General features: G+C 68.5%; 47 protein-coding genes and 1 tRNA gene. 27 read left to right on the plus strand and 21 right to left on the minus strand.

Annotated elements, in window-relative coordinates:
* The first annotated feature begins 161 nt into the window (after nucleotides 1-161).
* From H9658_RS07305 to H9658_RS07325, 5 genes are all read left to right on the plus strand, one after another.
* Nucleotides 162-686 carry an RNA polymerase sigma factor gene (locus H9658_RS07305; RefSeq protein ID WP_179570823.1) on the plus strand — a complete coding sequence of 175 codons (525 nt, stop codon included), beginning with the start codon at nucleotides 162-164 and terminating at the stop codon, nucleotides 684-686.
* Between the two features lie 65 nt (nucleotides 687-751).
* Entirely contained in the window at nucleotides 752-1,762 is a 1,011-nt protein-coding gene (locus H9658_RS07310) for a FecR family protein (protein ID WP_191825079.1), read from the plus strand.
* 341 nt (nucleotides 1,763-2,103) lie between these two features.
* A complete protein-coding gene (locus tag H9658_RS07315; protein ID WP_191824899.1) occupies nucleotides 2,104-4,998 on the plus strand; it encodes a TonB-dependent receptor in 2,895 nt (964 codons plus the stop codon).
* A gap of 151 nt (nucleotides 4,999-5,149) precedes the next feature.
* The gene (locus H9658_RS07320; RefSeq protein WP_191824900.1) at nucleotides 5,150-6,454 is read left to right on the plus strand and encodes a histidine-type phosphatase; all 1,305 of its coding nucleotides are present in this window, start codon (nucleotides 5,150-5,152) and stop codon (nucleotides 6,452-6,454) included.
* A 112-nt stretch (nucleotides 6,455-6,566) separates the two neighbouring features.
* Nucleotides 6,567-7,871 (plus strand): jacalin-like lectin, encoded by a 1,305-nt coding sequence (locus H9658_RS07325; RefSeq protein ID WP_191824901.1) that lies wholly within the window; start codon nucleotides 6,567-6,569, stop codon nucleotides 7,869-7,871.
* 283 nt (nucleotides 7,872-8,154) lie between these two features.
* Here the strand turns inward: H9658_RS07325 and H9658_RS07330 are convergent, their stop codons facing one another.
* The 5 genes from H9658_RS07330 to H9658_RS07350 all read right to left on the minus strand — a co-directional run bounded on the left by H9658_RS07330 (nucleotide 8,155) and on the right by H9658_RS07350 (nucleotide 13,614).
* Nucleotides 8,155-8,541 carry a DUF805 domain-containing protein gene (locus tag H9658_RS07330; RefSeq protein ID WP_191824902.1) on the minus strand — a complete coding sequence of 129 codons (387 nt, stop codon included), beginning with the start codon at nucleotides 8,539-8,541 and terminating at the stop codon, nucleotides 8,155-8,157.
* An 84-nt stretch (nucleotides 8,542-8,625) separates the two neighbouring features.
* On the minus strand, nucleotides 8,626-10,011 hold the full coding sequence (gene radA / locus H9658_RS07335) for a DNA repair protein RadA (protein WP_191824903.1): 1,386 nt from the start codon (nucleotides 10,009-10,011) through the stop codon (nucleotides 8,626-8,628).
* A gap of 87 nt (nucleotides 10,012-10,098) precedes the next feature.
* Complete coding sequence (locus tag H9658_RS07340) at nucleotides 10,099-10,770, minus strand: hypothetical protein (RefSeq protein ID WP_191824904.1); 672 nt, start codon at nucleotides 10,768-10,770, stop codon at nucleotides 10,099-10,101.
* Between the two features lie 218 nt (nucleotides 10,771-10,988).
* On the minus strand, nucleotides 10,989-12,878 hold the full coding sequence (locus H9658_RS07345; protein ID WP_191824905.1) for a M61 family metallopeptidase: 1,890 nt from the start codon (nucleotides 12,876-12,878) through the stop codon (nucleotides 10,989-10,991).
* A gap of 301 nt (nucleotides 12,879-13,179) precedes the next feature.
* Nucleotides 13,180-13,614: a MarR family winged helix-turn-helix transcriptional regulator gene (locus H9658_RS07350; protein ID WP_191824906.1), complete on the minus strand. Its 435-nt coding sequence runs from the start codon at nucleotides 13,612-13,614 to the stop codon at nucleotides 13,180-13,182.
* Nucleotides 13,615-13,703: 89 nt separating this feature from the next.
* Here H9658_RS07350 and H9658_RS07355 point away from each other — a divergent pair, with 89 nt between their 5' ends.
* Nucleotides 13,704-14,588 (plus strand): SDR family NAD(P)-dependent oxidoreductase, encoded by an 885-nt coding sequence (locus H9658_RS07355; RefSeq protein WP_191824907.1) that lies wholly within the window; start codon nucleotides 13,704-13,706, stop codon nucleotides 14,586-14,588.
* A 120-nt stretch (nucleotides 14,589-14,708) separates the two neighbouring features.
* Here H9658_RS07355 and cyoD read toward each other — a convergent pair whose 3' ends face one another.
* The 5 genes from cyoD to H9658_RS07380 form a co-directional block, all read right to left on the minus strand.
* Entirely contained in the window at nucleotides 14,709-15,047 is a 339-nt protein-coding gene (gene cyoD / locus H9658_RS07360; RefSeq protein ID WP_179570815.1) for a cytochrome o ubiquinol oxidase subunit IV, read from the minus strand.
* Nucleotides 15,047-15,670: a cytochrome o ubiquinol oxidase subunit III gene (gene cyoC / locus H9658_RS07365; protein ID WP_179570814.1), complete on the minus strand. Its 624-nt coding sequence runs from the start codon at nucleotides 15,668-15,670 to the stop codon at nucleotides 15,047-15,049. Before cyoC ends, cyoD begins: the two co-directional genes overlap by 1 nt.
* Nucleotides 15,671-15,673: 3 nt before the next feature.
* Nucleotides 15,674-17,674 carry a cytochrome o ubiquinol oxidase subunit I gene (gene cyoB / locus H9658_RS07370; RefSeq protein WP_179570813.1) on the minus strand — a complete coding sequence of 667 codons (2,001 nt, stop codon included), beginning with the start codon at nucleotides 17,672-17,674 and terminating at the stop codon, nucleotides 15,674-15,676.
* On the minus strand, nucleotides 17,674-18,615 hold the full coding sequence (cyoA, locus tag H9658_RS07375; RefSeq protein WP_179570812.1) for a ubiquinol oxidase subunit II: 942 nt from the start codon (nucleotides 18,613-18,615) through the stop codon (nucleotides 17,674-17,676). Before cyoA ends, cyoB begins: the two co-directional genes overlap by 1 nt.
* Nucleotides 18,616-19,011: 396 nt before the next feature.
* On the minus strand, nucleotides 19,012-19,815 hold the full coding sequence (locus tag H9658_RS07380) for a helix-turn-helix transcriptional regulator (protein WP_179570811.1): 804 nt from the start codon (nucleotides 19,813-19,815) through the stop codon (nucleotides 19,012-19,014).
* A gap of 280 nt (nucleotides 19,816-20,095) precedes the next feature.
* On the opposite strand from H9658_RS07380, the gene H9658_RS07385 reads away from it, so the two are divergent.
* The 14 genes from H9658_RS07385 to H9658_RS07450 all read left to right on the plus strand — a co-directional run bounded on the left by H9658_RS07385 (nucleotide 20,096) and on the right by H9658_RS07450 (nucleotide 38,721).
* Nucleotides 20,096-21,685, plus strand: coding sequence for a S10 family serine carboxypeptidase-like protein (locus tag H9658_RS07385; protein ID WP_191824908.1), 1,590 nt, complete (start codon nucleotides 20,096-20,098; stop codon nucleotides 21,683-21,685).
* A gap of 51 nt (nucleotides 21,686-21,736) precedes the next feature.
* Nucleotides 21,737-23,203 carry a S10 family peptidase gene (locus H9658_RS07390; RefSeq protein WP_318241206.1) on the plus strand — a complete coding sequence of 489 codons (1,467 nt, stop codon included), beginning with the start codon at nucleotides 21,737-21,739 and terminating at the stop codon, nucleotides 23,201-23,203.
* An 81-nt stretch (nucleotides 23,204-23,284) separates the two neighbouring features.
* Nucleotides 23,285-25,531, plus strand: a complete 2,247-nt coding sequence (locus H9658_RS07395; protein ID WP_191824909.1) for a TonB-dependent receptor — start codon at nucleotides 23,285-23,287, stop codon at nucleotides 25,529-25,531.
* Between the two features lie 58 nt (nucleotides 25,532-25,589).
* Nucleotides 25,590-27,074 carry a S10 family serine carboxypeptidase-like protein gene (locus H9658_RS07400; RefSeq protein ID WP_191824910.1) on the plus strand — a complete coding sequence of 495 codons (1,485 nt, stop codon included), beginning with the start codon at nucleotides 25,590-25,592 and terminating at the stop codon, nucleotides 27,072-27,074.
* Nucleotides 27,071-29,104 carry an amidohydrolase family protein gene (locus H9658_RS07405; protein WP_191824911.1) on the plus strand — a complete coding sequence of 678 codons (2,034 nt, stop codon included), beginning with the start codon at nucleotides 27,071-27,073 and terminating at the stop codon, nucleotides 29,102-29,104. Before H9658_RS07400 ends, H9658_RS07405 begins: the two co-directional genes overlap by 4 nt.
* Nucleotides 29,101-29,628 carry a RidA family protein gene (locus H9658_RS07410; RefSeq protein WP_206229884.1) on the plus strand — a complete coding sequence of 176 codons (528 nt, stop codon included), beginning with the start codon at nucleotides 29,101-29,103 and terminating at the stop codon, nucleotides 29,626-29,628. Before H9658_RS07405 ends, H9658_RS07410 begins: the two co-directional genes overlap by 4 nt.
* A 28-nt stretch (nucleotides 29,629-29,656) precedes the next feature.
* Nucleotides 29,657-30,937, plus strand: a complete 1,281-nt coding sequence (locus H9658_RS07415) for an aminotransferase class V-fold PLP-dependent enzyme (RefSeq protein ID WP_191824912.1) — start codon at nucleotides 29,657-29,659, stop codon at nucleotides 30,935-30,937.
* Nucleotides 30,934-31,377 (plus strand): RidA family protein, encoded by a 444-nt coding sequence (locus tag H9658_RS07420; RefSeq protein ID WP_179570805.1) that lies wholly within the window; start codon nucleotides 30,934-30,936, stop codon nucleotides 31,375-31,377. Before H9658_RS07415 ends, H9658_RS07420 begins: the two co-directional genes overlap by 4 nt.
* Nucleotides 31,374-33,077, plus strand: coding sequence for a M61 family metallopeptidase (locus tag H9658_RS07425; RefSeq protein ID WP_191824913.1), 1,704 nt, complete (start codon nucleotides 31,374-31,376; stop codon nucleotides 33,075-33,077). The genes H9658_RS07420 and H9658_RS07425 overlap by 4 nt, the downstream gene beginning before the upstream one ends.
* Before the next feature lie 25 nt (nucleotides 33,078-33,102).
* Nucleotides 33,103-34,842 carry a M61 family metallopeptidase gene (locus H9658_RS07430; RefSeq protein ID WP_191824914.1) on the plus strand — a complete coding sequence of 580 codons (1,740 nt, stop codon included), beginning with the start codon at nucleotides 33,103-33,105 and terminating at the stop codon, nucleotides 34,840-34,842.
* A gap of 186 nt (nucleotides 34,843-35,028) precedes the next feature.
* Nucleotides 35,029-35,754 (plus strand): hypothetical protein, encoded by a 726-nt coding sequence (locus H9658_RS07435; RefSeq protein ID WP_191824915.1) that lies wholly within the window; start codon nucleotides 35,029-35,031, stop codon nucleotides 35,752-35,754.
* A 50-nt stretch (nucleotides 35,755-35,804) separates the two neighbouring features.
* Nucleotides 35,805-35,993 (plus strand): hypothetical protein, encoded by a 189-nt coding sequence (locus H9658_RS07440; RefSeq protein ID WP_191824916.1) that lies wholly within the window; start codon nucleotides 35,805-35,807, stop codon nucleotides 35,991-35,993.
* Nucleotides 35,994-36,201: 208 nt separating this feature from the next.
* Complete coding sequence (locus tag H9658_RS07445; protein WP_191824917.1) at nucleotides 36,202-36,705, plus strand: hypothetical protein; 504 nt, start codon at nucleotides 36,202-36,204, stop codon at nucleotides 36,703-36,705.
* Between the two features lie 33 nt (nucleotides 36,706-36,738).
* Complete coding sequence (locus tag H9658_RS07450) at nucleotides 36,739-38,721, plus strand: XVIPCD domain-containing protein (RefSeq protein ID WP_191824918.1); 1,983 nt, start codon at nucleotides 36,739-36,741, stop codon at nucleotides 38,719-38,721.
* A gap of 137 nt (nucleotides 38,722-38,858) precedes the next feature.
* Here the strand turns inward: H9658_RS07450 and H9658_RS07455 are convergent.
* The 6 genes from H9658_RS07455 to murJ form a co-directional block, all read right to left on the minus strand.
* Nucleotides 38,859-38,934, minus strand: a tRNA-Thr gene (locus H9658_RS07455).
* A gap of 35 nt (nucleotides 38,935-38,969) precedes the next feature.
* Nucleotides 38,970-39,920 carry a 4-hydroxy-3-methylbut-2-enyl diphosphate reductase gene (gene ispH / locus H9658_RS07460; RefSeq protein ID WP_191824919.1) on the minus strand — a complete coding sequence of 317 codons (951 nt, stop codon included), beginning with the start codon at nucleotides 39,918-39,920 and terminating at the stop codon, nucleotides 38,970-38,972.
* Nucleotides 39,921-39,927: 7 nt separating this feature from the next.
* Nucleotides 39,928-40,431, minus strand: coding sequence for a signal peptidase II (gene lspA, locus H9658_RS07465; protein ID WP_179570798.1), 504 nt, complete (start codon nucleotides 40,429-40,431; stop codon nucleotides 39,928-39,930).
* A 109-nt stretch (nucleotides 40,432-40,540) separates the two neighbouring features.
* Entirely contained in the window at nucleotides 40,541-43,372 is a 2,832-nt protein-coding gene (gene ileS / locus H9658_RS07470) for an isoleucine--tRNA ligase (protein ID WP_191824920.1), read from the minus strand.
* Nucleotides 43,373-43,378: 6 nt separating this feature from the next.
* Nucleotides 43,379-44,377 (minus strand): bifunctional riboflavin kinase/FAD synthetase, encoded by a 999-nt coding sequence (locus H9658_RS07475; RefSeq protein ID WP_191824921.1) that lies wholly within the window; start codon nucleotides 44,375-44,377, stop codon nucleotides 43,379-43,381.
* A gap of 269 nt (nucleotides 44,378-44,646) precedes the next feature.
* Nucleotides 44,647-46,239 carry a murein biosynthesis integral membrane protein MurJ gene (murJ, locus tag H9658_RS07480; RefSeq protein ID WP_191825081.1) on the minus strand — a complete coding sequence of 531 codons (1,593 nt, stop codon included), beginning with the start codon at nucleotides 46,237-46,239 and terminating at the stop codon, nucleotides 44,647-44,649.
* 116 nt (nucleotides 46,240-46,355) lie between these two features.
* Between murJ and rpsT the strand changes: the two genes are divergently transcribed.
* Nucleotides 46,356-46,628 carry a 30S ribosomal protein S20 gene (gene rpsT / locus H9658_RS07485; protein ID WP_003469619.1) on the plus strand — a complete coding sequence of 91 codons (273 nt, stop codon included), beginning with the start codon at nucleotides 46,356-46,358 and terminating at the stop codon, nucleotides 46,626-46,628.
* 124 nt (nucleotides 46,629-46,752) lie between these two features.
* Here the strand turns inward: rpsT and cgtA are convergent, their stop codons facing one another.
* The 3 genes from cgtA to rplU form a co-directional block, all read right to left on the minus strand.
* Nucleotides 46,753-47,823, minus strand: coding sequence for an Obg family GTPase CgtA (gene cgtA, locus H9658_RS07490; RefSeq protein WP_191824922.1), 1,071 nt, complete (start codon nucleotides 47,821-47,823; stop codon nucleotides 46,753-46,755).
* A gap of 261 nt (nucleotides 47,824-48,084) precedes the next feature.
* The gene (gene rpmA / locus H9658_RS07495) at nucleotides 48,085-48,360 is read right to left on the minus strand and encodes a 50S ribosomal protein L27 (protein WP_179570794.1); all 276 of its coding nucleotides are present in this window, start codon (nucleotides 48,358-48,360) and stop codon (nucleotides 48,085-48,087) included.
* 12 nt (nucleotides 48,361-48,372) lie between these two features.
* Nucleotides 48,373-48,693, minus strand: coding sequence for a 50S ribosomal protein L21 (gene rplU, locus H9658_RS07500; protein WP_039005690.1), 321 nt, complete (start codon nucleotides 48,691-48,693; stop codon nucleotides 48,373-48,375).
* A gap of 294 nt (nucleotides 48,694-48,987) precedes the next feature.
* On the opposite strand from rplU, the gene uvrA reads away from it, so the two are divergent.
* Both uvrA and H9658_RS07510 read left to right on the plus strand, forming a co-directional pair.
* Nucleotides 48,988-51,954: an excinuclease ABC subunit UvrA gene (uvrA, locus tag H9658_RS07505; protein ID WP_191824923.1), complete on the plus strand. Its 2,967-nt coding sequence runs from the start codon at nucleotides 48,988-48,990 to the stop codon at nucleotides 51,952-51,954.
* Complete coding sequence (locus H9658_RS07510; RefSeq protein ID WP_191824924.1) at nucleotides 51,951-52,379, plus strand: acyl-CoA thioesterase; 429 nt, start codon at nucleotides 51,951-51,953, stop codon at nucleotides 52,377-52,379. Before uvrA ends, H9658_RS07510 begins: the two co-directional genes overlap by 4 nt.
* Before the next feature lie 338 nt (nucleotides 52,380-52,717).
* Here H9658_RS07510 and H9658_RS07515 read toward each other — a convergent pair whose 3' ends face one another.
* A complete protein-coding gene (locus H9658_RS07515) occupies nucleotides 52,718-53,203 on the minus strand; it encodes a copper chaperone PCu(A)C (RefSeq protein ID WP_191824925.1) in 486 nt (161 codons plus the stop codon).
* A gap of 48 nt (nucleotides 53,204-53,251) precedes the next feature.
* Between H9658_RS07515 and H9658_RS07520 the strand changes: the two genes are divergently transcribed.
* From H9658_RS07520 to H9658_RS07530, 3 genes are all read left to right on the plus strand, one after another.
* Nucleotides 53,252-54,031 carry an enoyl-CoA hydratase/isomerase family protein gene (locus H9658_RS07520; protein WP_191824926.1) on the plus strand — a complete coding sequence of 260 codons (780 nt, stop codon included), beginning with the start codon at nucleotides 53,252-53,254 and terminating at the stop codon, nucleotides 54,029-54,031.
* A 72-nt stretch (nucleotides 54,032-54,103) separates the two neighbouring features.
* The gene (gene tesB / locus H9658_RS07525; protein ID WP_179570790.1) at nucleotides 54,104-55,015 is read left to right on the plus strand and encodes an acyl-CoA thioesterase II; all 912 of its coding nucleotides are present in this window, start codon (nucleotides 54,104-54,106) and stop codon (nucleotides 55,013-55,015) included.
* Between the two features lie 10 nt (nucleotides 55,016-55,025).
* Nucleotides 55,026-55,538 (plus strand): putative signal transducing protein, encoded by a 513-nt coding sequence (locus tag H9658_RS07530; RefSeq protein ID WP_191824927.1) that lies wholly within the window; start codon nucleotides 55,026-55,028, stop codon nucleotides 55,536-55,538.
* Nucleotides 55,539-55,878: 340 nt separating this feature from the next.
* Here the strand turns inward: H9658_RS07530 and H9658_RS07535 are convergent, their stop codons facing one another.
* Nucleotides 55,879-56,484 carry an EF-hand domain-containing protein gene (locus H9658_RS07535; protein WP_179570788.1) on the minus strand — a complete coding sequence of 202 codons (606 nt, stop codon included), beginning with the start codon at nucleotides 56,482-56,484 and terminating at the stop codon, nucleotides 55,879-55,881.
* A gap of 214 nt (nucleotides 56,485-56,698) precedes the next feature.
* Here H9658_RS07535 and H9658_RS07540 point away from each other — a divergent pair, with 214 nt between their 5' ends.
* Nucleotides 56,699-57,460: an arginyltransferase gene (locus H9658_RS07540; protein WP_191824928.1), complete on the plus strand. Its 762-nt coding sequence runs from the start codon at nucleotides 56,699-56,701 to the stop codon at nucleotides 57,458-57,460.
* The last annotated feature ends 211 nt before the right edge of the window (nucleotides 57,461-57,671 follow it).

A 57,671-nucleotide genomic window follows, 5' to 3' on the forward strand; every position in this document is an offset into this window, starting at 1 on the left:
CCCCCCCCGCTCCTACAAAAATCGATATCCGGCACAGCCCTGGCCACATGCCATCAGGCTTCTCCGCGAAAGCCCTGTCCAAGGATCGGACACGCAGCCCGTCACCGAAACGTCATCTGCGGCCTCTAGCCTGCGCCGCATCCAAGGGGCAAGGCAGGTCGGTGGCGGCACATCCCAAGCGCGCGTGGGCGCGCATGTTCGCGGAACATGGTCCGGTGCTGCGCGGCTTCTTCGTGCGCCGCGGCGCCAACGAGGATGCCGAGGACATGGTGCAGGAAACCTATCTGCGCCTGCTGCGCGCGCACCAGCACCAGGGCGAGGCGATCGCCAATCCCGAGGCCTACCTGTACACGGTGGCGCTGAACCTGGCGCGCGAACAGGCCGCGCGGCGCAAGCAGGCGCCGCTGCGCATCGACGAGATGGAGCAGTTTTCGCAATTGCTGGCCGCAGGGGACGACGTGGAAGACACGGCACAGCGACAGCAGCGGCAACAGCGCCTGCAGGCCCTGCTGGCCGGCTTGCCCGAACGCACCCGCGCGGTGCTGGTGATGCAGTACCGCGACGGCCTCAGCTACAAGCAGATCGCCGAACGCATGGGCGTGTCCGCGCACATGGTCAAGAAGCACGTGGTGCGCGGGCTGTCGGCGTGCCGGCGGGCGCTGGCCGAGAGCGGAGAAAGCTGGTGAACGAGGCCGCCTTCCCGCCGCGCAGCGCCACTGCCGAGGCCGCGCACTGGCATGCCCTGCAACGCATGCAGGCGCTGGACGCGACCCAGCAGGCGCAGCTCATGGACTGGCTGACCGCATCGCCGCTGCACCTGCGCGAATACATGGCGGTGCTGCGCGTGGCCGGCGAACTGGGCGAGGCCATGCGCGGCATGGACCTGGACGTGGACGCGCTGCTCGACGCCGACCGTCGCGCCGACACCGACGCAGCGCCGCGCAACGTGATCGCGCTGCCGCTGCCGCAACGGCCGCCGCGCCCTGCCGCGCAGATGCCCCGCGCCGCAGGCCGGCGTGCGCGCCTGCGCGGCTGGGGCATGGGCCTGGCCGCGGCGCTGTGCGGCGTGGCGGTGCTGGCCGCCTGGGCCTGGCCGCGCACCACGACCTACAGCACCGCGCACGGCGAACAGCGCAGCGTGCAGCTGGCCGATCGCAGCACCGTGCACCTCAACGCGCAAAGCGCGCTGCGCGCGACGATGACCCCGTGGAGCCGGCGCCTGCAGCTGCTGCATGGCCAGGCCAGCTTCGTGGTCGCGCCGGATCGGCGCCCGCTGCAGGTGCTGGCCGGCACGCTGCGGGTCGAGGACATCGGCACCACCTTCGATATCGCCCTGTACCGGCAACAGGCACGCATCGACGTGGCCGAGGGCCGCGTGCACGTATGGCGCGCCGATCGCCCGCGGCAGCCGATGCTGGCCGATCTCGGCGCCGGGCAGAGCGCGCGCATCGACGCTGCCAGCGGCCGGGTCGAACTGGCCAGCGAGGACGTCGCCGCGATGCATGCCTGGTGGCAACGCCGCATCGTGTTCCGCGACGAACCGCTGGCCAACGTCGCCGAGGATTTCAACCGGCTCAACCGCACCCGCCTGCTGATCGACGACACCGGCGCCGGTGCGATGCGCCTGACCGGCAACCTGCGCGGCGACGACATCGCCTCGCTGCGCGCGTTCCTCGCCGACCAACCGACGTTGCGCGTCACCGCCAGCGCCGATGCGATCCGCGTCGGCAGCCACGCCGCGCCGCGGCCGGTCGCACGCTGACCGCATCGTCGGTCGCCGCACGCGGCGACCGCCGTCCGCGCGTCTGGCCAGATCGCTGCGCAACCGCAAGCGCCGCGGCACCAGGCGCGCAGACGCGCCACCCACCACCGCCCAGCGCGCACCCGGTCATGGCGCGAGCGTTCGTTCGTTCGCACGCGCGCGCGCGCGCGACCAGCGGAGAAAACGATCGATCGCCCTCGCCCCCACGCACGTGTCACAGAAAATTCATCGAAAAGCGGTGCCCGATCGTCGCTGTCGATCCTCGTAGTCCAGGCACAACGCAGCATTCCGCCCTCGCGGCGGCGCTGCTCCCCACCTTCCGCTCCCACTGGACAACGACGATGCGCCGCACCCTGTTCCTTTCCATCGCCCTCGCCCTGCATGCCGGCACTGCCGGCGCCCAGACCACGTCCGTCGCGGTCGATGCGATTCCCGCACAGCCGTTGGCGCGCGCGCTCAACACCCTGTCGCGGCAGAGCGGACTGCAGTTCGTCTATGCCGCGGGCGTGGCCGGCAATCCGCAGACCCGCGGCACCAGCGCCGGCGCCACGCCGGAACAGGCCCTGCGGCAATTGCTCGACGGCACCGGCCTGCGCTACCGCTATCTCAACCCGACCACGGTGACGATCGAAGCCGCAGGCGCAGAGGCCGACGCGGCGCAGGCGGCACCGCCAGCGGCATCCGCCGCAATGCCGGCCGCCGCGCCCACGGCGGACGCGCCGGTGAAGGAACTGGACCGCATCCAGGTGCTGGGCAGCTACGCCGGCAGCCTCAGCGCCGCGCTGCGCGAGAAGCGCTACGCCGACAGCGTGGTCGACGTGATCGCCGCCGAGGACATCGGCAAGCTGCCGGCGCAGAACGTGGCCGAAGCGCTGCAGCGCGTGCCCGGCGTGTCGATCGTGCGCGACCGCGGCGAAGGCGTGTACGTGCGCGTGCGCGGCCTGGGCCCGAACTTCCAGGTCACCACGCTCAACGGCCAGACCATGGCGGTCAACGAGAACGTGCGCACCTCCGGCCAGACCGGCCGCCAGTTCCGCTACGACACGCTGCCGGCCGAACTGGTGTCCGGCCTGGAGGTGATCAAGAGCCCCACCGCCGACCTGGACGAAGGTGCGATCGGCGGCATCGTCAACGTGCGCACGTTCCGTCCGCTGGAACTGGGCAAGACCCTGACCAACCTGTCGCTGGAATCGAGCCAGGCGCAGCGCACCCACGCCAACGATCCGCGCGTGTCCGGCCTGTTCAACTGGGTCAACGCCGACGGCAGCTTCGGCATGCTGATCTCCGGCGCCTACGCGCAGCGCAGCCTGCGCCAGGACCGGGTCAACGAAGTGAGCTGGGACTACTACCCCAACGGCGTGCCGGGCGCGCCCGGCGCCTATTACGCGCCGACCGGCCTGCGTCCGACGCTGGAACTGGAGCAGCGCGAGCGCACCGGCGTAGCCGCCTCGCTGCAATGGAAGCCGAGCGCGGCGTGGGAGACCAACCTGGACCTGCTCTACGCCAAGCAGACCGTGCACTACGACGAGTACAGCATGGGCGTGGGCTTCGACAGCCTGGCGAAGATGAGCAACATTCGCGTCGAGCACGGCGGCATCACCGGTTTCGACTACCGCAACGGCCAGGTGCAGATCTCGCGCGAGACCTCCGGCATCACCGACGACAACCGCAGCGCGCGCCTGTCCAGCGCCTGGAGCGGCGATCGCTGGACGCTGGGCGCGGTGGCGTTCCACTCGCAGGCGCACAGCTACGATTCGGACCCGATCCGGCGCACCCGCCTGCGCAGCGGCACCAATCTGTCGATGCGCGTGGAGATGCCGCAGGCCGACGGCGACAACGTGCCCGACTGGAGCTTCACCAACGGCTTCGATCCGAACAACCCGTCCACCGTGGCCGGACGGCGCCTGGAATGGCGCGAGATCGACGCGCGCGACAAGGAGGACGCGCTGCAGTTCGACGCCAAGCGCGCGCTCGACGGCGACTTCTTCCGCGACCTCAAGGTCGGCGCAAAATACCGCCAGCGCTCGCGCAGCTACGACCGCGCCGATCTGCTGCTCAACAGCATCGCCGGCGTGCGTTTCCCGGCCGGCAACTTCACCGCGCTGCCGGTGGACGACATGCTCGCCGACGCCAACGGCACCCTGCCGCGACAATGGCTGGCGCCGATCGAATCCACCTTCTGGGGCAACTGGCCGACCGCCGCGGACCTGGCCAACACGCCCAACAGCGCCGACCTGCAGAACTCCTACGAGGTGAAGGAAAAGATCGGCTCGGCCTACGCCATGGCCGATTTCGGCAGCGAACTGGCCGGCCGCGCCCTGCGCGGCAATCTCGGCGTGCGCCTGGTGCGCACCGAACAGACCACCGATGGCCACGCAGACGTCAACGGCACCGCGCAGCCGGTGCATTTCGAGCGCAGCTACAACAACGTGCTGCCCTCGTTCAACGCCGCCTGGGACGTGCGCGAGGACATGGTGTTGCGCGGCTCCGCGGCCAAGGTCATCACCCGCCCCGACCTCACCGACCTGTCGTCCAAGCTCACCTTCAACTCCAGCGGCGAGATCCTCACCGCCAGCGGCGGCAATCCCGGGCTCAAGCCGTTCGAGGCGTGGCAGTACGACCTGACCTTCGAGTGGTACATCGACGGCACCTCGGCGCTGACCGGCGGCGTGTTCTACAAGGACATCTCCAGCTTCATCCAGACCCAGATGTCGAACCTGGTCTACCAGGGCCAGACCTATCTGCTGTCGTCCAAGACCAACGGCAGCGAGGCCAAGGTCAAGGGCGCCGAAGTGGCCTACCAGCAGGTGTTCGCCGGCCTGCCGGCGCCACTGGACGGGCTGGGCATGCAGCTCAACTACACCTGGACCGACAGCGAGGCGACTTACCGCGACGGCACCCGCACCTTCACCGACAGCCTGGAAGGCGTGGCCAGGAACACTTACAACGCGGTGCTGTTCTACGAGAAGGGACCGCTGATGGCGCGGGTCAGCTACGGCTGGAGCGACGACATCCTCAACGCGGTCGGCACCGCCAACGTCGCCACGCTCAACAGCGACAAGTTCGGCAGCCTGGACGCGAACGTGGCCTACAAGGTCAACGACAGCCTGTCGGTGTTCGTCAACGCGATCAACCTCACCGGCGAAGTGCAGCGCCAGTACGTCGGCGACCACCTGTTCGGCGGCTACACCGACTACGGCCGCACCTGGTCGGTCGGCCTGCGCGCACGATTCTGAGCCGAGCCCGCGCGGTCGCCGCCGTCGTGCGGCGCCGCGCGCGAGGGCGGCCGCGCCCGCTGCGGCGCTGTCCGCCGACCCGTCTTCCCGGCCGGTGCCTCGGCCAGCGGCATGGCGCGCCTTGCCGTACCGCCTCTTCCGGAAACATGCGATGCCATCGATCCCTCGCCTAGCCGTCGCCGCGCTGCTCGCGCTCGCCCTGCTGCCGTTCGCCGCCGCGCACGCCGCCGTCGCGGCACCGCAGGACACCCTGGAAAAAGTCCTGATCCTCAAGCGCCACGGCGTGCGCTCGGCGATGTCCAGTCCGGAGCAGCTGGGCCGCTACTCGGCGCGCCCATGGCCGCACTTCGGCGTGCCTGCCGGGCACCTGACCGAGAACGGCGCGCGCCTGGAAGCGCTGTTCGGCGCCTACTACCGCGCGCGCTATGCGCCGCAGGGCCTGTTCGCCGGCGACGCCTGCGCCAGCGCCTACTACTGGGCCAATCGCACCCAGCGCACCATCGCCTCGGCGCAGGCGTTGGCGAGCACGCTGACGCCGGGTTGCGCGAACGAGGTGCACGGCGTCGCCGACGGCGCCTCCGATCCGCTGTTCGACGGCGCGCCGGCCCTGCGCACGCCCGCCGCCGCCGCGCTGATGCGCGCGGCCATCGCCGGCCGCATCGGCGGCGACGCCGCCGCCTGGAACGCGGCGCAGCGCGATGCGATCGACACGCTGCAGCAGCTGCTGTTGCAGTGCGCGCAGCGGCCGTGCCCGGCCGACGCGGACGCCGGCAAGCAGCGCCTGGACGCGGTGGCCGCGCGGATGGGCGACAGCGAAGACGGCATTCCCGGCGTCGAAGGCCCGGCGGCGGCGGCTTCCGGCATCAGCGAAAGCCTGCTGATGGGCTGGGCCGACGGCCAGGACTTCGCCGCACTGGGTTGGCAAGGCCTGGACGAAGCCAGCCTGCTGCGCGCGTTCGCCCCGCACCAGGCCGAGTTCGCGCTGCGCCTGCGCGCGCCCACGGTGGCGCGCATGGCCAGTTCGCCGCTGGCCGCGCGCGTGCTGGCCACGCTGCAGCAAGGCAGCGACAGCCCCGCGCATGCCGCGCCGATCGGCGGCGCTGCGCGGCTGGTTGTCGTCTCCGGACACGACGGCACGCTGACCCTGCTGGCCGGCATGCTCGATCTGCACTGGCAGTTGCCCGGCTACCAGCCGGACCAGACCGTGCCCGGCGGCGCGCTGGTGTTCGAGCGCTGGCGCCGCGCCGATGGGCAACGCGTGATACGCCTGCGCTACACCGCGCAGAGCCTGGCCCAGCTGCGCGAACAGCGCGCGCTGACGCTGCAGGCGCCGCCGCCATCCGCGCCGGTGTTCATTCCCGGCTGCAGCAGCGCCACCCCGGACTACGACTGTGCGCTGCCGACGCTGGCGGCGCTGATCGGCACCGCGATCGCCCCCCACTTCATGAGCGAATGACGCCATGCCTCCGGCCGCCGGCCGGCGCCATGGCTGCCGCATCGGCGCATCCCGCGCCGCTTCCCTGGCCATCGTGCCAGCCGCTGTTCCCCACCACCGCAAGAGGCGATTCATGATCCAGCATCTACGCACCCTCGTGAGCTTCGGCATCGGAGTGAGCCTGGCCTGTGCCGGCGCGGCGCACGCGCAATCGGACACCGGCGTGCTCGACGTCCTCAGCTACAACGTGGCCGGTCTGCTCGAAGGCATTTCCAGCAGCAACCCTTCCGCCAATACCGCGCAGCTGGCACCGAAACTGGCGCCGTACGGCCTGGTCCACGTGCAGGAGGACTTCAACTACCACGCCACCCTGTATGCCGGCGACGCGCATCCCTACCGCACCGCCACCAGCGGCGGCGCCGCCATCGGCGACGGCCTCAACACGCTGAGCAACTATCCCTTCAGCGACTTCACCCGGGTCAAGTGGAACCAGTGCAACGGCACCGACTGCCTGACCCCGAAGGGCTTCAGCTACATGCGCGTGCGCCTGGCCGACGGCGTGCTGCTGGACGTGTACAACGCCCACCCCAACGCCGGCACCGAAGCCGGCGACCTGTCCGCGCGCCGCGCCAACATCGGCCAGCTCTCGCAGTTCATCCAGACCTGGTCGGCCGGCAACGCAGTGCTGGTGATGATGGATTCCAATACCCGCTATACCCGCGCCGACGACAACATCCGCACGCTGATCGCGGCCAACGGGCTGACCGATCCGTGGGTGGAACTGGTCAAGGGCAGCGCGCCGGCCGCCGGCGCCGAGCCGCTGCTGTGCGGCACGCCGCCGACCAATGCCTGCGAAGTGGTCGACAAGATCCTGTACCGCGATGCGCCGCAGCTGACCCTGGTCGCCAACCGCTACCAGCTCGACCCCGGCACGTTCTACGACAGCGCCGGCAAGCCGCTGTCCGACCACTACCCGCTGTACGCGCAGTTCGGCTGGGCGGTGGGCACCGACGTGCGCACCAGCGACCAGGTCGGCGGCCCGCACGGCATCCCGTTCAACGATCTGGCCGACAGCGCCAGCGGGCGTCCGCTCAGCGGGGTCACCCTGCGTGGCGGCGAGCGCCTGGACAACGTCGGCGCGATCCTGGACACCGGCAAGCTGCTCGCGCACGGCGGCACCGGCGGACAGGCGACCACCCTGTCGCTGGGCGCCAACGAGACGCTGACCTCGGCCACCGTCAGCGTCGGCAAGTACAACGACACGACCCGCGTGTTCTCGCTGAGCCTGCGCACCAGCACCGGCCGCAGCGTGCAGGCGGGCAAGCCGACCAGCGAGACCTATACGCTGACCGCGCCCAGCGGCTGGCACATCGCCGGCTTCACCGGCCGCGCAGGCGACGCGATCGACAAGCTCGGCGTGGTGTACCGGAAGGACTGACGGGTCGCGGCGGGTCGCTCGCGCTCGCGCACCAACGAGAACGGCGCGCGCAACACCGCGCGCCGGTTCGGTTACGCGGATTGTCTCTGCGCTGCACCTGCGGCCGGCATGCCGGCGAACGCCGATGCGTCGCTGCGCGTGCAGCGTCACAGCGCTGCGCCCCGGATCGGGGTACCGCGGTTTCCAGCGCCGATGCCGGCATCACCGCAGGCGGCGCATGCGCGCCAATGCATCGGCAGCGGCCGGATCGCGAGACCCGGCCGCTGCGGGATCGAACCGCAGATCAGGCCTGCTTCGGATCCGGACCGTAGGCGTTGGCGCCCCTGACCCCTTCCATGCACATGAAGACGAGGATCACCACGCCGCCCAGCCAGGGGATCAGGCCCAGCAGCACGTACCAGCCGGACTTGCCCTGGTCGTGGAAACGGCGCACCTGCACCGCGATCGACGGTACCAGCACCGCGAGCGAATACAGGCCCAGCAGCACGACCGCCACAAGCGACAGCGCGCCGGTGCCGTTCTGACCGCCGACGCCGCCGCCGATTCCCATCAACACCATCAGCACGGTGATCACGACGATGTTCAACAGCGTGAACATCCAGTACTCCTTGCGCCGCGAACGCCCGGAAAAATCCGCGTAGCGCTTGAGCGGCATCAACATCCATTCCATTGTGTTTCCCTTTTTTTCGAACCGCTGCGTCACTGCAGCGGGCGGCATGGTGGCATAAACCCCGCCGCAGGGAAACGCTTGCAGCTACTCGCTCGCCGCCTCCAGCGCCTGCGCCAGGCGCTCCACCGCGATCACCTCCATGCCCTTGACCACGCCGGTCTTGGGCGCATTGGCCTTGGGCACGATGGCGCGCTTGAAGCCGTGCGTGGCCGCTTCGCGCAGCCGGTCCTCGCCGTTGGGCACCGGGCGGATCTCGCCGGACAGGCCGACCTCGCCGAAGGCGATGGTCTTCTCCGCCAACGGCTTGTCGCGCAGCGAGGACAATACCGCCAGCAGCACCGGCAGGTCGGCCGCGGTCTCCTGCACGCGGATGCCGCCGACCACGTTGACGAACACATCCTGGTCGCCGACCAGGATGCCGCCGTGCCGATGCAGCACCGCCAGCAGCATCGCCAGGCGGTTCTGCTCCAGGCCCACCGCCACCCGCCGCGGATTGGACAGCGGCGAGGCATCGACCAGCGCCTGCACTTCCACCATCAGCGGCCGCGTGCCTTCGCGCGTCACCATCACGCAGCTGCCGGGCTGGTTGGCGCTGCTGCCGGACAGGAAGATCGCCGACGGGTTGGAGACTTCCTTCAGGCCCTTCTCGCCCATGGCGAACACGCCCAGCTCGTTGACCGCGCCGAAGCGGTTCTTGAACGCGCGCAGCAGGCGGAAGCGGCTGCCGCTCTCGCCCTCGAAATACAGCACCGCATCGACCATGTGCTCGAGCACGCGCGGCCCGGCGATGCCGCCTTCCTTGGTCACATGGCCGACCAGGAACACCGCCGTGCCGGTCTCCTTGGCGTAGCGCACCAGCCGCGCCGCGCTCTCGCGCACCTGGCTAACCGAACCGGGCGCGGCGGTCAGCGACTCGGTCCACAGGGTCTGCACCGAGTCGGCCACGATCAGCCTGGGCCGCGCCGCGCTGGCGTGCTGCAGGATCTGTTCGATGCCGGTCTCGGCCAGCGCGTTGAGGCCGTCCAGCGGCAGATCCAGGCGCACCGCGCGGCCGGCGACCTGGGCCAGCGATTCCTCGCCGGTGACGTACAGCACCGGCAGCGTGCCGGCCATCTTGGCCAGCGCCTGCAGCAGCAGCGTCGACTTGCCGATGCCCGGGTCGCCGCCGATCAGCACCACCGCGCCTTCGACCAGGCCGCCGCCGAGCACCCGGTCGAACTCGCCGATGCCGGTGGACACGCGCGCCTGGTCGCGATGCTCCACGTCCTTGAGCGCGGTGATCTTCGGCGCCTCGGTCTTGCCGGCCCAGCCGCTGCGCCGCGCCGCGGCCGGCGCCTTCGCCGTCGCCGCGCTTTCCAGCACGATCTCGCTCAGCGAATTCCACGCTCCGCACTCGGTGCACTGGCCCTGCCACTTGGTGTATTCGGCGCCGCAGTCGCCGCACACATAGGCCGTTTTCGCTTTTGCCATCTCGTTCTTGTCCGCTGCCAGGAGGCACCAGCATAGGCGCTGGCGGTCTCAGGTTGCGCGACAGAAGGTCGTCGCGACGTGGGTGCCTCAGGCACCAGTGTCCTCGGGCTTGAGGCCCATCGAGTATTCCTCGATCTCCTTGCCATCGACCCAACCGGTGGCGCAGTCGCCAGCGTAGTGGCCATCCGGCTTGAGTGCGCAGGCGATGCCGGTTGTCGGGCGTTTCCATTCGGTCGGCGAGTCGGCGCCCTTGCACATCGCGTTGCCCCGACAGAGCTTCACGGTACGGGTTGGAATCGCCATGACCAGGGCACGAACCAAAACCCCTTGCCTGCGTTGGGCCGCCCGCAGGCAGAGCAGCTGGTTTACTCCGACATGTGCGACGGGCTTGCCTGCGGCTGGTTTGAAACTGTCCTTGAGTGTGACGCCGTTTTCCGCTGCAACAGCGCCGAACGACAGGTTCGAGGTGCAGTCATCGCCGGCGTCGATCGCCATGCCGTCAATGGTGCAGGCAGGGTTACCGTGCGTGTCGCTGGTGCAGGCCACGGCAGCGCCAGGTGACGACGCCTGCAACATAACCTGCAAGGCGTGCGCATCGCCTGGCGCGGCTGACGCCGCCGAGGCTGTTAGCAGAACAACCAGGCTCAGCGCCCATCCAGAAGAATGGATGCTCTGTCTCCTACCGAGAAAGCTCCTTACGCTGCCTTTGACGGAGCCGGCGATGGCCTTGCGACTGGAATTGACGAGCATCGTTGTCACGGGCTTCTCCTAAGCGACCTTTTGCACAATGCATACATCCGGGCAATCGACTGCACCTGTGGTGCCGGCATGACCTGGACCCTGGCGATCAGCGATCAACCGAAATCATCGACTGGGGCGCTCATCGGGATTCGAGACCGCCCTTTGCCGCTGCGCGCTTTCATGTGAGCTCGCTCTCCACATCTTGCAACGTCGGCGTCGTGGAATGCACGCAGCGCTCAACGCGCCTTGTACAGCTCGCTCAACCGGTCCGGCTTGCCGGCGATGCGTTCCAGGTGCGGATACTGCAGGCCACCGTGGTAGGCGATGCGCAGCGTGTCGTAGCGGTTGCCGCGCTTGACCAGCAGCTCGATCGGCGCGGTGCCGCCCTTGGCCGCGGTGATCGCCTCCTTGATCGTGTCGGCGCTGAACTCGCGGCCGTTGACCGCGACCACGCTGTTGCCGGCGATGATGCCGGCATCGAACGCCGGACCGTCCCACAGCACGTCCTGCACGTTGCCCTTCTCGTCCAGGCTCAGGCCCAGCGAATAGGTCAGGCCGACGCCCTTCTTGGTCGCTTCGTAGGTCTTGATCGCCTCGTTCGGCTGGTCGGTATAGACCAGCTTCCAGCCGCTGGCTTCGATGCCGCCGACCAGCGAGCCGTGGCCATCGAGGCGGCTGCGCAGGAACGTCGCCCAGTCGTACTTGGCCACGCCGTCGAGCGTGGCGACGATGTCCTCGAAGGTGTACGGATTCACGTCCCAGGCGCCGTCGTGCATGCCGAAGAAGGCCTTGGCGAAGTCGTCGATCGAGCGCTTGTTGCCGCTGAGCTCGCGCAGCTTGGCGTCGGTCTCCAGCCACAGCATCTGCCCGCCGGAATAGTAGTCCTCGCTCATCTGGTAGCTGCGGTAGGCGCGCGGCCGGCGCATCGACATGGTCGGATCGTTGGTGGTGTCCTGCAGCGCGCGCCAGGCCAGGCCGGGGCGGCCGCGCTGGTAGGTGGCGGCGACGTCGGCGAGCATGTCGCGCGCCTGGCTCTGCGTCCACAGGCCGGAACGCGCGGACAGCACTTCGCCCCAGAACTGGGTCTGGCCTTCGTACAGCCACAGCAGGCTGTCGCCCATCGGCGCGTTGAAGTTCGGCGTGGCCAGGTCGGCGCCGCGGCGGTACTTGCCGTTCCAGGAATGGTTGAACTCGTGCGCAAGCAGGTCGCGCCGGTCCCAGCTCTTGTCCCACTCGGTGAAGTAGTTGAGCGGGCCGCTGTTCTCGCTGGAGCGGTGATGCTCCAGGCCGATGCCGCCGAGCTTCTCGGTCAGGGCCAGCAGGAATTCGTAGTGGTCGAAATGGCGCGCGCCGTACAGCTTGTCCATCTGCTGCACCAGCGCCGCGTGCGCCTTGATCTGCTCGGGCCTGGCCTCCAGCGACTTGGCCTCGTCGGCGAACACGTTCAGGTACACCGGCGCCTTGCCGCCGGCATCCAGCGCGATGCGCTTGTAGTACTTGCCGGCGAACATCGGCGAATCCACCAGGTCGTCGAAGTCGATCGGCTTGAACGTCACCGTGTCGCCGACCCGCGTGGCGGTCTCCAGCGCGGTGGCGTAGCTCCAGCCCGGCGGCAGGGTCACGCTGGCCTGGGCCTTGATGTTGCGCGCGTAGTAGCCGGCCGGGTACAGCGCGGTGGTGTTCCACTGCAGGTTGAGCAGTTCCGGGGTCATCATCACCCGGCCCTGGCCGTCGCCCTGCGAGGACAGGAACTGGAACTCGGCGACGATCTCGCTGGCGCCCTGCGGCACCTCGACCTTGAACGCGTACACGTCGAACTGGTCGCGCTTCCACGGCAACACCTGGCCGTTGGCCTTGATCACCAGCCCGGCCAGCTTGTCGATCGGCCCGGTCGGCGAATGGTTGCCGGGGATCCACTGCGGATACAGCAGGGTCATCGGACCCGGCACGGCCGGCATCGTGGTGCGCACGCGGAAGATGCGGTGCGCCAGGTCGGTGGCATCGACATCGATCTTCAGCGTGCCGGCGAACGGCACGTCCTGCGGCGGCGCAGTCTGCGCCGAGGCCTGGAACGCGACAGTGGCGGCCAGCAGCAGCGGCGCCATCCAGGCGGTGGACTTGGTCATGGGGTCTCCAGTAGGGATGCGGCGGACGAGCAACCCCTGATCCTATGCCGGCGGCGGCGTGGCGCTCTATGCCATTGGTCATGCATCGGTGCCATTGGCGCCCTCGATACCGACGCGTTCACGCCCCGCCGTGCCGGCCATCCATCGCTGCCGCCAGCGCCTGGCGATCGTTCGGCGAGAGGAGCGCGCGCTACGGCATTGGCGCGCGGATCACGCCGGCAGCTTGCCGACGGCGCTGCCTGTCAGGCGCACGACCGTGCAGTCTCTGCCGCAAGCCGCGCGATGGCGCTTCAAGGCCGCTTCAAGCGCGATTGAACTTCCCGAGCAGCGCCACCAGTTGCGCCAGCTCGGCATCGTCCCAGTGCGCCAGGCGCGCCAGGAACATCTCGGCCTTGACCGCATCGGCGGCCTGCAGGCGCCGGTCGCCCGCATCGGTCAGGCGGTATACCGTTCCGCGGCCGTCGTCCGGATCGGCCATCGCCTCCACCAACCGGTGTTCGCTCAGCGACTTCGCCAGCCGGCTGACCGCGCTCTTGTCCATGCCGAGCAGCTCGGCCAGGCGCCCGGCCTTGCTGGGACCATGCCGCGCGAGCGCGGCGGCAAGCTGATACGCGGCGGGCTGCAGAGCGGGATGGAAACGCGCGGCCGACGCGGCCATGACCGCGCGCGATGCCGCCAGCAAGGCGCTCAGTTCGCCACCCAACTCCCCGACCAGTGCCGCGTGACGTCTGCCCATGTGTTCTCCGCATGCCTCAAAAGTGCGCATGGACAGTGCGCGGCTTTCGTGATTTAGTTGATATATATCAACCAAACCGATGCCACGCCATGCCCACCCTTCCCACGATCCTCATCACCGGCGCGACCGATGGCATCGGCCAGCTGGCGGCCCTGGCGCTGGCACGCCGCGGGGCACGCCTGGTGCTCACCGCACGCAGCCAGGTCAAGGCGGACAGGACCCGCGCCGCGATCCTGGCCGTCGCTCCAGCCACGCCGGTCGATGTGCATTATGTGGATTTTTCGGATCTCTCGGCGGTCGCGGCGACCGGCAAGGCGATCGCCAGGCAGCATCCGCGCATCGACGTGCTGATCAACAACGCAGGACTGCATGCCTTCCGGCAGCGCGTCAGCACGGACGGCTATGCGGAAATGATCGCGGTCAACTACTTCGCCCCGTGGCTGCTGACCCATGTCCTGCAGGAATCCCTGCTGCATTCCGCGCCGTCGCGCATCGTCACGGTCGGCTCGGAGGCCTCCCGCCATAGCGGCGCCCTCGCCATCGAACGCGACCTGCTCGACACCGCCCCCTTCGGCGTACGCGGATCCTCGCGGATCTATGGCCGCAGCAAGCTGCTGGACATCATGTTTTCCCTGGAATTGGCGCGTCGGCTTCGCGGCAGCGGAGTGACGGTGAACTGCCTGTGCCCCGGTTTCAACGTCACCGGCCTCGGCCGGGAATTGGGCTTCGCACGGCCGCTGGCCAGGCTGCTGCGATGGTTCGACATCGGCAACCCCCGACACGGCGCCGACGGCATCGTGCGGCTTGCGGTCGATCCGGTTTTCGGCCGCCAGACCGGCGCTTACGTGTCGGCGAAGCATGCCCGCGCGCTGACCCCGTGGGGACCGGGAAACAGCGACGCGGCGAGGCGGCAGTTGTGGGATGCGACCGCCAATCTGCTTGCCCGGTTCGTCGCATCCGCCCCCGCGCACTGAAGGCGCCACGCGATCGCCAACGAAGACACGCCTGTGCCGCAACGAAGAAGGCCGCCCGGAGGCGGCCTTCCTGCGTTCACGCGGATGACGACATGCGCATGCCGTTGCGCGTGCCCGGCCTCAATGCATCATGTTGACGTTGAGGTTGTGCATGACCCACAGCGAGCCGACCACCACGATGCCGATGATCAGCAGCGAGAACAGGCCCACGTGCACGTTGGAGCGCTGCTCGGCGGAGCGGTCCATGTGCAGGAAGTAGATCAGGTGCACCAGCATCTGCACCGCGGCCAGCACCGCGATGACGATGACAGTCACGCCCTTCGGGAAGGCGCCGCTCATGACCATGCCGAACGGGATCACGGTGAGCACCACCGCCATCACGAAGCCGATCAGGTAGGACTTCAGGCCGCTGCCGTGCGACTGCTCGGCGTGTGCGTCGGAAGGATGGTGGTTGGCCATTACAGCGCTCCCAGCAGGTAGACGATGGTGAACACGCCGATCCAGATCACGTCCAGGAAGTGCCAGAACAGGCTCAGGCACGCCAGGCGGGTGGTGTTGCGCGGGGTCAGGCCGTTCTTGGCGATCTGGATCACCAGCACCGCCATCCACAGCAGGCCCGAGGCCACGTGCAGGCCGTGGGTGCCGACCAGGGTGAAGAACGCGGACAGGAACGCGCTGCGGCCGGGGCCGGCCCCTTCGTGGATCAGGTGGTGGAACTCGTAGATTTCCATGCCCAAAAAGCCCAGGCCCAGCGCCGCGGTGACCGCCAGCCAGCCGTACAGGCCGCCCAGGCTGCGCTTGTGCGCGGAGATCATCGCCAGGCCGAAGCTCAGGCTGCTGAACAGCAGCAGGAAGGTTTCCACCAGCACGAACTTCAGGTCGAACAGTTCCTTGGCGGTGGGGCCGTCCACCGTCGCGCCGGCCAGCACCGCGTAGGTCGCGAACAGGCCGGCGAAGATGAGGCAGTCGCTCATCAGGTAGACCCAGAACCCGAACACGGTGTTGCCGCCGCTGTCGTGGTGGGCGTGGTCGTCGTGGCCGTCGGCGTGGACGGCGTGGTTGTCGAGCGTCGTGGAGGACATGGTTCAGACCGCCTTTGCGGCATGTGCCGCCTGTTGCTGCTCCAGCAGGGCGAAACGCGCGTTCTCGATGCGTTCCACTTCCTCTGCCGGCACCCAGTAGTCGACGTCGTCGTCGAACGTGCGCGCGATGAAGCTGCCGATCATGCCGACCAGGCCGATGATCGCCATCCACCAGATGTGCCAGATCAAGCCGAAGCCCAGCACCACGCTGAAGGCGCCGATCCAGACCCCGGCCGCGGTGTTGCGCGGCATGTGGATCGGTTCGTACTTGGCCGGACGCGTCCAGCCCTTGCCCTTGAGCTTGTCTTCCCAGAACTGGTCGCGGTCGTCGATGTGCGGCAGCACGGCGAAGTTGTAGAACGGCGGCGGCGAGGACGTGGCCCACTCCAGCGTACGCCCGTCCCACGGGTCGCCGGTCAGGTCCAGGTTGTCCTTGCGCTTCCAGACGCTGTAGCCGATCTGCACCAGGTTCAGGAAGATGCCGATGCCGATGATCGCCGCGCCGGCCGCGGCCACCATCAGCCACGGCGCCCACTCCGGGTGGTTGTAGCTGTTCATGCGCCGGGTCATGCCCATGAAGCCGAGCACGTACAGCGGCATGAAGGCGATGAAGAAGCCGATGATCCAGCACCAGAACGAGGCCTTGCCCAGCGTCTCGTTGAGCTTGAAGCCGAACGCCTTCGGGAACCAGTAGGTCAGGCCGGCCAGGTAGCCGAACACCACGCCGCCGATGATCACGTTATGGAAGTGCGCGATCAGGAACAGGCTGTTGTGCAGCACGAAGTCCACCGCCGGGATCGCCAGCATCACCCCGGTCATGCCGCCGATGGTGAAGGTGATGATGAAGCCGATCGTCCACAGCACCGGCGCGGTCATGCGCACCCGGCCGCGGAACATGGTGAACAGCCAGTTGAAGATCTTCACCCCGGTGGGGATGGAGATGATCATCGTGGTGATGCCGAAGAACGCGTTGACGTTGGCGCCCGAGCCCATCGTGAAGAAGTGGTGCAGCCACACGATGAACGACAGCACGCCGATCGCCGAGGTCGCATACACCATCGAGGTGTAGCCGAACAGGCGCTTGCGGCTGAAGGTGGCGATCAGCTCGGAGAAGATGCCGAACGCCGGCAGGATCAGGATATAGACTTCCGGGTGGCCCCAGATCCAGATCAGGTTGACGTACATCATGGCGTTGCCGCCACCGTCGTTGGTGAAGAAGTGGGTGCCCAGGTAACGGTCGGCACCCAGCAGCGCCAGCGCCACGGTCAGGATCGGGAACGCGGCGATGATCAGGATGTTGGTGATCAGCGCGGTCCAGGTGAAGATCGGCATGCGCATCAGGGTCATGCCCGGCGTGCGCATGCGCATGATGGTCACGAAGAAGTTGATGCCGGTCAGCAATGTGCCTAGACCCGATATCTGCAAGGCCCAGATGTAGTAATCGACGCCGACCCCCGGACTGTATTCCAGCCCCGACAGCGGCGGATACGCCAGCCAGCCGGTCTGAGCGAATTCGCCCACGCCCAGCGAGATGTTGACCAGCGCCGCGCCGGCCACGAACAGCCAGAAGCTCAGCGAGTTCAGGAACGGGAACGCCACGTCGCGCGCGCCGATCTGCAGCGGCACGATCAGGTTCAGCAGGCCGGTCATGAACGGCATGGCCATGAAGAAGATCATGATCACGCCGTGCGCGGTGAAGATCTGGTCGTAGTGGTGCGGCGGGAAGATGCCCTCGTTGCCGCCGTGCGCGATCGCCTGCTGGGTGCGCATCATCGCCGCGTCGGCGAAGCCGCGCAGCAGCATGACCAGCGCCACCAGGATGTACATGACGCCGATGCGCTTGTGGTCGACCGAGGTGAACCACTCCTTCCAGAGATAGCCCCACAGCTTGTACTTGGTGACCGCCGCGACCACCAGCAGGCCGAGCAGGCCGGCGCCGCCGAGCGCCGCCATGATGATCGGCTCGTGGTACGGAACCGCCTCGAGCGTGAGTTTGCCTAGCATCACTTGTCTCCAGAAGTGCACATGGCGACCGGCTCAGCAGCCGATGCCGGATGGGCGTCGTGGCCTTCCATCTTGTGGCCCTTGCCCATCATGTATTTGTCGAGCAACGACTTGAACATGCCGTCCTGCACCGACGAGTAGTAGGTCACCGGGTACTGCGCCTTGTCGTTGCGGTTGGCCGCCAGGATCTGGAACTCGGCCTGGTCCAGCGCCTTCGGCGCGGCCTTGACCTTGGCCACCCAGGCGTCGAACCCGGCCTGGTCGGTGGCGTGCGCGGTGAAGCCCATCTTCGAGAAGCCGTGGCCGCTGTAGTTCGCCGACAGGCCGAAGTAGTCGCCCGGCTCGTTGGCGATCAGGTGCAGCTTGGTCTCCATGCCGGCCATCGCGTAGATCTGCGTGCCCAGGTGCGGGATGAAGAACGAGTTCATCACCGTGTCGGAGGTGATCTTGAAGTTCAGCGGCGTATCCACCGGGAACGCGATCTCGTTGACCGTGGCGATGCCCTGCTCCGGATAGATGAACATCCACTTCCAGTCCAGCGCCACCGCCTCGATGACGATCGGCTTGACCTTGGAGTCCAGCGGCTTGTACGGATCCAGCTCGTGCGAGGAGCGCCAGGTCAGCACCGCCAGCACCAGGATGATCATGCACGGGATCGACCACACCACCACCTCGATCGCGGTGGAGTGCGACCAGTTCGGCTCGTAGCGGGCCTTGGTGTTGGACGCGCGATAGCGCCAGGCGAAGGCCAGGGTCATCACGATGACCGGGACCACCACCAGGAGCATCAGCACCACCGAGGTGATCAGCAACGTCTTTTCGTCGTGGCCGATCTGCCCCTTGGGGTTGAGAATGGCCGCGTCGCACCCGGCCAGCAGCAGCGCGGGCAGGAGCAACAGACCGGAGCGCAGCGAGCGCCGGAGTTGTTTCAACGGAATCATCGAACGATCCAATTGCGTAGGGGATGCGGACCGCGCAACGGCGAACGGGGAGCGGCCCGGACGGGCGTTTCCGCGTTTCCTGCGGCATCCTGGCCGGCATGCGCGATCGACCACGCATTTTATGCTGCCGTGCGGCATCTCCGAAAGCCATTGACAAGGCCGAGCGTGCGCACAGGCGTGTTTTTGCGTGCGACACATTGCCGCACCTGCATGCGACGGATCGCCGCATGCGGTCCGCGACGCGCAGCCGGCGACGTCGATCTCGTTACAATTTGAGATGAAATCGGGCGCGACCGGCACCCGCGTCGGCACGGCATTCGTTCTTTCAACGAGGAATGACCGTAGCGACCGGCCATGGCGTGAGCGCCGCACGCCCCGGCCGCCCCTGCTCCAGCGCTACGGCCGCGCCGCCGCCTTCTTCTGCTTGATCTGCTCGATGTAGTTGTAGATGGTGAAGCGGCTGACCCCCAGCGCCGTGGCCACCTGTTCCACGCTGTTGCGGATCAGGAACAGGCCGCGATGCATCATCGCCTCCACCGCGTACATCTTCTCTTCCTTGTTCATCAGCGCCGGCGGCTTCATGAAGCGCTTGACCGCGTCGTCGATGATCTCCTGCATCATCGCCTCCAGCCCGACCTCGCCGGCGGGCGCCTCGCTGCGCGGCGGCTTCGCCTTCCGGTGCAGCATCTGCTCCAGCCAGCCATGGGCCATCTCGAACACGGTCATGTCGGCGTTGAGGCACAGCGCGGCCACCGGCTGGCCGGCGCCGTCGCGGAACAGCAGCGTGGCCGAGCGCAGGTGGCGGCCGGCGGCATTGGTGGTCTGGTACTCGTCGACGATCGCCCAGCTGATCGTGCCGGTGCCGGCCACGTCGCGGTAGAGCTCGCTGAAGCCGGCGTCCTCGCGCGGGCCGCTGAGGATCGGATCGCCGAGATTGCGCCCGGACACATGGCCATTGGCGATCGCCAGCACCGAGGCCCCGGGCGCGGACAGGTCGTGCAGCACCACTTCGATGTTCTCGCCGATCACCCCGCCGAGCAGCGCCACCACCGGCTTGAGCAGTTCGAACAGGTCGCGCACCTGCACGCCCGCGCCCAGCCCTTGCGCAGGCGCGGGCGCATGCGCCGCCTTGCCGCGCTTGCGCTTGGCGGCGGGTGCCGCGCCCTTGTGCGGCGCCCCGCCCTGTTTCGCTATTGCCATCGAATCGTCCCGTCCTGAGCAGTGCCCGGCGAATGCGCACTGGCCATCTTGCCGGCTACGCCCGCGGGCGTCGAGACGGCAACGCAACGGCGCAGGTCCGCACAGGAACGATGTGACGCGCTCTTGACATACAAATTATTTTTGTATATCAACAAACTGTTGAAGCAACATTCAGCCCGCGGCGCCACCGGTTCCGCGGGCCGGTCAACCACCGCCGCGCCCTCGCATCGGGTGCGGCGCCACGCTCCAGGGGACAACCAAGCAGACCATGTCGACGTCCATGCCGTCCGTCAGATCGTGCTGTCGCGCCAACGCCTGGCTGCGTCCGTTCGCAGTTGCGTCGGCGCTGTGGCTGGCCGGCGTCGCCAACGCAGCGGCGGCGGTCCCGGCGCATGCCGACGTGCAGGTACGCTCGGCCGGCAGCGTCGCCGTCGAGGGCCATGGCACGTTGCGCTACGCGGCCGAGGCCGGGCTGCTGCCGATCTACGACGATCCGACCGGGCGGCTGCTGGCGTCGGTGTTCTTCGTCGGCTACAGCGCCCCGGCCAGTGCTGGCGCGGTGCGGCCGCTCACCTTCCTGTGGAACGGCGGCCCCGGCTCCAATTCGGCACAGCTGCACATGGGCGTCGGCCCGCGCCGCCTGGACACCGCCGATCGCCTGCCGGACTGGACGCCGGCGCAGAGCGAGCGGCCGCTGGTCGAAAACGCCGACAGCTGGCTGGGCGCGAGCGATCTGGTGTTCGTCGATCCGCTGGGCACCGGCTACAGCCGCGCGGTCGAAGCCAAGGACCTGCCGACGCTGTACACCTCGCATGGCGATGCCGAAACGATCGCCGAAGCGATCCGGGTCTATCTCACCCGCCACGACGCCTGGGACCGCCCGCTGTACCTGGCCGGCGAAAGCTATGGCGTGACCCGCGCGATGCTGGTCGCCGCGGCGCTGCAGCGGCGCGGCATGCCGGTGCGCGGCGTGGTGCTGGTGTCCTACAACTTCGACCTGGGCACGCCGCCGGCGGCGTACCCGGAAGACGCGTTGAACGTGCCGCAGTTCACCGCCGCCGCGCACTACCATCATCGCCTCGACGCCACGCTGCAGGCGCTCGACGAAACCACCGCGGTGGCGCAGGCGCAGGCGTGGACGCAGCAGGACTACCTGCCGTTCCTGGCCGCCCCGGCGGCGCAGACGCCGGAGGCGCGGCGCCGGATCCTGGCCGCACTGGCGCGCTTCAGCGGCCTGCGCGCGCAGGACATCGACGCCAAACAGCTGACTATCTCCACCGCCGATTTCGCCGACCGCCTGCTCGCCGACCAGGGCCGTGAGCTGGGCCGCTACGACCTGCGCATGACCGCGCCGCGCCGCGCCAAGGACGCGCCGTGGATGCCGGGGATCGACCCGAGTCTGCTGCCGATGGCCGGCCTGATGAACGGCACCTCGCGCGTGTTCAACCGCTACCTGCGCCAGCAGCTCGGCTTCGAGAGCGACCTGCTGTATCGCGGGCCGTTCGGCAACGCCTTCCATCCGCTGCCGCGCTACGTCGACCCGAAGTCCGGAATGCCCGACGACTGGATGGCGCAACTGTGGGATTTCTCGCAGAAGCTTCCCGAAGGCACCGACGCGCCGCTGCGCAAGGCGATGGACCAGGACCCGCAGCTGCGCGTGCTGAGCCTGCGCGGCCGCTACGACGGCTGGCCCTGCGAAAGCTCGGTGGAGACCACCCGCGCCGCCGGCCCGCGCTACGCCGCGCGGGTGACCAACCTGTGCCTGCAGGGCGGACACATGTGGTACTCCGAACGCGCCAGCCGTGCCCAGGGCCGCCGCGCGTTCGAAGCCTTCCTCGCCGCCTCTCCCTCTCTTCCCAGCACGGACTAGCCCATGCGCTCCGCGACCGCACGCCCCGGCCCTGTGCCGCCGAAGACCCGAGTGCTGCAGCCACTGCTGGCGTTGGCCCTGGCGATGGCCTTGCCTGCCGGCACCGCGCACGCCGCGGAGCCGGGCTTCGTCGATCCAACCACGCTGGGCCCGGTGTCGTTGCCCTCGCCGGTCACCACCCAGCACCACGGCGTGTTCAACGGCCAGCGCATCGCCTACGCCGCGACGGTGGAAACCTATGCCACTACCGACGCCGACGGGCGCCCGGCGGCACGCCTGGTCTCCACCGCCTACGTCGCCACGTCCGCCGCCAGCGCGCGGCCACTGCTCTTCGCCTTCAACGGCGGCCCGATCGCCGCCAGCACGCCGCTGCATTTCGGCCTGCTCGGCCCGCAGCGGCTGGCCGTGCCCGACGACCTGCAGGCCGACGCCGCCGGCTTCAAGCTGGTGGACAATCGCTATTCGCCGCTGGACGCGGCCGACATCGTCATCTTCGATCCGGCCAGCACCGGCTACAGCCGCGTCGCCGAGGGCGTGGCCCCAGCCAGCCAGTTCTCCACCCGCGCCGATGCGCGCCAGCTCGCGCAACTGGTCGCGGCATGGCTGGACCGGCACGGCCGGCGCGGCTCGCCGGTGTATCTGCTGGGCGAAAGCTACGGCACCTTGCGCGCGCCGGAAGCGGCCACGCAACTGCAGGCCGCCGGCATCGCGGTGGACGGCATCGTCCTGCTCGGCCAGGCCGCCAACATCCTCGAATACGCGCAGCGCCGCGACAACATCGTCAGCTACGCGGTGTCGCTGCCGACCCTGGCCGCGCTCGGCTGGTACCACGGCAAGGTCGAACGCAAGGGCCGCAGCCTGGCGCAGTTCGTCGATGAAGCCTCCGCCTACGGCCGCGAGCGCTACCTGAGCACCCTGTTCCTCGGCAACCGCGCCAGCGCGCAGCAGCGCGAGGAAGTGGCGCAGGCGCTGCAGGGCTTCACCGGCTTGTCGGCCGACGCCTGGCTCAAGGCCGATCTGAAACTGTCCAAGGTCGCCTACGCGCGCCAGCTGTTCCCGGGCCGCATCCTGGCGTCCAGCGATGGCCGTTACCTGCTCGATGCGCAGGGCAATTCCGGCAGCGTGCCCGACTACAACGCCGCCGCCGAGCGCTACTACCGGCAGGTGCTGAAGGTCCCCGCGCAGGCGGGCCACTACTCCACCGCGATGCCGACCTCCAGCGACTTCAACGCCTGGGACTGGGACGCGAACAAATCGCCGTTCGGCGACTACCCGTGGGTCGGGCAACTGCGCGAACTGCTGGTGGCCAATCCGACGTGCCGGTTGCTGGTCGGCAACGGCTACTACGACAGCCAGACCACGATCGGCGCAATGGATTATCTCGCCGCGCAGTCGGGGTTTCCGATGCAGCAGGTCCGCACCCGCTACTACGAGGGCGGACACATGATGTACACGGTCGAGCGCACCGCCGCCGGCCTCGCCGACGACATCCGCCAGATGGTCCGCCGCACCTGGTGACATGACATTCCGCAGTCCCCGCAGCACCCGTGGTTCGCGCTCCACCCATCCCGCCCACCGCCCGCCAGACGAGTCCCGCCCATGTCATCCGTAGCCCGCCGCAACCGTCTCTCCCAGTTCATTTCGCGCGCCCTGTGCTGCCCGGCCAGCGCGCTCCTGCTGCTGCCGTCCATCGCGCTCGCCCAACAGGACAACGGCGCCACCGCGGCCAAGCAGCTGGACACCATCACCGTGACCGCGCAGAAGCGCAGCGAGCGGCTGCAGGACGTGCCGATGTCGATCCAGGTGCTCAACACCGAGAAGATGAGCAGCGAAGGCAGCTACAAGCTGGCCGACTACTTCGCGCAGTTGCCCGGCCTGTCCTACATCCAGTCGCCGATGAGCAGCAACATCGTGCTGCGCGGCATCGCCACCGACTCCGGCCTCGGCAGCCGCCCGACCTCGGGCATCGTCATCGACGACGTGCCGTACGGGTCGGCGCTCAGCACCGGCGCCATCCCCGACCTGGACCCGTCCGACCTGCAGCAGATCGAAGTGCTGCGCGGCCCGCAGGGCACGCTGTACGGCGCCAGCAGCATGGGCGGCCTGATCAAGTACGTGATGACCGATCCGGACACCAGCGCGACCTTCGGCCGCGTCGAGGCCGGCGGCTCCACGGCCGCGCACGGCGGTTCCGGCTACAACGCGCGCACCTCGGTGAACCTGCCGTTCTCCGACCGCTTCGCGCTGCGGGTCAGCCTGTTCCAGCGCCAGGACCCGGCCTTCGTGCACAACACCAACAGCGACGACGAGAACGACAGCCAGGTGCGCGGCGGCCGCGTCTCGGCGCTGTGGAACGTCAGCGATACGGTGACCGTGCGTTCCTCGGCGCTGTTCCAGGACACCGAGACCGGCTCCAGCTCGGTGGTCGACACCGATCCCGACCTGCATCCGCTGTACGGCCAGTACAGCCACGACCGCATCAACGGCGGCGACACCTTCAAGGGCCAGGTGCGCTTCTACACCACCAAGGTCAGCTGGGATCTGGGCTGGGCGATGCTGGACAGCATCAGCGGCTACGCCCAGCACCGCAGCCGGGCCTACCAGGACGTGGGCTACACCACCATCGGCCGGCTCGCGCCGGTGTTCGCCGGCATCTTCGGCCTGGACAGCGACAACCCCAGTTCGCTGATCGACAACCGCTACAACACCGACCGCACCACCCAGGAAGTGCGCCTGGTCTCGCAGGGCGAGCATGCGCTGGACTGGCAGGTCGGCGCGTTCTACAGCGACGAGGAAGCCAAGAGCACGCAGAACTTCTACATCGCCGACAAGTCCAGCGGCACCATCTACCGCGACTTCCCGCTGCTGGTCTCGCTGGGCGACAGCACCTACCGCGAGAAGGCGGTGTACGCCGACGGCACCTACCACTTCACCCCGCAGTTCGACATCCAGGTCGGCGCCCGCTACGCGCGCAACAGCCTGCGCGAGAACAGCGACACCGGCGGCCTGCTGCAGGACCCCACCCAGAGCTTCGACAGCAACAAGGACAGCGCCACCACCTACCTGTTCTCGCCGCGCTACCGCTTCAACGACGCGCTGATGACCTACCTGCGCGTGGCCTCCGGCTACCGTGCCGGCGGCAGCAACGGCACCCTGGTGGCCAACGTCCCGTTCTCCTACGACTCCGACAGCCTGTGGAGCTACGAGCTGGGCCTGAAGACCCAGTTGCTGGACCACTCGCTGAGCCTGGACGCGGCGCTGTTCTACATCGACTGGAGCGACCTGCAGATCTCGCAGGTCGAGCCGACCCTGGGCAGCAGCTACACCACCAACGCCGGCAAGGCCACCAGCCAGGGCCTGGAACTGTCGGTCAACTGGGTGCCGTCGGCCGACTGGAAGGTCACCGCCAGCTACGCCTACACCGACGCCACCCTGGCACAGGACATCCCCGGCTACACCGAGGGGTCCTCCGCCTACGGCAAGGACGGCAACCGCCTGCCGTACTCGGCGCGCAACAGCGCCTCGGCCTCGCTCAAGCGCTATTTCCCGCTGGGCGGCAACCTGGAAGGCTTCGCCGGCGCGGACGTGGCCTACATGGGCGATCGCGACATGGAGTTCACCACCTCGGCCAGCATCCCGCGCATCCACCTGCCCAGCTACACCACCGTCGGCCTCAACGCCGGCGTACAGGGCCAGGCCTGGAGCGCCACGCTGTACGTGCGCAACCTCACCGACGAGGTCGGCTACATCAACGCCAACCGCCGCGGCTCGCTGGCCAGTTCGACGCTCGGCGCCACGCTGATCCAGCCGCGCACGGTCGGCCTGACCCTGGCCTGGGACTATTGATGCGCCTCGCCGGCCGCCGCACGGCGGCCGGCCCTTCCTCCTGTTGCGGAATTCCCCGATGAAATGGATCCACGGCCTGGCCCTGCTGCTGTGCACGGCGCTGCCGTTCGCCGCAGTCGCCGACGACGCGGCACCGCTGCCGCGACCGACCCTGCTGTCCAGCCCGCAGCAGGCCCGCCTCGGCGAGCAGCGGCTGCGCTATCGGGTCAGCTTCGACCAACTCGATTTCGCCGCCGCCGACGGCGCCCGCGCCGCCTCGATCAGCGCCATCGGCTATCTGGCCGAGCGCACCGATGCCGGTACGCGGCCGGTGCTGTTCGCCTTCAACGGCGGGCCTGGCGCATCGTCGGTATTGCAGGTCGAAGGCCTCGGCCCGCGGCTGCGCGTGCGCAACGGCAAACGGCAGACGCTGATCGCCAATCCGCACAGCATTCTCGATGCCGCCGACCTGGTGTTCATCGACCCGCCCGGCACCGGCTTCAGCCAGGCCCCGGCCGATGCCGCCGCACGCGCGCGCTACTGGTCCGACCACGGCGACGCCAAGGCCGTGGAGGCGATGATCCGCCACTGGCTGAAGACGCACGGGCGCGAACACGCGCCGCTGTACATCGCCGGCGAAAGCTACGGCGGCTACCGGCTCGCCCTGCTCGCCGCGGACATCGCCGACCTGCGTCCGGCCGGCGTGCTGCTGGTCTCGCCGCTGCTCGACGCCACCAGCGGCGACGACAGCCCCGGCAACGACCTGCGCGCGATGTTCGACCTGCCCTCGCTGATCGTCGCCGCCGCCGCCCACGGCAAGGGCGAACTGGCCGGGCAACCGGTCGCAAGCGTCTATGCGCAGGCACGTACGTTCGCGCTCGGCGACTACGCACAGGCCCTGTTGCAGGGCAGCGCCTTGCCCGCCGACGCACGCAGCCGCATCGCCGCGCGCCTGGCCGCGCTGCTGGGCCTGCCGGCGCAAGCGCTGCTGGCGGCCGACCTGCGTCCCGATGTCGAAACCTTCCGGCTCGGCGTGCTCGCCGCCGACGGCCGGCAGATCGGCCGGCTCGACAGCCGCATCGCCGCGCCGCTGCCGGCGCCGCACGCGGCCGACAACGGCCGGCCCTCGGCCGCCAACGATCCGGCGCTCGGCCTGGGCCGCAGCAACCAGATCACCTCCACGGTGATGGCCGACTACCTGCACGGCCTGTTCGGCACTGCGTTGCCGCGCGACTACGTCAGCCTGGACATCGACATCGCCATGGCCTGGCGCTTCGCCGCCGACGATGGCGCCGGCCCGCGCCCGTTCGGCAGCGCGCTGCGCTTCAATCCCACCCCGAACCTGGCGCGCCTCGCGCAGGCCAACCCCGGCTTCCATGTGCTCGCGCTCAACGGCTATTACGACCTGGCCGTGCCCGCGCTCGGCCCCTGGTACGCGCTGCACCACAGCGCCCTGGATCCGGCGCGCATCGATTTCCGCCTGCTGCCCGGCGGCCATGCGGTGTTCGCGGAAGACGCATTGCGCCCGCAGTTGCACAGCCTGCTGAAGGACTTCCTGCAATGACCCGCACGCTGCCGCTGTCCGCCGCCCTCGCCCTCGCCTGCACGTTCGCCGGCCACGCCGCGAGCGCCGCCACCGCGCCGCAATCGCTGGTGCTGATCGCCAACGGCGAGAACGTCGGCTACCTGAAGGCCACGGCCGACGGCGACACCTACGAAGTCGATTACCACGTCGACAACAACGGCCGCGGCCCCAAGCACCACGAGACGATCGTGCTCGGCGAGCACGCGCTGCCGCTGGCCTGGTCGGTCGCCGGCACCTCGCTGATGGGCGGCCAGGTCGCCGAGCGCTACCAATGGCGCGACGGCGTCGCCGAATGGAGCAGCCAGGCCGACAGCGGCCGCCGGCCGCAGCCGCGACCGGCGCTGTACATCACCAACGACAGCAGTCCGTGGGCGATGTGGACCTACGCCAAGGCCTTGCTGGCCGCGCCCGAGCATGCCCTGGACGTGCTGCCCAGCGGCCGCATGCAACTGGAACTGGTCGGCACGCTGGCGCTGCAAGGCCAGGCCGGGGCGCCGCCGCTGCAGGCGCGACTGCTGCGGCTGTCCGGCCTGGACCTGGAACCGCACTACCTCGCCGTCGATGCCGACGACGCCCTGCTGGCCGACATCGACGACGACGCCGTGGCGATCCGCGACGGCTACCAGGCGCAGGTGGCGACCATCGCCGATGCGGTGAAGGCGCAGCAGTTCGCGCATGCGCAGGCATTGCAGCGCCAACTCGCGCATCCGCTGACGCGCGGCCTGTGGCTGCGCAACGTGCATGTGTTCGATCCGGTCAACGGACTGCGCAGCGACGCGGTGAACCTGCATGTCGCCGACGGACACATCGTCTCGATGGACGCGCGCTGGCAGCCGGCGCCCGGCGACAGCGTCTACGACGGCAACGGCGGCACGGTGATCCCGGGCCTGCACGACATGCATTCGCACAGCACCCTGTCCTCCGGACTGTGGTACCTGGCCGCGGGCGTCACCAACACCCGCGACATGGGCAACGACAACACCTTCCTGCTCGACCTGACCGCGCGCATCGAACGCGGCGAGATCGCCGGCCCGCGCATCGTGCGCAATGGCTTCCTGGAAGGCCGCAGCGCGTATTCGGCGCGCAACGGCTTCGTCGTCGATACGCTGGGCGACGCGCTGAAAGACGTCGCCTGGTACAAGGCCCACGGCTACTGGCAGATCAAGCTCTACAACTCGATGAACCCGGCGTGGGTGGCGCCGATCGCCGAACGCGCGCATGCGCTGGGCATGGGCGTCACCGGGCACATCCCGGCCTTCACCAACGCCGACGCGATGATCGCCGCCGGCTACGACGAGATCACCCACATCAACCAGTTGATGCTGGGCTGGGTGCTCTCTCCCGAGGAAGACACGCGCACGCCGCTGCGGCTGACCGCGATGAAGCGCGTGGCCGCGCTCGACCTCGACGCGCCGAACGTGCGCCATACGCTGGAATTGATGCGCCAGCGCGACATCGCCCTGGACACCACCGACGTGATCCTGGAGCGGCTGATGCTCAGCCGCGCCGGCAGCGTGCTGCCCGCCGATGCGCCGTACCTGTCGCACATGCCGATCGCCTACCAGCGCTACCGCCAACGCACCTTCGTGCCCGACCTCGACGCGCAGACCGATGCGCACTACCGGCAGGCGCTGGACAAGACCCTGCAACTGATCGGCCGCCTGCACCGCCAGGGCACCGTGCTGCTGCCCGGCACCGACGACACCACCGGTTTCACCGTGCACCGCGAACTGGAGCTGTACGTGGCCGCCGGGCTGACCCCGCAGCAGGCGCTGCGCGCCGGCACCTGGCAGAGCGAGCAGCATTTCGGCCGCACCGACCGGCTCGGCAGCGTGCATCCGGGCAAGCAGGCCGACTTCGTGCTGCTGCCCGGCGATCCGACCACCGACATCGCCGCGATCCGCCAGCCCGCGCTGGTGGTGAAGGACCAGTCCCTGTACCTGCCCGCCGAGATCTACCGCGCCCTGGGCGTGGCCCCGTTCGCGCCGGCCCCAAAGAAACTTCAATGAGCCCGATCCCCCATCCCATGCAGACCCCGCACGTCCCTCCCTCCGACACCGTGAGCGCGCGCCTGCGTGCGCTCGGCATGACCCTGCCGCCGCCGCTGCGCGTGCCCGACGGGGTGATCCTGCCGTTCGCGCCGGTGCACGTGATCGGCACCCGCGTGCTGATCTCCGGCCACGGCCCGCAACACGCCGACGGCAGCATGGCCGGCGGCGTCGGCCGCGTCGGCGACGAGTTGGACGAAGCCCAGGGCTATGCCGCCGCGCGCGCCACCGCCCTGTCGATGCTGGCCAGCCTGGAACGCAGCCTGGGCAGCCTGGAGCGGATCAAGCGCTGGGTGCGCGTGTTCGGCATGGTCCGCTGCGCGCCTGGCTTCCAGCGCCTGCCGAACGTGATCAACGGCTGCTCGGATTTGCTGCTGGCGCTGTGGGGGCCGGAACTGGGCCAACATGCACGCAGCGCGGTCGGCATGGCCGAGCTTCCGTTCGGCATCCCGGTCGAGATCGAAGCCGAAGCCGAACTGCATTGAACTGACCCTCGCCTGCCGGAACGCCACCATGGACACGCGCTCGCCCCGTTTCGATCCCACCCGCCGGCACTTGCTGGCGGCCGCCGGCGCGCTGCCGCTGTCCGCCGCGCTGTCCGGCCTCGCCGGCAATGTCGCCGCGGCCACAACAGCCACTGCGTCCACGCCCGCACGCGGCCTGCAAGGCCTCAACCAGGCCTTCGAGATCGCCGGCTGCTATCTCAACGGCGCCTACATGCATCCGGTCAGCCGTGCCGCCGCGCAGGCGCAGCGCGGCTTCCTCGATGCGCGGCTGATGAACGCCGGAGCCGACAAGGTCGACATGGGCGGCGACCGCGAGCGCGCGATGGCCGCGCTGGGCAGGCTGCTGCATGCGGACCGCGACGAACTGGCGTGGATTCCCAGCACCATGTTCGGCGAGAACCTGGTGTTGAACGGGCTGGGCATCCCCCACAGCCGCCAGCGCGTGGTCACCGACGCCTACCATTTCAACGGCTCGCTGTTCATGTACATGGAACTGGCCAAGCGCGGCCTCGACGTGCAGGTGGTGCGCCCGCACGACAACCGCATCCGCCTGGAGGATCTGGACAAGGCGATCACCCCGGGCACGCGCCTGGTCGCGCTGACCCTGGTGTCCAGCGTCAACGGCTTCCAGCACGACCTCAAGGCGGTCTGCGACCTCGCCCACAGCCGCGGCGCGCTGGTCTACGCCGACCTGATCCAGGCCGCCGGCAACACCCCGATCGACCTGCACGGCAGCGGCGTGGATTTCGCCGCCAGCTCCACCTACAAATGGCTGATGGGCGACTTCGGCCTGGGCGTGATGTATGCGCGCCGCGCCAGCCAGGACGCGCTGCGGCAGATGGTATGGGGCTACCGCCAGGAAGGCGAAACGGTCTCGCACATCCTGCCGTTCGACCCGCCCGGCGAGCCGCCGCTGGAGACGCAGGCGATCGGCGGCCTGGCCGGCAAGATCGAGGTCGGCACGCTCAACAATTCCGCCGCCGCCGCGCTGGCGACGTCGCTGGAACTGATCGAGCGCATCGGCGTGGACGCGATCCAGAAATGGCGGCAACCGCTGCTGGCGCGCCTGCACGCCGCGATCCCGCGGCTCGGCTTCGACGCGATGACCCCGCCCGATTCCAGCTCCGCGCTGGTGTCCTTCGCCCAGCGCGACGTCGGCAAGCGATTGGCGCCGAAGCTGAAGGCCGCCGGCGTCGAAGTCACCCTCTACCGCAACTATTTCCGAGTGTCGCCGTCGTTCTACAACGGCAGCGACGATGTCGAACGCCTGATCGAGGCCCTGTCATGAAGCGACTCCCATTGCTATTGCTGTGCACGCTGCTGCCATGGACCGCACAGGCCGCGCCTGCAGCGTTGCACCACTACGGCACCGCGCCCGGCGCGCCGTTCTCGGCCGCGGTGCGTGCCGGCGACACGCTCTACGTCTCCGGCCAGATCGGCAGCGCCGCGCCGGGCGGATTGCCCGAGGATTTCAGCGCCCAGGCCAACAACGCGCTGGACAACGTCGCCAGCGCCCTGGCCCTGGCCGGCGCCGGCATGGACGACGTCGCCAAGTGCACGGTGATGCTGACCGACATGGCGCAATGGCCCGCGTTCAACGCCCTGTACGTGCGCCGTTTCAAACCCGGCCACCTGCCTGCACGCAGCGCCATCGGCGCCAACGCCCTGGCGCTGGGCGCCAAGGTGGAAATCGAATGCATCGCCTACCTGCCCCAGGCCACACCATGACCGCACGCACCTTCCGCTGGCTCCCCCTCGTCCTGCTCCTGGCGCCGGCCTGCGCCGCGCTCGCCGCCGAACCGCCGACAGCCCCGGTCCCGCTGGACGTGGTGCTCACGCCCAAGGCCGACGCCGGCCGGATCGGCGCGCTGCAGGTGCACCTGCACCTGCCCGCGCCCAAGGTCGCCGCAGGCGCGCCGCTGCTGCGCATGCCGGTGGAACTGGTGTCCACGCCGACCGCCGCCTACAGCGCCGAACAGATCCAGGTGCGCGACGCGCGCGGCGCCCTGCCGCTGCGCGCCGTCGACGAAGCGCCCGACCCGTCCGGCAAGTACCGCAACTACCTCGCCACCCGCGCCAGCGTCGGCGATGTCGACGTGGACTACGCCACGCCGCCGCGCGCCGTCGATGCCGACACCCGCAACGGCCCGCTGTTCGACCTGCGCGCGCAGGACGGCGGCCTGATGGGCGCCGGCGTCTACTTCATGGCGCTGCCGCCGGGCGAGGCGCCGCGCCGGATCCATCTGCGCTGGGACCTGAGCGCGCTGCCGGCCGGTGCGCGCGGCGTGTGGAGCGTCGGCGAAGGCGAGCAGCGCACCACCGCGCCGACCGACCTGCTGCGCTTCTCCTACTACGCCGTCGGCGCGATGCACCGGGTGCCGGAAAACGACGACGACGTCTTCCATTTCTACTGGATGGACACCCCGCCGTTCGACGCGCAACTGCTGGCCAAGCAGACCGGGCAGCTGTACCGCTACATGGCGCGCTTCTTCGGCGACGACGGCTCGGACTATCGCGCCTTCGCCCGCCGCAATCCGTATCCAGCGGGCGGCGGCACCGGCCTGGCGCACTCTTTCATGTTCGGCTACGGGCCGCAGGGCCAGACCATCGCCGAGGGCCCGCAGGCGCTGCTGGCGCACGAGATGGCCCACACCTGGCCCAAGCTCGACGGCGAAGAGCACGCGCTCACCGCCTGGTACACCGAAGGCACCGCCGAGTTCTACTCGCTGCTGCTGTCGCTGCGCGCCGGCGTGTACGACAAGGACGCCTTCCTGCAGGCGATCAACCACCGCGCCGACGGCTACTACGACAACCCGTTCCGCGCGCTCGACAACAGCGCCGCCGGCGAACGTTTCTGGAAGGACGCGCGCGCCCAGCGCGTGCCGTACGGCCGCGGCTTCATGTACCTGGTGAGCGTCGATGCGCAGTTGCGCCAGCACGGCCGGCAGGCGCATTCGGTGGACGACCTGGTGCTGGAAGTGCTGAAGCGCCAGCGCGCCGGCGAGACCATCGGCGTACCCGAATGGCGCGCGATGGTGGTGCGCGAACTCGGCGCCGGCGCCGGCAGCGAGTTCGACGCGATGGTCGCCGGCAAGCTGATCGTGCCGCCCGCGCCGGCGTACGGCTGCTACCGCGTGGTGCCGGCGCCGCACCAGCCGTTCGAACTCGGTTTCGATCGCATGCGCATGGGCGTGGTCAAGAACCTGCTGCCCGAGTCTGCCGCCGCCCGTGCCGGGGTGCAGGAAAACGACCGCATCGTCGAGTACACCCCGCTGGAACAGGCGATGGCCGACGAGCACACGCACATGCAACTGAAACTGGAGCGCGACGGCAAGCCGGTGCAGATCGACTACCTGCCGCGCAGCGCGCGCATGGACGCCTGGCGCTTCGCCGTCGATCCGGCGCTGGCCGCCCGCTGTTCGCCCTGATCCCCACCTGCCGCGACCCTTGCCGATGAAGATGCCACGCCAACGCTGCCTGTTCCTCGCCCTCGCCGCGGCCGCGTCTCCGGCCCTGGCCGCGACCGATGCGTCGTACGCGATCACCATCCATGCGCAGGCGGACGCCGCCGGCAGCAGGATCGAGGCGCTACTGGTGAACGAAGCCATCCCGCTGCCGGCCACGCCGGCCGGCACCACCGTGCTGGCGATGCCGCACGTGACCAGCAACGTACCCACCATCGCCGCCAGCGTCGGCGAACTGGCCGCGCGCGACGACCGCGGCGCCGTGCAACTGCGCTATCGCGACCAAGGCGAAGGCACGGCCCAGCAGCGCGAGTGGTACGCCGACCGCGCTGTCGCCGGCACCCTGCGCTTTTCCTATCGCGCGGCGATGACCGAAGCGCTGGCCGCACGCGGCGCCGCGCCGCCGATCGAACTGCGCAGCGAGGAAGGCGCCTTCTCCGGCGCCGGCGCCACCTTCCTGTTGCATCCGACCAGCGGCCGGCACGACATCGAGCTGCGCTGGGACCTGTCCGCGCTGGGCGCCGGCGCGCATGCCGTGAGCAGCCTGCAGGACCGCAACGCCAGCGACGTGGACATGGAAGCACTGGACAGCAGCTACTTCATGGCCGGCAAGATCGGCCTGTACCCGCAGGCGCCCGACGCCACCGGCTTCTTCTCCGCCTGGCAGGGCAACACCCCGTTCGACGCGCAAAAACTGCTGGCATGGACCCAACAACTGCGCCAGCACTACCAGGCCTTCTTCGCCGTGCCGGCCACGCCCTACGGCGTGTTCCTGCGCCGCAACCGGGTCAACCCCGGCGGCGGCATGGGCATGTACAACTCCTTCATCGTCACCTACGACGACGACCGCGGCAACGACCCGGAACAGCTGGAACTGACCCTCGCCCACGAGATGTTCCACACCTTCCAGCCGCACATGAGTTCGCAATACGACGGCGAGACGCTTGCCGATGCCTGGTTCAACGAAGGCACGGCGGTGTTCTACCAGGCGCGGTTACCGTTCCGCTACGGCATGATCGACGCCGACGCGTTCCTCAAGGACCTCAACTACACCGCCGCCCGCTACTACACCAACCTCCTCGGCAACGCCCCCAACAGCGAAGTGTCCACGAAGTTCTGGCAGGACACCCGCATCCGCACCCTGCCCTACGACCGCGGCTTCCTGTATTTCGTCACCGTGGACGACGCGATGCGCAAGACCAGCGGCGGCGGCAAATCGCTGGACGACCTGATCCTGGCGATGCTGCACCGCCGACAAGGCGACAAGCCGCTCGGCATCGCCGACTGGGAAGCGCTGCTGCGCGACAACCTCGGCGAAGACGCGGTCCGCCAACTGCACGCCATGCTCGACGGCGCCGCACCGCTACCGGCCAGCGACGCCTTCGGCCCCTGCTTCGAACGCATCTCCCAGCCCATGCGCCGCTACGAACTCGGCTTCGCCCCCGCGGCGCTGACCGAATCCCCGCGCATCGTCCGCGACCTGATCCCCGGCTCGGCCGCTGCCAAGGCGGGCGTGCGCAACGGCGACGAGATCACCCGCCCGGTTGGCCAGGACCAGTTGCAGGGGGAGCAGGATGGCGTCCTCACCCTGCAGCTGCAGCGCGACGGCAAGCCGCTGACGATCGCCTACAAACCGCGCGGGGAGACCGTGGCGACGTGGCAGTGGCGGCGCAAGCAGGGCAGCGCGCAGACCGCCTGCTCGCTGCCCGCCACCGCGCCTGCGCCATAATCGATCGACGCCTGCCCGTGGCGTGCGCCTGACACGGTTTCGCCTCCGGAGTGAGCGGGACAGGCTTCACGCAGGCACTGATCGCGGGTCTGCTAGCCTCGGCCCCGAGCCGCCTGCGGGCGCAGCGTTGAGGCCATCCCGCGCATCGGCGGGGCCCAGCAGGCAAGCGAACGACAGGAGCGCGCGATGGACTTCCTGAAGATCCTCAAGTCCTTCGAAGACTTCGTCTACGAAGCGCTGACCTGGCTGATCCTGCTGCCGCAGACCCTGCTGCGCATCGTGTTCAGCCCGCGCCGCATGGCCACCTACGCCGAGCGCGAACTGGCCTCGGCCGACGACGAACAGCGCTTCGGCGACTCGATCAGCCCGCCCCTGCTGCTGATCCTGTGCATCCTCATCGCCCACCTGGTCGACCTGGAAATCCGGGCGCAGACGCCGGCCGATTCCGGATCCCTGGCGAGCGCGTTGCTGGCCTCCGAGCAGAACCTCCTGCTCTACCGGACCATCGCCTTCGGCGTCTGGTCCCTCGCCGGCGCGGCCTGTTACCTGATCGGCGAACGCATCCCGATCAACCGCCAGACCCTGCGCGGCCCGTTCTACGAACAGTGCTACCTGGTCGCACCGTTCGCCCTGGTGGTATCCATCGGCGGCTCGATGCTCCTGATCGGCACCGACGCCGAATTGCCCGGCGCCTGCATGATCCTGGTGGCAGCGCTATGGTTCTGGTGCGTGCAGATCGTCTGGTTCCGCCACCGGATGCGGATCGCCCTGTGGCGCAGCGCGGTTGCCGCGACCATCACCTTGCTGATCGGTGCGGGAATCAACTTGGGTGTGGGGCATGCGTTGTCGCATGTGCAGACCGGGAAGGAAGCGCCGGCGGCCGAGGCTGATGCCAAGACAAAGGCTGGTTAGCCTACTCCTGCAGCAACTCGACAAAGCCGCTCGGCATCGCCAGCCGGGAAGTGCTGCTGTGCGACAACCTCAGCGAAGACGCGGTCCGCCAACTGCACGCCATGCTCGATGGCAAGGCATCGCTACCGGACAGGGATGCCTTCCCCTGCTTCGAATGCATCTCGGAACCCATGCGCAGGTACGAATTCGGCTTCGCGGCCATTGTGCTGACCGAATCCCCCGCATCGTCCGCGACCTGATACCCGACTCTGCGACCGAAGGTCTTGGAGTCTCCCAAAACCCCAGAGCGGTCCATTTTTGCGGTTCAGGTCACCAATTGAGATGTTCTCTGACGCCACAGTAGGAAAATTCCTAGCCTGGAAAAGTAGGACCAGAATCCACCTTTGGCTAGACTGCCGGTCGTATGACAAAGGGCGGGAAAACCACATGGCAATCCGAAGATCCGCGGTGAGCGCGCTGGCGAGCTTTCTACTAGTCTCTTGCGCCGGCTTGGCTGCTTGCACGTCCAGCCCACCCGCGCAAGCTGCAAAAGCCGATTTCGATGGCGCATGGTCGGTGAAGTGGTGCGATCAATCAAAACCTGACACAGATTGCGGAGGTTTCAACCTTGATCTTGTCCAAGACGGAAGCCGACTGTGCGGTAGCTATGACAGCGCCCGCGCCGGACTGTCCCAGATCGACGAGGGCGGAAGAGTCTCAGGCTCTGCCAATGGCAAGAGCGCAGTTCTAACGGTGGAAAGCGAGCGTAGCGGTGGGAAGTACGTCGCCAAAGCAGTGTTCGATGGTAACCAGATCCATTGGAAGCTGGGAGAAACCATCCGAGAGGCTGACCGGGACATCGACATCATTGCGATTGACGAGAAGCTTGATCGAAGACCCCTTCAGGGCGACCTGGCCTTGAAACACACGCAGACCGCAGCGGACTGCCAAGCTCAGTGGGGCAAAAAGTAGGGAAACATTGAAAGCTTCGTAATAGGAGGTCACATGGACTACCGCGAGCTGACCGAACAGGAATACTACGACCGCCTTCGCATCGTGGTGGCTGGTGCCGAAGGACTCCACGCGCGCTCCCAAAACGTGGGCGACGGCATGGCCACCATCGGCTATGGATATACGTTCAATCGGGGCAACAACGCCGACATCTGGCAAGGCTCAGGCATACAGCTGACGCCTCAGGAAGTCGCGACCCTGGAAGCCATTGACGCTGCGCCGGCTGCTGACCGAACACGCCTTGGACTTACCTTCCCTCGTGAACTTACCGCAGCAGAATCGGAGCAATTACTGCGGACTTCCATGCGCGAATACGAAGGCCCCGCAAATTCTCTGAATATGCCGCTTTCCGAAGAGCGCGTTGCCATGGTCTCACTGACCTACAACCGCGGTGCCGGAGCACTGATGGGCAACGCGGCCACGGGCATCCCGGAACACCCAATCATGGATGCCATTCGGGATGGGAACAGGGCCGAAGCTTGGTTCCAGATGCGATACAACTGCTGGGGCTCTGCCGATGCGCAGTTCGAGGGTGGCCTGCGCAAGCGACGCTTCGCCGAGGCACAGGTCTTCGGTCTCTATGACGATCCGAACAACGTGTCGCCAAATGAGGCGCGCAGCGTTGCTCAGATGTATGGCCTGCATCGGGATGAGATCGACAAGGTGGAACGAGCCCATGGCGTATCGATCGACGGCGATCAAGCCAGGCGGAATCGAATCGCGGAGGCGAACCGAGACTACCCTGCCCTCGTCCGCGAGTATGGAAGTGTCCAAACCATTGCGGATTCACTGGAACAGACCCGTCAGACTCTGTTGAGGCAGGCCCGCGAGGAAAACCCTGCTTTGGCGGATCGTCTCACACCAGAGAACTTCACTGCGGATCAGATCCATCTTGATCCGAATCGAGACTTGCGGGACGCCGCTAGCGTTGATCAAGACCTAGCGGCCATGCGTAACCAACGCAATGCGCCAAGGGCGGCGACGATCAACGCCGTCGGCCGAGAACAGCGCAACTCGACCACAGAGGATGTCGACCCGGACCATGCCGCAACTATCGATTCTCGACGGATGTCGCGCGGGCAGAATCCACAGGAGATTGCCAGCAACGACTTGCTGATGGGACAAGGTGGTAACGACACCCTGCGGGCGCATCGTGGCGACGACATCCTGATCGGTGGGCAGGGCCGCGACCGAATGGAAGGTGGCGAAGGCCACGACACCTACGTGATTGGAGCCGGTGACACCGTAATGGACAGCGACGGCATGGGCGAAGTGCGCTGGGGCGCGCAGAAACTGACGGGCGGCAGGCGATTGGAAACCGATCCCGCCAATACCTACCGCAGCGAAGATGGGCGCTTCATCTACACCCAGGAACACGACAACCTCTCGATCACCGACACGCAGGCCTCCGATCAAGCGCTAGGTGAACGGGCGGTCATCGAGAATTTCCAGAGCGGTCAGCTGGGGATCACCCTGAGCGGACCGGGCGGTGGCGACGCACACCCTCAGGCATCCCCGCAAAAACATAGCGGCGGGCCCGACCCGTCCGGCCCAAGGCCCGAAGATGCCGCGATGGTGGAGCAATTACGCTCATCTGTCGCCGGACTCGATGAAAAGGCCAACAAGCCTTGGAACGAGCTCAGTGACCGAATGGTCGCCAGCGCATACAAGATGGCAGTGGAGGCGGGATTCAAACCCGATGACAAAGTGGCAGTTGCGTTGAACTTGCCTACAGCGACGCAATCGGCAGGCGAAACCATGTTCGTCATGCGTTCCGGCCCTGGCGCCTCTCCCGATCCTTTTGCCAACCGCGCTCAAATGCCAACGAGCGAGGCGCTAGCAGCGTCGCAGGAGCAACAATACCTAGCCGCTAGTCAGACTCGGGATATGCAGGAGCAGACGCGTTTGCAAGAACTCGCGCAAGCACGTGATCGTGGTCAGGATGATCCAAGCAAGAGCGTGTCGAAGATGTCGTGAACGGACTTAGGCAATGCGAAAAATGGGGCACAACTCATCAACAGCCCCAACTCGCTTCCGACTCATCAATTCTTGAATCCCGACTGAAACAATACCCACAAAAAACCCCGACCAAGGCCGGGGTTCTTCGCTGCATCTGGTGCCGGAAATAGGAATCGAACCTACGACCTACGCATTACGAATGCGCCGCTCTACCAACTGAGCTATTCCGGCTGAACCGCCAATTCTAGGGGGGCGCCGGCCGCCGGTCAATTGACCAGGCGCAGGCGCAGTTCCTTGGGCAGGGCGAACACCATCGACTCCGGTTCGCCGGCCAGTTCGCCGACGCCGTCGGCGCCCAGTTCGCGCAGCCGCGCGATGACCCCGTCCACCAACACCTGCGGCGCCGAGGCGCCGGCGGTCAGGCCGATGCAGCGCTTGCCGGCGACCCAGGCCGGGTCGATCTCGTCGGCGCCGTCGATCAGGTAGGACTCCACCCCGTCGCGCCGCGCCAGCTCGCTGAGCCGGTTGGAATTGGAGCTGTTCGGCGAGCCGACCACCAGCACCAGGTCGCACTGCCTGGCCAGGTCGCGCACCGCGTCCTGGCGGTTCTGGGTGGCGTAGCAGATGTCGTCGTTCTTCGGCCCCTGCATCGCCGGGTAGCGCGCGCGCAGCGCGTCGATGATGCCGCGCGTGTCGTCCACCGACAGCGTGGTCTGGGTGGTGTAGGCCAGGTTCTCCGGCTGCTGGATGTCCAGCGTGGCGACCTGCTCGATGTCTTCGACCAGGTAGATGCGCCCGGCGCCGCGTTCGCGGTTCCATTGGCCCATCGTGCCCTCCACCTCGGGGTGGCCGGCGTGACCGATCAGCACCACGTCGCGGCCGGCGCGGCAGTGCCGGGCCACCTCGAAATGGACCTTGGTGACCAGCGGGCAGGTCGCGTCGAACACCTTCAGCCCGCGCCGCTCGGCCTCCTGGCGCACCGCCTGGGACACGCCATGGGCGCTGAAGATGACCGTGTTGCCGTCGGGCACCTCGTCCAGTTCCTCGACGAAGATCGCGCCGCGCTGCTTCAGGTCGTCGACCACGAAGCGGTTGTGCACCACCTCGTGGCGCACGTAGATCGGCGCGCCCAGGGTCTCGATGGCGCGTTTGACGATCTCGATCGCACGGTCGACGCCGGCGCAGAAACCACGGGGATTGGCGAGCAGGACGTCCATGCGCCAATTATCCCGCTTTTCGCTTCGACTTGCCGTCGAACACGCCGAACAGGGCGATGCCCACGGCGCCGGCGACGATCGCCGAGTCGGCGATGTTGAACGAAGGCCAGTAGTGGTCGCCCACGTACCACTGGATGAAATCGACGACATGGCCGTGCATCAGCCGGTCGATCACGTTGCCGATCGCCCCGCCGATGACCAGGGCGTAAGGCATTGCGCTGCGCCAGTCGCCGCGCGGGGTGCGCGCCAGCCACCAGGCCAGCAGGCCGCTGATGCCCACCGCCAGCGCGGTGAAGAACCACAGCTGCCAGCCGCCGGCCTGGCTCAGGAAACTGAACGCGGCGCCGGTGTTGTAGGTCCGGTACCAGTTCCAGAAGCCGTCGATCACCGGCACTGCGGTGAACTCGGGCAGGCTGGACAGCACCCAGGCCTTGCTCCACTGGTCCAGGCCGATCACCAGCGCGGACAGCAGCAGCCAGATCAGGGCGGAGGGGTTGGGTCGTACGGTCATGCGCGGGGTCCGCCTCGGGCGAAGGATGGATGCAACGGAAATCTACGCGGGGACGCCGGCAGCGACGCCGAACGCGTCGCCGCCGCGGTCCCCATCGCGCAGGGGCGGATCAGAACCAGTGGCGCTCCTCGCCCGGTCCTTCGACGTTGCCGACACAGCGGCCGCACAGTTCCGGGTGCGCCGGATCCACGCCCACGTCGGCGCGGTGGTGCCAGCAGCGCACGCACTTCTGCTTGCTGGTGGCCTGGGCGCTGACGAAGATCTCGTCGGTGCTGGCCTCGCGCACCACCACGTCGCCGCTGATGAACAGGAAGCGCAGTTCCTCCTGCAGCGGCTGCAGCTTGGCGGCCGTGGCCGCGTCGGCGGCGACGGTGATCTCCGCCTCCAGCGCCGCGCCGATCACGCCGTTGCCGCGCATCGGCTCCAGCACCTTGGCCACCTGCTCGCGCAGCGCCAGCAGCTGCTCGAAATCGGCCGCGCTCAGCGGCGCATCTTCCGGCAGCGGCGCCAGGCCTTCGTACCAGGTCGCGAACAGCACGTTGCCGACATGCGCGCCGGGCAGGTAGCCCCACAGTTCGTCGGCGGTGAAGCTCATGATCGGCGCGATCCAGCGCACGAACGCTTCGGCGACATGGAACATCGCGCTCTGCGCCGAACGCCGGCCGTGCGAGTCCTCCGGCATCGTGTACAGCCGGTCCTTGGTCACGTCCAGGTACAGCGAACCCAGGTCCACGCTGCAGAAGTTCAGCAGCGCCTGCACGATCGCGGCGAAGTCGTAGCGCGCGTAGGCGGCCTTGATCTGCTCCTGCACTTCGTAGGCGCGATGCACGATCCAGCGGTCCAGCGCCACCAGCTCCGGCAGGGTGCGCAGGTGCGCGGCCGGATTGAAGCCGTGCAGGTTGCCGAGCAGGAAGCGCGCGGTGTTGCGCAGGCGCCGGTAGGCGTCGGAGTTGCGCTTGAGGATCTCCTGCGACAGCGACATCTCGTTGCTGTAGTCGCTGGAGGCGATCCACAGGCGCAGGATGTCCGCGCCCAGCGTCTTCATGATGTCCTGCGGCTCGATGCCGTTGCCCAGCGACTTGGACATCTTGCGGCCGTGCTCGTCCACGGTGAAGCCGTGGGTCAGGCACTGCCGGTACGGCGCCGCCTGGTCCAGCGCCACGCCGGTCAGCAGCGAGGACTGGAACCAGCCGCGATGCTGGTCCGACCCTTCCAGATACAGGTCGGCCGGCTTGGGAATGCCGCGCTCGGCCAGCACCGCCTCGTGGGTCACGCCCGAGTCGAACCACACGTCGAGGATGTCGATGATCTTGTCGTAGTCGGCGGCTTCGTCGCCGAGCAGTTCGGCGGCGTCGAGCGTGTACCACACGTCCACCCCGCTCTCCTCGACGCGGTCGGCGACCTGGCGCATCAGTTCGGTGCTGCGCGGATGCGGCTCGCCGGTCTCGCGGTGCACGAACAGCGCGATCGGCACGCCCCAGGTGCGCTGCCGGGAGATGGTCCAGTCCGGGCGCCCGGCGACCATGCCGGCGATGCGCGCCTGGCCCCAGGACGGATACCAGTGCACGCCCTCGATCGCCTTCAGCGCGTCGGCGCGCAGGTTGGCCTGCTCCATCGAGATGAACCACTGCGGGGTGGCGCGGAACGCGATCGGGGTCTTGTGCCGCCAGCAGTGCGGGTAGCTGTGGACCATGCTCGCGTGCGCCAGCAGCGCGCCGCGCGCGGCCAACACCTCGGCGATGGTGTCGTTGGCCTTCCAGATGTGCAGCCCGGCCAGCGCCACGCCGTCGGCCGGCGGAGTCGACGGCAGGTACACGCCGCGGCCGTCGATCGGGTTGATCTGTGCAGCGGTGTAGCGCTCGATCAGGCCGTACTGCTTGGCCGCCACGTAGTCTTCCTGGCCGTGCCCGGGCGCGGTGTGCACCGCGCCGGTACCGTCCTCGTCGGAGACGTGGTCGCCGAGGATCAGCGGGATGTCGCGCTCGTCGTAGAACGGATGCGCCAGCAGCTGGTGCTCCAGCGCCGCGCCGGCGACGCGGCCGTGCACCACCACCTCGGTGACGCCGTAGCGTTGCAGCGCGCGCTCGGCCAGCGCATCGGCCAGCACCAGCCAGCGGCGACGGCCGTCGTGGGCCGGGCCTTCGACCAGGGCGTAGCTCAGGTCCGGCCCCAGCGACACCGCCAGCGAGGCCGGCAGCGTCCACGGCGTGGTGGTCCAGATCGGCACCGCGACTTCCACATCCTCCGGCAGCGCGACGCCGAACGCGGCCGCCAGCGCCGCGCCGTCGCGCGCGGTGTAGGCCACGTCCACGGTCGGCGACTGCTTGTCGGCGTATTCGATCTCCGCCTCGGCCAGCGCCGAGCCGCAATCGAAGCACCAGTGCACCGGCTTCACCCCACGGGTCAGGTGGCCGTTGTCGACGATCCGGGCCAGCGCGCGCATCTCGTTGGCTTCGAAATGGAAGTCTAGCGTGCGGTACGGGTTGTCCCAGTCGCCGATCACGCCCAGGCGCTTGAAATCGCGGCGCTGGATGTCGATCTGCTCGTTGGCGTACTCGCGGCACTTCTGCCGGAACCGCGCCGCATCCAGCTTGACCCCGACCTTGCCGTACTTCTTCTCGATCGCGATCTCGATCGGCAGGCCGTGGCAGTCCCAGCCCGGGATGTACGGCGCATCGAAGCCGGCCAGATACTTGGACTTGACGATGATGTCCTTGAGGATCTTGTTGACCGCATGGCCGAGGTGGATCGCACCGTTGGCGTACGGCGGGCCGTCGTGCAGCACGAACAGCGGCCGGCCCTGGGCGTTGTCGCGCAGTTGCGCGTACAGCCCCTCGCTCTCCCAGCGGGCCAGCGTGTCCGGCTCGCGCTTGGGCAGATCGCCGCGCATCGGGAAGTCCGTCGCCGGCAGGTTGAGGGTGGCTTTGTAGTCCTGGGTCACGGGGATTTACCGGTTGTCTTCAGTGGAGAGTCCGCGGGCGGAGGCGCGGGCTTGTGCGGGCGGCAGCGCGGGGCGCTGCGCCGACGCGAGCAGGCGCCGGGCCAGCGCGGCGTCGCGGTGCATCTGTTCGGTCAGCGCCGGCAGATCGGAGAACTTCTCTTCGTCGCGCAGCTTGGCGACGAATTCCACGGCGATGTGGCGTCCGTACAGGTCGCCGTGGAAATCGAACAGGTGCGCTTCCAGTAGCGGCTCCACGCCCTGCACCGTCGGCCGCGTGCCGAAGCTGGACACCGACGGCCACGGCTGCTCGGTCACCCCGTGCACCCAGGTCGCGTAGATGCCCGACAGCGCAGGCGTGCGCGGGAAACGCAGGTTCGCGGTGGGATAGCCGAGGGTGCGTCCGAGCTGCTTGCCGCGCACCACGCGGCCGTCGATCGCGTACGGGCGGCCGAGCAGTTCGGCGGCATGGGCGAATTCGCCGGCCACCAGCAGTTCGCGGATCCGGGTGCTGGAAATGCGTTCCTCGCGCAGGTGCACCGGCTCGATCTCGCCGGCGGAAAAGCCCAGGTGCGCGCCCATCTCGCGCAGCAGCGCGATGTCGCCGCCGCGCTTGTGGCCGAAACGGAACGCCGGGCCGATCCACACCTCGCGCGCCTGCAGCCGATCGACCAGGGTGCGCTGCACGAAGTCCTGCGCGCTCATCGACGACAGGCGCAGATCGAAGCGCAGCAGGCCCACGCTGTCCACGCCAAGCTGCTGCAGGCCTTCGACCTTGGCCCGCGGCAGGGTCAGCCGCGGCGGCGGCGCGGCCGGCGCGAAGAACTCGCGCGGCAGCGGCTCGAAGCTCAACGCCACCGCCGGCACGTCCAGCGCGCGGGCACGCGCCAGCGCATGGCGCACCAGCGCGCGGTGGCCCAGATGCAGGCCATCGAAGGCGCCGATGCAGACCACGCTTCCCTGCGGGAACAAAGTCCCGCCCTCGACGTCTCTAAACAGCCTGCTCATTCCTCGGTCCGAAGCGCCGGCGCTGGAATGCGCCGGCCGATGATGCGTAACCGTCGAGTATAGCGGGGAGTGGCAAGACCCGGGACGGCAGGCCCGCCGCCAGTGGAATCGCCGCCAGGCCATCGGACCGAGGCGGGCGCCGCTTTTCTGTAGGAGGGGCTTCAGCCCCGACGCCTTACCGGTAGAGCATCGGGGTTGAAACCCCTCCTACAGAAAGCGCAAATGCCGCACTTGCGAATCCCCAATCCCCAATCCCAATCTCCCGGCCGTCAATGCTCGCGCAGATCCCGCGGCCGGAAGCCCAGCGCCAGCAACGCCAGCAGGTACACCGCCCCGCCGCCGCCGACCAGCGCCAGCAGGCTGCCGATGCGGTGCCACTTGTCCATGGTGGTGAACCCCGGCAGCCAGTGCAGGCCCAGCCCCAGCACCGCGGCCATCGCCGCGCAGGCCACGCCCAGCCGCAGCAGGTAGCCCGCCCAGCCCGGCCGCGGCCGGTACACCTCGGCGCGGCGCAGCCAGCGCCACAGCAGCGACAGGTTGATGTAGCTGGCCACCGCGCTGGCCAAGCCCAGCGCCAGATGCAGGCCCGGCACCGCCGCCAGCGCCGCGCGCACGCCCTGCGCGCGCAGCTCGGCCGGCACCCACAGCTGGTACAGGATCGCCAGGAACAGCAGGTTCAGCACCATGTTCGCGACCAGCGCGACCACCCCGGCGCGCACCGGGGTGCGCGTGTCCTGGCGCGAGTAGAACGCCGGCAGCAGCACCTTCAGCAGCGCGTACGCGGGCAGGCCGAAGCTCAGCCCGAACACCGACATCGCCGCCATGCGCGTGTCGAAGGCGGTGAACTTGCCATACTGGAACAGCGTGGCCACCAGCGGCTGGCTCAGCAGCATCAGCCCCAGCATCGCCGGCACCGAGATAAGCAGCGTGATGCGCAGACCCCAGTCCAGCGCATTGGAGAACCCGGCATGGTCGGTCTTGACGTGGTGCCGCGACAGCGCCGGCAGGATCACCGTGCCCAGCGCCACGCCGAACACGCCCAGCGGCAGCTCCAGGAAGCGGTCGGCCTGCGACAGCCAGCTCTGCGAGCCGGCGAACAGGAACGAGGCGATCACCGTGTCCAGCAGCAGGTTGATCTGCGCGATCGAGGAGCCGAACAGGGTCGGCACCATCAGCTTGAGCACCCGGCGCACGTCCGGATGGCTCCAGCCCCAGCGCGGCAGGGTCAGCAGGTCGATGCCGCGCAGCGCCGGCAGCTGGAAAAGCAGCTGCAGCGCGCCGGCAACCAGCACCCCCCAGCCCACCGCCAGGATCGGCACCTCCAGCTTCGGCGCCAGCCACAGCGCGCCGGCGATCATGCACAGGTTGAGGATCACCGGGGTCAGCGCCGGCAGGCCGAAGCGGTTGAAACTGTTCAAGGCGCCGCCGGCCAGCGCGGTCAGCGACACGAACAGCAGGAACGGGAAGGTCAGCCGCAGCAGGTCCACGATCAAGCCGAACTTGGCCGGATCGTGGCTGGAGCCGGGATTGAACAGCAGCGCCACCTGTGGGGTGAAGATCAGCCCCAGCGCGGTGACCAGCAGCAGGATCCCACCCAGGGTGCCGGACACCCGCGACATCAGCTCGCGCAGGTCGGCATGCGGCCGGGTTTCCTTGACCTCGGTGAACACCGGCACGAAGGCGGTGGCGAACGAGCCTTCCGCGAACAGCCGGCGCAGGAAGTTGGGAATGCGGAACGCGACCCAGAACGCGTCGGTGATCGCGTTGGTGCCGAACGAAATGGTGATAGCCTGATCGCGTACCAGCCCCAGCACGCGCGAGACCATGGTCATGCTGCTGAACGAGAGCAGCCCGCGGGACATGCGCGGCGCGCTCATGCAGCGACCCTCTTGACAATTGGCTTGACGCAGTTGTTTAGAACCTTCATACTTTCCCGCTTGTTTTTATCCATCACATAGCTTTCCAGGAAACCACCACCGTGGCCAATATCAAGTCCGCCAAGAAGCGCGCCAAGCAGACCGTCGTGCGCAACGCGCGCAATACGGCTCAGCGTTCGATGCTGCGCACCGCCGTCAAGAAGGTCATCAAGGCCCTGGACGCCAACGACGCCGCCGGCGCCGAAGCCGCTTTCGCCGTTGCCCAGCCGATCCTCGACCGTTTCAGCTCGCGCGGTCTGATCCACAAGAACAAGGCTGCGCGCCACAAGAGCCGCCTGACCGCCCGCATCAAGGCGATCAAGACCGCCGCCTAACCGGCTGCGGTCGTTGCCGGAAGCGTCAGCGCTTCCGGCACTACGAAAAAGCCCGGCCTCGGCCGGGTTTTTCGTGTGCGTGCGATCCGCTCGCGACAACCGCGCGCCGGGCCGGCCGCCGCGCTCAGAGCGCATCGGCGGCCGGGGCATTGGCGGCCGCTTCCAGCGCATCCTCGCGCTGGCGGTCGAAGAACGCCATCACGTCCTTCATGATCGGCCAGGTGCCGTCGCGGCCCAGCGCCGAGACCAGATACCACGGCTGGGTCCAGCCGAGTTCGGCGACGACCTGCTCGGCCAGCGTGCGCGCCTCGTCCTCGAACAGCAGGTCGGCCTTGTTCAGCACCAGCCAGCGCGGCTTGGCCAGCAGCTCCGGATCGTGCTTTTCCAGCTCGCGCTCGATCGCGCGCACCTGCTCGGTCGGCGAGACGCCATCCACGCCGCCTTCCATCGGCGCCAGATCCACCAGGTGCAGCAGCAGACGCGTGCGCTGCAGATGGCGCAGGAACTGCGCACCCAGGCCGGCGCCATCGGCCGCGCCCTCGATCAGGCCGGGAATGTCGGCGATCACGAAGCTGCGATAGGCCTCGACGCTGACCACGCCCAGGTTCGGATACAGCGTGGTGAACGGATAGTCGGCGACCTTCGGCGTGGCCGCGGACACCGCGCGGATGAAGGTGCTCTTGCCGGCATTGGGGAAGCCGAGCAGGCCGACGTCGGCGAGCAGCTTCAGCTCCAGCTTCAGCACGCGCTCCTCGCCCTCCTCGCCCGGCGTCGCCTTGCGCGGCGCGCGCGTCACCGAGCTCTTGAAATGCATGTTGCCCAGGCCGCCCTTGCCGCCCTGCGCGACCAGCAGCTTGTCGCCGTGCGCGACCAGATCGCCGATGGTCTCGTCGGTATCGACGTTGATCACCACGGTGCCGACCGGCACGGTGATGACCAGGTCTTCGCCGGCCTTGCCGTACATCTGCCGGCCCATGCCGTTCTCGCCGCGCTGCGCACGGAACGCGCGCTGGTGGCGGAAATCGACCAGGGTATTGAGGTTCTCGTCGGCGACCAGCCACACGCTGCCGCCGTTGCCGCCATCGCCGCCGTCCGGCCCGCCCAGCGGGATGAACTTCTCGCGGCGGAAGCCGATGCAGCCGTTGCCGCCATTGCCGGCACTGACCTGGATTTCTGCTTCGTCTACGAGTTTCATGAATTTACAACCGGGAATGGGGAATGGTGAATCGAGAATCGGAAAAGCCAACCGGCGCCGCGGCGTCGATTCTAAGTGGCAGCACCCGATCGGCAAAATCCGACCGGTTGCGTGGCCAGGAAACGGAACGAGCCAACGGGAGGCGCTTTTGCCATTCCCGATTCCCCATTCCCGACTCCCAGCCACAAAACAAAAACCCCGCCGAAGCGGGGCTTTCGTCAGCAAGCCCGCGCCGTGGCGCAGGCCCTGGAGGCGAAACGCTTACGCCTCGGCAGTCGCCGCTTCGGCGACCACGCTCACGGTGCGACGCTTCTTGGCGCCCTTCACCGAGAACTCGACCTTGCCGTCGACCAGCGCGAACAAGGTGTGGTCGCGGCCCAGGCCGACGCCCGAACCCGGGTGGAACTGGGTGCCGCGCTGACGCACGATGATGTTGCCCGCCTCGATCGCCTGGCCGCCGAACATCTTCACGCCCAGGTATTTCGGGTTGGAGTCGCGGCCGTTGCGCGAGGAACCTACGCCTTTTTTGTGTGCCATGACTGCTGCTCCTTACTTCTTGTCGCCACCGGCAATGCCGGTGATCTCGATTTCGGTGTAATGCTGACGATGTCCCTGACGCTTCATGTGGTGCTTGCGGCGGCGGAACTTGATGATGCGCACCTTGTCGGCGCGGCCATGGGCCACGACCTTCGCGGTGACGGTGGCGCCGTTCAGCGCGTCACCGAGCTTGATGCCGTCGCTGTCGCCCAGCATCAGGATGTTGTCGAACTTGATCTCGTTGCCGGCTTCGACTTCGAGCTTTTCCACGCGGAGCGTTTCGCCCTGCGCGACGCGGTATTGCTTACCGCCGGTTACCAGTACTGCGTACATGACCAGACTTCCTCTGTAGTTATTGTGGTCGCCCCTGCCGCGCCTCTTCGGGCAGACAGGAGCGGAATTGTAATGGCTTCAGCGGGTTAGGGTCAAGTCCCCGGTCCGGCGCGGATGCGGCCCCGGCGCCCCGTCGCGATTGGCTGAACCGGCCAGCCGCGGCCCGCCCCGAATCCTGGCAAATCCGGCAATTGCCCCCACCTGACAAGCTGGGTACGCTGATCGATTGCCGTCCCCTCTCCGCCCCCACGCTGGCCCCGGGCTGTCGCCCGGCCGGCACAACACGGACCCCTCATGGCGATGGATTTCATCCGCATCCGCGGCGCGCGGACGCACAACCTCAAGAACCTCGACCTCGACCTGCCGCGCGACAAGCTGATCGTGATCACCGGCCTGTCCGGCTCGGGCAAGTCGTCGCTGGCGTTCGACACCATCTACGCCGAAGGCCAGCGCCGCTACGTGGAGTCGCTGTCGGCGTACGCGCGGCAGTTCCTCAGCGTGATGGAAAAGCCCGACATCGACCACATCGAAGGCCTGTCGCCGGCGATCGCGATCGAGCAGAAGTCGACCTCGCACAACCCGCGCTCCACGGTCGGCACCATCACCGAAATCTACGACTACCTGCGCCTGCTGTACGCGCGCGTGGGCCAGCCGCGCTGCCCCGACCACGGCTATCCGCTGGAGGCGCAGACGGTCAGCCAGATGGTGGACCACATCCTGAGCCTGGACCCGGAGCAGCGCTACATGCTGCTGGCGCCGGTGATCCGCGACCGCAAGGGCGAGCACGCGCAGGTGTTCGAGCAGTTGCGTGCGCAGGGCTTCGTGCGCGTGCGCGTGGACGGCGAGCTGTACGAGATCGACGCGGTGCCGGCGCTGGCGCTGCGCCAGAAGCACACCATCGAGGCGGTGATCGACCGCTTCCGCCCGCGCGAGGACATCAAGCAGCGCCTGGCCGAGAGCTTCGAGACCGCGCTGAAGCTGGCCGACGGCATGGTGTCGGTGCAGTCGCTGGACGACACCGCCGCCGCGCCGCACCTGTTCTCGTCCAAGTACAGCTGCCCGGTCTGCGACTACTCGCTGCCGGAGCTGGAGCCGCGGCTGTTCTCGTTCAACGCGCCGATGGGCGCGTGCCCGAGCTGCGACGGCCTGGGCGTGGCCGAGTTCTTCGACCCCGAACGCGTGGTGGTGCATCCGGAGCTGTCGCTGTCGGCCGGCGCGGTGCGCGGCTGGGACCGGCGCAACGCCTACTATTTCCAGCTGATCGCCTCGCTGGCCAAGCACTACAAGTTCGACGTGGACGCGCCATGGCAGTCGCTGCCGGCGAGCGTGCGCCAGGCGGTGCTGTACGGCAGCGGCGACGAGACCATCACCTTCACCTACTTCACCGATGCCGGCGGCCGCACCCAGCGCAAGCACCGCTTCGAAGGCATCATCCCCAATCTGGAACGCCGCTACCGCGAGACCGAATCGCCGGCGGTGCGCGAGGAACTGGCCAAGTACATCAGCCAGCGGCCGTGCCCGGACTGCAAGGGCGCGCGCCTGAACAAGGCCGCGCGCAACGTGTTCGTCGCCGACCGTCCGCTGCCGGACCTGGTGGTACTGCCGATCGACGACGCGCTGACCTTCTTCCGCCAGCTCGACCTGCCCGGCTGGCGCGGCGAGATCGCCAGCAAGATCGTCAAGGAGATCGCCGAGCGGCTCGGCTTCCTGGTCGATGTGGGCCTGGATTACCTGACCCTGGAACGCAAGGCCGACACCCTGTCCGGCGGCGAGGCGCAACGCATCCGCCTGGCCAGCCAGATCGGCGCCGGCCTGGTCGGGGTGATGTACGTGCTCGACGAGCCGTCGATCGGCCTGCACCAGCGCGACAACGAGCGCCTGCTCGGCACGCTGACGCGGCTGCGCGACCTGGGCAACACGGTGATCGTGGTCGAACACGACGAGGACGCGATCCGCCTGGCCGACTACGTGCTGGACATCGGCCCCGGCGCCGGCGTGCACGGCGGCGAGATCGTCGGCCAGGGCACGGTGGCGGACCTGCTGAAGGCGCCGCGCTCGCTGACCGGCCAGTACCTGTCGGGCAAGCGCCGCATCGAGATTCCGGCCAAGCGGCACAAGGCCAATCCGAAGATGACCCTGCACCTGCGCGGAGCCACCGGCAACAACCTCAAGAACGTGGACCTGGACATCCCGGCCGGGCTGCTGACCTGCGTCACCGGCGTGTCCGGCTCGGGCAAGTCGACGCTGATCAACGACACCTTGTTCACCCTGGCCGCCAACGAGATCAACGGCGCCTCGCATACGGTGGCGCCGTACCGCGAGATCGAACACCTGGACCTGTTCGACAAGGTGGTGGACATCGACCAGTCGCCGATCGGGCGCACCCCGCGCTCCAACCCGGCCACCTACACTGGCCTGTTCACGCCGCTGCGCGAGCTGTTCGCGCAGGTGCCCGAATCGCGTGCGCGCGGCTATTCGCCGGGCCGTTTCAGCTTCAACGTGCGCGGCGGCCGCTGCGAGGCCTGCCAGGGCGACGGTCTGATCAAGGTCGAGATGCATTTCCTGCCCGACGTGTACGTGCCCTGCGACGTGTGCCACGGCAAGCGCTACAACCGCGAGACGCTGGAGATCCTGTACAAGGGCTTCAACATCAACGACGTGCTGCAGATGACCGTGGAGGACGCGCTGCGGCTGTTCGAGCCGGTGCCGACCATCGCGCGCAAGCTGGAGACGCTGGTCGATGTCGGCCTGAGCTACATCAAGCTCGGGCAGAGCGCGACCACCTTGTCCGGCGGCGAGGCGCAGCGGGTGAAGCTGTCCAAGGAGCTGTCGCGCCGCGATACCGGCCGCACCCTGTACATCCTCGACGAGCCGACCACCGGCCTGCACTTCCACGACATCGAAGCGCTGCTGGGCGTGTTGCACAAGCTGCGCGACGAAGGCAACACCGTGGTCGTGATCGAGCACAACCTGGACGTGATCAAGACCGCGGACTGGGTGGTGGACCTGGGCCCGGAAGGCGGCCATCGCGGCGGCACCATCCTCGCCACCGGCACCCCGGAGGACATCGCCGCGCATCCGGATTCCTACACCGGCCAGTTCCTGGCCAAGCTGCTGCCCGCCGGCACCGTGGCCAAGCCGACCAAGCCGGCGGCGATGGCCAACAAGCCCGACGCGCTGCCGCCGCGCAAGAGCAAGGCAGAAAAGGCCGCCGCCAAGAAGGCGGCTAAAAGGACCACGACCAAGAAGGCCGCACGATGAGCGCATCCCCCACCGATTCCTCCCCCTCGCACAAGCCGCTGGCGCGCGTGCCGATCAGCGTGCGCTGGCGCGACATGGACAGCATGGGCCACGTCAACAACGCCAAGTACATCTCCTATCTGGAAGAAGCACGCGTGCGTTGGCTGCTGAACGTGGAAGGCTTCTCGATGCGCAACCGCATCGCCCCGGTGGTGGCGGCGACCAACGTCAACTACCGGCGCCCGATCGTGTGGCCGAACGACATCGTGGTGGAGCTGTTCGTCGAGCGCATGGGCAGCAGCAGCATCACCGTCGGCCACCGCATCGTCGACCAGACCGACGAGCGCGTGCTGCATTCGGACGGCAACGTGGTGGTGGTGTGGATCGACACCGAAACCGGCAAGAGCGCGCCGCTGCCGGACGAGATCCGCGCGGCGTGCAGCTGATTGAGAAGCCGGGATTGGGGATTCGGGATTCGGGATGACCAGCCGTTCGGCTGTGGAAAGCCGGGATTCGGGATTGGCAGACCCGCGCAAGATCGCTTTTGCTAATCCCCAATTCCGAATCCCGAATCCCCGCCCTTGTAGGAGCGGCTTCAGCCGCGACGGGCTTTACCGGTAATGCCTGTCGCGGCTGAAGCCGCTCCTACAGGACTCCATCGTGTTGGCCGGAGGTGCTGTGGGAGCGACTTCAGTCGCGACGCGCCGAACCCAAAGGGTGCAGCGGCAATCGTGGCGATCGCCATCGCCATCGCCATCGCAATCGCCACCGCTCGGCCACCCCGCTACGGCTTGGCCGCACTCACCTTCAGCTCGCCCTGCACTTCGCGCCCGTCCTCCAGCACGAAGGTGATCGGCAGGCTCGCCCCCTCGCGCAGCGGCTGCGCCGGCTGCATCAGCATCAGGTGCAGGCCGCCAGGCTGCAGCACCGCATCGGCGCCGGCGGCCAGCGGCAGGCGCTCGATCTCGCGCATCTTGCTGACCCCATCCACCTGCGTGGTCTGGTGCAGGCTCACGTCGGCGAACGCCGGGCTGCGCGCCGACACCACCGCCAGCGCCTGCTTGCACGGGTTGTGCAGGCGGCCGAAACCGGCGGCCATCGGCATCGCCGCGCTCGGCGGCAGCCTTGCCCAGCCCGCCTGCCACTGCGGCAGACAGCCATCGGCCTTGGCCGCCGCCGGCGCCGCGAAGGCCGCCCCCGGCGCCAACCCGGCCAAACACGCCAGCCCGATGGCCAGCCCCCGTACGCATGCGGATGGTTTGAGCTTCATGGCCCTATGATAGCGGTCCCGCACCGCGCCGCCTTCGGAAGCTTTCGCATGACCTCGCTGATCCAGGTTCTCGACCACGGCCCCATCCGCCAGCTGCGCTTGGCGCGCGCGCCGGTCAACGCGCTCGACACCGCCCTGTGCGCCGACCTGGCCGCGGCGATCGCGCAGGCGCAGGCCGACGCGGTGCACGCGCTGGTGCTGTCCGGCAGCGAGCGCATCTTCTCCGCCGGCATGGACGTGCCGCATCTGCTCGGGCACGGCGACGACCGCGCCAAGCTGCTCGACAGCTGGCAGCAGTTCTTCGGCGCCGCCCGCGCGCTGGCCGACAGCGCGATCCCGGTGGTGGCCGCGTTGACCGGTCACGCGCCGGCCGGCGGCTGCGTGCTGGCGCTGTGCTGCGACTACCGGGTGATGGCGCGCAGTCCCGAGCCGGCGCACCCGGTCAGCATCGGGCTCAACGAGACCCAGGTCGGCCTGGTCGCGCCGGAAGGCATCCAGCGCCTGCTGCGGCGCGTGGTCGGCGCACACCGCGCCGAACGGCTGCTGGTCGCCGGCGAGCTGGTCAGCGCCGAGCGGGCGCTGGAAATCGGCCTGGTCGACGAACTGGTCGACGCGGAACTGGTGGTCGCACGTGCGGTGGCCTGGCTGCAGGAGCTGCTGAAACTGCCGCGGCAGCCGATGCTGCAGACCCGCGCGATCGCCCGCGCCGACCTGCGCGCCGCGCTGGCCGACGAGTACATCCAGCTCGAGCGCTTCGTCGACGGCTGGCAGGCGCCGGACACCCAGGCCGCGCTGCACGCGCTGGTCGCCAGGCTGGGCAAGCGCTGAGCCGCGCCGGCACGCAGGCGGGCGCGGGCGGCCCGGTATAATCGTGGGCATTCCTCGCCCAGGCCCCGCCTCTTGTCCGCCAAGCCGCCCGCTCCCGTCGTGTCCGAACTGATCGAACTGCTGTCGCTGGAACGGCTGGAGGACAACCTGTTCCGCGGCCAGAGCCGCGACATCGGCACCAAGTACGTGTTCGGCGGGCAGGTGCTGGGGCAGGCGCTGTCGGCGGCGCAGGCGACGGTGGACAACGGCCGCCGCGCGCATTCGCTGCACGCCTATTTCCTGCGCGCCGGCGACATCGACCACCCCATCGTCTACGACGTGGACCGCACCCGCGACGGCGGCAGTTTCTCGGTGCGCCGGGTCACCGCGGTCCAGCACGGCAAGGTGATCTTCTTCTGCGCCGCCTCGTTCCAGGAGCGCGAAGACGGCGCCACCCACCAGCTGAAGATGCCGGAAGTGCCGCAGCCGGAAGACATCGAGCCGACCCAGGCCGCGCGTCCGGACGTGCTGGCGACGCTGCCGACCAAGGTGCAGCGCTGGCTCTCGCGCGGCGGCCCGTTCGAGTTCCGCCACGTGTACCCGCGCGACGAACTGAACCCGCCCAAGCGCCCGCCGTTCCAGCAGATGTGGCTGCGCCTGAGCGAGCCGGTCGGCGACGCGCCGGAACTGCACCAGGCGCTGCTGGCCTACGCCTCGGATTTCCACCTGCTCGGCACCGCGACCTTTCCGCACGGCATCAGCTACTACACGCCGAACGTGCAGATGGCCTCGCTCGACCACGCGCTGTGGTTCCACCGCCCGTTCCGCGCCGACGACTGGCTGCTGTACTCGCTGGACAGCCCCAGCGCGCAGGGCTCGCGCGGCCTGGCGCGCGGCCAGTTCTTCACCCGCGACGGGGTGCTGGTCGCCAGCACCGCGCAGGAAGGCCTGATCCGCGTGGTGCCCGAGGCCGGCGCCGCGGCGCAGGTTCCGGCCAAGGACTGAGGCGACGACGATGCGGCAGATCTTCAGCAGTCAACGCGTGGAAACCGCCGAGGGCGTGGCCAAGCTGTTGCGCGAGCAAGGCATCGAGGTGCGGCTGAGCAACGGCCGTTCCTACCGCAGCCGGCGCAGCGGCCAGTTCAGCTACATCGACCCGGTGGCGGCCCAGGTGCAGCCGACGGTGTGGGTGGTGCACGCCGACGACCAGCCGCGCGCGCGCGCCCTGCTGCGCGAGTCCGGCCTGATCGACAGCACCCGCCAGGACCCGGCGCAGACGCTGCCGTACCTGAGCGAATTCCGCTCGCAGGCGGTCCCGGACAGCGGCAAGCGCTGGGCGTGGCGGCTGCGGGTCGCGCTGCTGCTGGCGATCGGCGCGGTGGCGCTGGTGACGGTGCTGCGCCATCGCGGCAACCAGGCCGCCGCGCCCACCCCGGCTGTCGCGCCAGCCGCCGCACCGGCCTCGCAACCGGCGCAGGACAGCGACGAAGTGCGCGTGCGGGTGCAGCCGGCGCAGCGCGGCAACTGAGCCGTCGGCGGCAGAGGCATGCTGTTTCTTGCAGGGTTTGGGGTGGCCGCTGACGGCCGCTCAAGCCGGCCATTTCGCCACCGCGCCTGTGGGGGTTGAAGCCGCTCGCGATAGGCTGGCTGCACTGTAGGAGGGGCTTCAGCCCCGACAGGTCGCCGAAGTTCGCGACTTCGCCAATGGGCATGTCGCGGTTGAAACCGCTCCTACAGGAGCATGGCGATTGGCCGCGTGCGCTGCGGGAGCAACGCATGGACAAATAAAAACGCCCCTGCGCATTGCTGCGCAGGGGCGGCTGTCGATCGGCGCCTTGTTGCTTGTTGCCTGTTGCGGGGCGGAACGGTCAGTTCGCGTCGGATGCGGCCGGCATCGGCTTGGCGCCAGGCTTCTGACCGGGCTTCTGGCCGGGCTTGTGCATCCACATCGACTGCGCCGCGTCGAACTCGGCGCGGCTGAGCATGCCGTCCTTGTTGGTGTCGGCCTTGGCGAACCATTCGTCGCGATGCTGCTTGGCGCGCAGCTCGAAATCGGCGCGATCGACGAAGCCGTCCTTGTTCGCGTCCATCTTGTCGAAGCGCGCGGCGAACTTCGGATCGGCCTTGGCCTCGTCGCGGCTGATGCGGCCGTCCTTGTTGGTATCCAGCTTGGCCCACATCGCGCCATGCTCGCCGCGTCCGCCGCGCTCGCCGTGACGGCCATGGCGCGGGAACTCGTCGGGGGTCAGCTTGCCGTCGTGGTTCTTGTCCAGCGCGTCGAAGTGCTCGGCCAGGCGCGGATTGGCCGCGGCCTCGCTGCGATCGACGACGCCGTCGCCATTCTTGTCCAGCCTGGCGAAGCCGCCGGCATCGGCCGGCGCGGCGGGATCCGACGGCGGCGGGTTGGCGGCGTAGGCACCGCCGGACAGCACGGCGAGCATGGCCAGGGCGAGCAGCGGGTTGCGATACTTCATGGAAAACTCCCTGAGGGAAAGGAAGACACCTGCCGGCGCGGCAAGCGCATGCGGCAGTCACCAGCGCAGCAGGAACGGACCGCCAGGCGGGCCGGCGCAGCGGCGCCTTCACTGCAATCAACGCCCCGCTGCAGGCGCGGTTGACCCAGGCCGGGGCGCATTCATGCGGCGGACAGTCGCGGCCGCTGCGATCGCGAAGCGCTATGCTCGGTGCATGGCCATCCACACCGACGCCAGCGACGACCTGCGCCTGTTCCAGACCGGCCAGCACGCGTGCGGCTATTGGCCCGAGCGGCAGGCGCGCGATCTGGTGCTGGACCCGCACGACCCGCGCCTGGGCGCGCTGTATCCGCTGGCGCTGAGCTGGGGCTTCCGCCGTTCCGGCGACCTGGTCTACCGGCCGCATTGCGACCACTGCCGCGCCTGCGTGGCGGTGCGCATCCCGGTCGCGGAATTCGTGCCCGACCGCAGCCAGCGCCGTTGCCTGGCGCGCAATGCCGACATCGACACGCGCATCGTCGCCGCCGAACGCAACGAGGAACAGTTGGCGCTGTACCAGCGCTACCTGCGCATGCGCCACCCGGGCGGCGGCATGGATGCGCACGGCGCGCACGAGTTCGACCAGTTCCTGATCGGCCGCTGGTCGCACGGGCGCTTCCTGGAGATGCGCCTGAAGACCGCGGACGGACAGCGCGGACCGCTGCTGGGGGTGGCGGTCACCGACATCGCCGAGCAGGCCTTGTCGGCGGTCTACACCTTCTACGATCCCGACGTCGCCGCGCGCGGGCTGGGCACGCTGGCGATCCTGCAACAGATCGCATGGGCCAGGCGCGAAGGCCTGAGCCATCTGTACCTGGGCTACTGGATCCGCGGCCACCAGAAGATGGACTACAAGCGCCGCTTCCGGCCGCTGCAGGCCTACGACGGGCGCAACTGGCGCGCGTTCGACGACTACGCCGGCCGCCTCGGCGATTAGGGCGCCCGCACCGCGATTCGGCCTTCCGGCTCACCGACCGATGGGAGCGAGAGAGGCAATGAGCGATCCACGGCGCGACCACGAGAGCTGACGACAAGCGAGACACCCGTCTCGCGCCGCCTGCCGGCGCCGCGACCCGCAGCGTGCATCGCCTGGGCAAGCGCGTTCGGCACGCCGCCACGGCGCCATCGTTCGGACATGCGCCGCGTGC

It is taken from the genome of Xanthomonas bonasiae, from assembly GCF_014836395.1.
Classification (GTDB): Bacteria; Pseudomonadota; Gammaproteobacteria; order Xanthomonadales; family Xanthomonadaceae; genus Xanthomonas_A; species Xanthomonas_A bonasiae.

Bases quoted from the DNA above. Each gene is read 5' to 3' on its own strand.
- H9658_RS07540 (WP_191824928.1), top strand. From the start codon at position 56,699: ATGGCCATCCACACCGACGCCAGCGACGACCTGCGCCTGTTCCAGACC.
- H9658_RS07450 (WP_191824918.1), top strand. From the start codon at position 36,739: ATGGACTACCGCGAGCTGACCGAACAGGAATACTACGACCGCCTTCGC.
- cyoC (WP_179570814.1), bottom strand. From the start codon at position 15,670: ATGTCCTCCACGACGCTCGACAACCACGCCGTCCACGCCGACGGCCAC.
- H9658_RS07515 (WP_191824925.1), bottom strand. From the start codon at position 53,203: ATGAAGCTCAAACCATCCGCATGCGTACGGGGGCTGGCCATCGGGCTG.
- H9658_RS07420 (WP_179570805.1), top strand. From the start codon at position 30,934: ATGAAGCGACTCCCATTGCTATTGCTGTGCACGCTGCTGCCATGGACC.
- cyoA (WP_179570812.1), bottom strand. From the start codon at position 18,615: ATGATTCCGTTGAAACAACTCCGGCGCTCGCTGCGCTCCGGTCTGTTG.
- H9658_RS07475 (WP_191824921.1), bottom strand. From the start codon at position 44,377: ATGAGCAGGCTGTTTAGAGACGTCGAGGGCGGGACTTTGTTCCCGCAG.
- H9658_RS07405 (WP_191824911.1), top strand. From the start codon at position 27,071: ATGACCCGCACGCTGCCGCTGTCCGCCGCCCTCGCCCTCGCCTGCACG.
- uvrA (WP_191824923.1), top strand. From the start codon at position 48,988: ATGGCGATGGATTTCATCCGCATCCGCGGCGCGCGGACGCACAACCTC.
- H9658_RS07415 (WP_191824912.1), top strand. From the start codon at position 29,657: ATGGACACGCGCTCGCCCCGTTTCGATCCCACCCGCCGGCACTTGCTG.
- cyoB (WP_179570813.1), bottom strand. From the start codon at position 17,674: ATGCTAGGCAAACTCACGCTCGAGGCGGTTCCGTACCACGAGCCGATC.
- H9658_RS07380 (WP_179570811.1), bottom strand. From the start codon at position 19,815: ATGGCAATAGCGAAACAGGGCGGGGCGCCGCACAAGGGCGCGGCACCC.
- H9658_RS07350 (WP_191824906.1), bottom strand. From the start codon at position 13,614: ATGGGCAGACGTCACGCGGCACTGGTCGGGGAGTTGGGTGGCGAACTG.
- murJ (WP_191825081.1), bottom strand. From the start codon at position 46,239: ATGTCCCGCGGGCTGCTCTCGTTCAGCAGCATGACCATGGTCTCGCGC.
- H9658_RS07330 (WP_191824902.1), bottom strand. From the start codon at position 8,541: ATGGAATGGATGTTGATGCCGCTCAAGCGCTACGCGGATTTTTCCGGG.
- H9658_RS07315 (WP_191824899.1), top strand. From the start codon at position 2,104: ATGCGCCGCACCCTGTTCCTTTCCATCGCCCTCGCCCTGCATGCCGGC.
- lspA (WP_179570798.1), bottom strand. From the start codon at position 40,431: ATGACCGTACGACCCAACCCCTCCGCCCTGATCTGGCTGCTGCTGTCC.
- H9658_RS07355 (WP_191824907.1), top strand. From the start codon at position 13,704: ATGCCCACCCTTCCCACGATCCTCATCACCGGCGCGACCGATGGCATC.
- cyoD (WP_179570815.1), bottom strand. From the start codon at position 15,047: ATGGCCAACCACCATCCTTCCGACGCACACGCCGAGCAGTCGCACGGC.
- H9658_RS07345 (WP_191824905.1), bottom strand. From the start codon at position 12,878: ATGACCAAGTCCACCGCCTGGATGGCGCCGCTGCTGCTGGCCGCCACT.
- H9658_RS07410 (WP_206229884.1), top strand. From the start codon at position 29,101: ATGAGCCCGATCCCCCATCCCATGCAGACCCCGCACGTCCCTCCCTCC.
- H9658_RS07395 (WP_191824909.1), top strand. From the start codon at position 23,285: ATGTCATCCGTAGCCCGCCGCAACCGTCTCTCCCAGTTCATTTCGCGC.
- rplU (WP_039005690.1), bottom strand. From the start codon at position 48,693: ATGTACGCAGTACTGGTAACCGGCGGTAAGCAATACCGCGTCGCGCAG.
- H9658_RS07530 (WP_191824927.1), top strand. From the start codon at position 55,026: ATGCGGCAGATCTTCAGCAGTCAACGCGTGGAAACCGCCGAGGGCGTG.
- H9658_RS07425 (WP_191824913.1), top strand. From the start codon at position 31,374: ATGACCGCACGCACCTTCCGCTGGCTCCCCCTCGTCCTGCTCCTGGCG.
- H9658_RS07385 (WP_191824908.1), top strand. From the start codon at position 20,096: ATGCCGTCCGTCAGATCGTGCTGTCGCGCCAACGCCTGGCTGCGTCCG.
- rpmA (WP_179570794.1), bottom strand. From the start codon at position 48,360: ATGGCACACAAAAAAGGCGTAGGTTCCTCGCGCAACGGCCGCGACTCC.
- H9658_RS07510 (WP_191824924.1), top strand. From the start codon at position 51,951: ATGAGCGCATCCCCCACCGATTCCTCCCCCTCGCACAAGCCGCTGGCG.
- H9658_RS07435 (WP_191824915.1), top strand. From the start codon at position 35,029: ATGGACTTCCTGAAGATCCTCAAGTCCTTCGAAGACTTCGTCTACGAA.
- H9658_RS07520 (WP_191824926.1), top strand. From the start codon at position 53,252: ATGACCTCGCTGATCCAGGTTCTCGACCACGGCCCCATCCGCCAGCTG.
- cgtA (WP_191824922.1), bottom strand. From the start codon at position 47,823: ATGAAACTCGTAGACGAAGCAGAAATCCAGGTCAGTGCCGGCAATGGC.
- H9658_RS07400 (WP_191824910.1), top strand. From the start codon at position 25,590: ATGAAATGGATCCACGGCCTGGCCCTGCTGCTGTGCACGGCGCTGCCG.
- radA (WP_191824903.1), bottom strand. From the start codon at position 10,011: ATGGCAAAAGCGAAAACGGCCTATGTGTGCGGCGACTGCGGCGCCGAA.
- H9658_RS07430 (WP_191824914.1), top strand. From the start codon at position 33,103: ATGAAGATGCCACGCCAACGCTGCCTGTTCCTCGCCCTCGCCGCGGCC.
- H9658_RS07325 (WP_191824901.1), top strand. From the start codon at position 6,567: ATGATCCAGCATCTACGCACCCTCGTGAGCTTCGGCATCGGAGTGAGC.
- H9658_RS07535 (WP_179570788.1), bottom strand. From the start codon at position 56,484: ATGAAGTATCGCAACCCGCTGCTCGCCCTGGCCATGCTCGCCGTGCTG.
- ispH (WP_191824919.1), bottom strand. From the start codon at position 39,920: ATGGACGTCCTGCTCGCCAATCCCCGTGGTTTCTGCGCCGGCGTCGAC.
- H9658_RS07320 (WP_191824900.1), top strand. From the start codon at position 5,150: ATGCCATCGATCCCTCGCCTAGCCGTCGCCGCGCTGCTCGCGCTCGCC.
- H9658_RS07310 (WP_191825079.1), top strand. From the start codon at position 752: ATGCAGGCGCTGGACGCGACCCAGCAGGCGCAGCTCATGGACTGGCTG.